The sequence below is a fragment of the Streptomyces sp. NPDC027672 genome (assembly GCF_055566335.1).
Window position 1 is genome coordinate 336,763 of the sequence record NZ_JBVHSO010000001.1, and the last position, 46,963, is coordinate 383,725.

The following is a 46,963-nucleotide window of genomic DNA, read 5'->3' on the forward strand; positions in this document are numbered from 1 at the left end:
AGTCGCGGGCGATCTGGCGGACGGCCGGCGGGTTGGGCTCGTACTGGATGAAGCCCTCGTAGGCGACCATCGAGCCCACGCGCGCGAGGAGGTCGTTCCCGGTCTGCAGGGCGACCTTCAGCATGTGGCTGCCGTGGTTCTCCATGCGGGCGGTGACGGCCGCGGGCGCGAAGCCCGCGATCGCCTGGTTCACGACGTTCATGTCGGGCTCCCTCAGACCTCGTACGGCTGGACGACGATGAAGTTGCCGGGTGCGCCCCGGAACTGGAGGTTGACGCTCTCTCCGGTGTCGCCCGGGTAGGCGTTGCGGCGCATCCGGACCTGGCTGGAGACGATCACCTGGGAGGCGGCCGACCAGGCGACGACGGCGTTGCAGTCGGCGAAGGTGGTCGGTGTGACTGGCAGCACCACGGGCGTGCCATGCGTCTTGACGACGATCGTGCCGGTGCCCTGGAACTGCATGGTGAACAGCGCGCCGCCCGGGATGCCGTGGCCCTCGATCCGGCGGACCTCGTAGCCGAGGCTCTCGTCGAAGGCGAGGACGTTCTCCGCGGAGACGCAGATCGCGTCGCCCTGGAGTTCGACGGGGTGCAGGTGGGTGGCGTCGTCGGCGAGGAAGACCTGGCCCTGGCCGGTACAGCGCATGAGCTGCATCTCCTGGCCGGTGGCGTTGCCCACGACCCGGCCCATGAACCCGGCGCCCTTGTAGCCGAAGTCGACCTTGCCCTGGTAGAGCACCATGCTGCCCTGCCGGGCCAGCACCGGCTGGCCGCCGACGCCGAGGTCGACGCGGATGAGCTTCTTGTTCTGCTGCGTCCAGCGCTGGCCGGTCGGTGTCTCCTTGAACGCCTGGAGCGCGGCCGTCACCCCGGCGCCGCCCTGGGGCGCGCCCTGCGGCACTCCGTAGACGGCGGGCTGCTGACCGGGCACCTGTCCGTAGCCCGGCGGCAGGGGCGGGGCGGGCTGGGCGCCGTAGGGCGCCTGCTGCGGGCCGTGTCCCGGAGGCATCGGCGCGCCGGGCCCGCCGCCGTACGACGGCTGCTGCCCGCCGTACGGTGCGGGGGCCGGTGCCGCGGGTGCGGCCGGCGGCGGGACGGTGCCGGCGGCGGGCGGGGCCAGCGGGGCGACGACCGTCGGGGCGCCGTGCACGTTCGGGGCGGGGGCCGGGGCCGGGGGCGGGGCGAAGCCCTGCGGGGCGGGAGCGGGGGCGGGGGCGGGGGCGGGGGCGGGGGCGGGCGGCGCGGCGGATTCCGGGGCGGCCGGGGCGGCGAACGCGGGTGCCGGGGTGGTCTGGGCGGGCGGGGCGAAGCCGGGGACCGCGCCGGCAGACGGCTGGGGATGCGGCTGCTGCGGGACGGCGGGCGCCTCCTCCTCCAGCACCTCGCCGCCGAAGTTCTTCAGCAGCGCCTCCAGGCCGCCGTCGAAGCCCTGGCCGACGGCGGCGAACCGCCACCCGTCCTTGAAGTAGAAGTCACCGAGCATCACGGCCCGCTCGGTGGAGAACTCCGAGCCGTCGAAGGAGTACCGCGCGACCTCCTCGCCGCCCGCCACGATGCGCAGGTATCCGGGGCCGATCCGCGACATCTGGCCGTCGCCGTCGATGGTCGCCGTGAAGGACAGCTTGCGGATCCCGGCGGGAATCCGGTCGAGCGTGACCCGGAACGACTCCGTGTCACCCGCCTGCGCACCGAGCAGTTGGACGGACTCCTCGGGGGATTTCGGCTGGTTGAAGAAGATGAAGTACCGGTCGTCCGACAGACGCTCGTCGGCGTCCAGACCGAAGCAGCTGATGTCGAAGGTCAGCCCCGGGGCCGAGATCTGCACGCCTACGTACAGATCCGTGCCCAGCGTGAGGTCACTGATCCTGGCCTTGTGGCCGCGTTGGAATTCCCTGGCCATGCGCGACGACCGTCCCCCATCCCGAATGTGAGTGCGTCGCGCCAGGCTAACGGCAATGTCCGGCAGCGGCTTCGAAGGGTCGCGGTCGGTACAGAGCCGGTACACAAGCACCATCCGGCCGTGGACGGGAGCGGTCAGCCGTCCAGCTCGCCGGGTTCGCCCGGTTCGCCGCGTTCACCAGTCTCGCCGTTTTCATCCTGTACGTCGCGTTCGTCTCTCCCGTCCGGAACGTGCGGCAGCCGTGCGGCGGCGGCCACTCCTTCGAGGTAGCCGCGGGCCCGCTCGGTCCTCGGATACGCCTCCAGCAGCCGCCAGAAGCCGGGCCCGTGCCCGGGGACCAGCAGGTGCGCCAGCTCGTGGCAGAGCACGTAGTCCACGACGTACTCCGGCATCCCCTGGAGGCGGTGCGAGAGCCGGATGCTGCCCTCGGCCGGGGTGCACGAACCCCAGCGGGTGTTCTGGTTGGTGACCCAGCGCACGGAAGCCGGCCGGGCCCGGCCGTCGAAGTACTGCGCCGACAGCCGCTCGGCACGCTCGGCCAGCGCGGTGTCGCCCAGGACGCGCTTGCTCTCCTGGGCGGCGAGCTTGTCCAGCATGACGGTCACCCAGCGCTGCTCCTCCGCCTTGGACATGCGGGCGGGGATCAGGACGACGGTGCGATCGCCCTCGCGGTACGCGGAGACGGTACGGCGGCGCCGGGAGCTCCTGCGGACCTCGATCGCGCTCGCCGCCGGACCGCCGGGCGGCTGGCGGGTCATGCTGCGCTGCGGTTCACCGGCGCGGTGCAGAGGATCGGCGGGCACGCCCCGACGTTACCCGGTGCGCGCGGGCAAAGTCCCGGCTCCGGGACGATGCCGCAGATTCCTCCGACGAATCCCACGGCCTGTGGATAACTTTCGGCGCCGGACGCCCGGACCGGGCATGCTGACAGGCGTCGGAGGAACCCGCCCGGCTTCACCGACGAAAGGACGTTCCGCCCGGGATGTCCCGCTGGTAAGAACTAGGTGCGACTACGGGGGCCGCTCATGCATCCGGTGGTGAAGTCCGCGCTGCGGCGCGGTTGGCGCGATCAGAGCACGGTGCAGTTCGGGATGACCCCGGCGCACGCGGTGACGCTGGGACCGGTGGACCAGGCCACGGACGGCTTCCTGGCGCTGCTCGACGGCACCCGCGGACTGCCGCTGCTGCGCGAGGAGGGCCGCCGCGCGGGTCTGCCGGGCGGACGTGTGGACGCGCTGGTGCGGCGGCTGGCCCGGGCCGGTCTCGTCGACGACGCCCGCGGCGGCGGCCCCGCCGCGGACGCGCTGCGGGCGAGGACCGAGGTGCTCCAGCGGCTGCGCCCCGACCTCGCCTCGCTGTCCCTCGTCGCATCCGAGCCGGGCGGCGCACCGGCGCGGCTGGCGGCGCGGCGCGCGCTGCGGGTGCGGGTGCGCGGAGCGGGCCGGGTCGGCGCCCTGCTGGCCTCGGTGCTGGCGGGCGCCGGGATCGGCGAGGTGGAGGTGGACGACACGGGCCGGGTGGAGCCGTGGGACGTGGCGCCGGGCGGGCTGACCGCGGAGTCGGTCGGCGACCGCCGGGAGGCGGCGGCGCGGGCGGCGGTCCGCCGAGCCGCGCCGGACCGGCCGCCGCGCCACCCCCACTCCCCGGGCTCCGGCGCCGGCGGCCCCGGACTGTCCCTGGTGGTCCTCGCGCCCCGGGACGAGGTCGCCGTGCACGCCCCGGACCCGGCCGCCGCCGAGTCGCTCATGGCCTCCGGCACCCCGCACCTGTACGCCGGGGTGGTGGAGGGCACGGGCGTCGTCGGTCCACTGGTCCTGCCCGGCGAGACGGGCTGTGCCGGATGCCTGGACCAGGAGCGCACCGACCGTGATCCGGCCTGGCCCCGGCTGGTCACCCAGTGGCGGTCCGGCCGGGCCCGCCGGGTCGCGGCCTGCGATCTGGCCCTGGCCACGACGGTGGCCGGGATGGCGGCCGCACAGGCGCTGGCCTTCGTGGACGGCGGTCCGGCGGGCGGCGCGGGCATCCGCCGTGAGGTGTCCCTGCCCGGTCTGACCTGGCGTGCCCACCCGGTCCGGCCGCATCCGGCGTGCGGCTGCGGGGCGGCCGGGAAAGGCAGCCGGGAACATTCCCCGACCATGGGGCGGCCACGCGCGACAATGGCGGTGCGACGGCCGACGACCAAGCGACAACGCGAAGCAGGCGCGGCACGGCCGACTGCGACTTGGAGGGCGCATGTCTGATCTTCCCCGGAAGGCGGTCACCCGGACCGCCAAGCTGGCCGCGCTCCCGCTCGGCTTCGCCGGACGGGCGACGTGGGGGCTGGGCAAGCGGATCGTGGGCGAGTCCGCGGAGATCGTCGGCCGCGAACTGCAACAGCGCACGGCGGATCAGCTGTTCAAGGTGCTCGGCGAGCTGAAGGGCGGTGCGATGAAGTTCGGGCAGGCCCTGTCCGTCTTCGAATCCGCGCGCCGGCGAGGCCCTCCTCTCCGACCTCGGCCAGCTGAGCCGGTTCGCCCGGCTGCTCGGCCCGCTCATCCCGGGCATGGACATCAAGCCGCTGATCGCGGAGCTGAGGGACCGCGTCTCCGAGGAACTGGACTACGGCCTGGAGGCCCAGGCCCAGGCCGCGCACGCGACGGAGTTCGCGGACGACCCCGACGTGGTCGTCCCGGCGGTGGTCCACCAGTGCGAGCAGGTCCTCGTGACCGAGTGGATCGACGGCATCCCGCTGTCGGAGATCATCGCGGACGGCACCCCCGGACAGCGCGACCGGGCGGGCCAGCTCCTGGCCCGCTTCCTCTTCTCCGGGCCGGCCCGCACCGGCCTGCTGCACGCCGATCCGCACCCGGGCAACTTCCGTCTGCTGCCCGGCGGCCCGGCGGGCGAGGACGACTGGCGCCTGGGCGTCCTGGACTTCGGCACGGTCGACCGGCTCCCCGGCGGACTGCCGGACCCGATCGGCGTCTCCCTGCGGATGACCCTGGACGGCGACGCGGAGCGGGTCTACGAACTGCTCTGTGCGGAGGGGTTCGTGAAGGAGAGCATCGACCTGGAGCCGGACGCCGTCCTGGACTATCTGCTGCCGATCATCGAGCCGGCCCGGGTGGAGGCGTTCACTTTCAGCCGCTCCTGGATGCGCGGCCAGGCCGCCCGCATCGCCGACCCGCGCTCGCCCGCCTACCAGCTCGGCAAGCGGCTCAACCTGCCGCCGGCCTATCTGCTGATACACCGGGTGACCCTGAGCACCATCGGAGTCCTGTGCCAGCTAGGCGCCACGGTGCGGCTGCGGGACGAACTGGAGGAATGGCTGCCGGGCTTCGCACCGGACGCGCCGGACGACACCGAGGAAGAACCGGCAGGGGCCTGATCCGGCCGCACGGCGCCCGCAACGCACGGCGGGGGCCGGTCCGTTCGGCCGGACCGGCCCCCGCGGAGAGCTTCGCCTCCCGGGTTTCCGGAAGGCCACCGCCGCTCGGGTGTGAGCGTTACTGCATCACGGCCATGGCGAGCGCGCGGCGGGCGCGCAGCGAGGCCCGCTCGGCCCGGCGCTGCATCCGCTGGGCGACCGCCAGGCGCATGGCCCGGCGCTCGCGCACGGCGTCCTGAAGCCGGTCGTGCATATGCGCACGAGCCAGGGCTTCTTGCATGAGTTGCATCTCGTGGTTCCTGTTCTGGCGCGCTTCGGTGGCGCCGGTGGTGGTGAAGTCTGGGGTCGCGGAGCCGGCGGGCTCAGTGGTGGACGGCGTCATCGGGGCCTGCTTCTTGGGGTCGTGCGTGAGAGGGCGGTCGATCGTTCCTGCGGTGTTCATGCTGTGACCGGGTTCTTGCGCGGGCGGCCACGCGGCCGCTTCCGGGCGACGACGACACCCTGGACGAACAGCTCGCCACCCCAGACACCCCACGGCTCACGCCGCTCCTTGGCGCCGGCGAGGCATGCCTCGACCAGCGGGCAGGTGCGGCAGAGGGACTTGGCGTACTCCACGTCCGCGGGCGACTCGGCGAAGAAGACCTCCGGGTCGTAGGAGCGGCAGGGGACGGGTACGCCGAGGTTCTCGATGGCGTCGTCGAGCGCGGTGAGCGCGGTGAGGGGGGCGAGGGCGGTCAAGGTGGAGTCCTCCGTGAGGCCGGGCGGGGGGATCGTTTGCGAAGGCGGTACGGACGGGGCGTGTGCTTCGAGTTGCACGATGGTCTTCCTCGTCTGGTCGTTCCGGCCGGTTGACCGGGTGTCGGCTGGGTACCGGGTTCTTTTCTTGTCCCGAGGCCCCTTCACTCCGTCGTCCCGTTCGGGACAAACAGAAGGGCCGCGGATCCCGGATGGGGTTCCGCGGCCCTGAAGGCGCCGGCCTGATCGGAGATCAGGCTGGATCACTCCAGGGTTCTGGCCCACGGAAGGCCCACATCAGGTGGTGCTGCGTCGTCTGCTTCCGGAATCCGGCACCGGCCGCCGCGAAGGCATAGGCATGCGCCTGTGCCACTACCGCTTCCAGTGCCTTGGTCGGTCGCTCATCGCGCTCACGAACGGGAAGGCTCGCGAAAGCACGGGAGGACGCCGGACGCACGGCACGGACACCGGACAGACCGGTGCCCTGGTTCGAGGCGCCGAGAATGCACGTGGAGACGGTCGAGCGATCGGTCAGTTTGGCCGTGCTGATGGAGCTGATGTTGATGCTGATCACAGGACTCGCCTCCTCTCGGCGTCTCAAGGGACCGGGGTGAATCCGGTCCGTTCGGATATGCAAGTACAACACGGAGCCGGGGCCTTGGAGAAGGCCGCTGCTTCCGTGCTTAGAACCTATGGGGATTGCCGGGGCATGCGCAAACTATTTTTTCGACGAGTTGCCCTCACTCGCTCTCCTCGCCTGCATCAGGCTCCCGACCTGCGCAAATGGCCAGAACATCGGCGCCGTAGCTGCGCAGCTTGCGGCTGAGGACACCAGGGATGCGGGCGAGTTCAGCGGAGGTGTCCGGGCAGGCTTCCGCGATCGCCATCAGCGTCCGGTCCGTGAAGACGCAGAAGTCCGGCTGGCCGCTGCGCTCGGCCTGCACCGCGCGCCACTCCCGGAGCCGTTCGTAGAGCCCTTCGTCCATGTCCGAGGGGCAGTCCTCGCAGCGCATCAGCTTCATCTCGCCCGCGTCGGTGAGCGTGCGTCCGCAGACGCGGCAGCGGGCGGGGGTGCGCTGGGTGCGGCGGGGTGCGGCGACGGCGTTCGGCCGGGAACCGCGTTCGACGCCCGCGCCCGCGCCGGAGCCGGTGGGTCCGACGGTGGGCGTGGTGCCGGGGCGCAGACCGTCCAGGAAGCGGCTCGGTCTGCGGCCCGGGCGGCCGCCCGGTGACCGGGACAGGGCCCAGGAGACATGGAGGCGTTCCCGGGCGCGGGTGACGCCGACGTAGAGCAGCCGGCGCTCCTCCTCGATCTGCTCGTCGGTGCGCGCGTAGGAGATGGGGAGCATGCCCTCGGCGACACCGACCAGGAAGACGACGTCCCACTCCAGGCCCTTGGCGGCGTGCAGGGAGGCGAGGGTGACGCCCTGCACGGTCGGGGCGTGCTGGGCGTTGGCCCGCTCGTCCAGTTCGGCCACGAAGTCGGCGAGGGTGGCTCCGGGGCGGGCGGCGGCGAGGTCGTGGGCGAGGCTGACCAGGGCGGCCAGGGATTCCCAGCGTTCTCTCACGGCGCCGGACCCGGCCGGGGGCGCGCTGGTCCAGCCTTCCCCGGAGAGGACGGCGCGCACCTGGGAGGGCAGGTCCACGACGTCGTCCAGCAGGGAGTCGTTGCCGCCGAAGCGGGCCGCGCCGCGCAGGGCGAGGCCGGCCTTGCGGATCTCGGGCCGGTCGAAGAAGCGCTCGGCACCGCGCAACTGGTACGGCACACCGGCGTCGGCGAGTGCCTGCTCGTAGGTCTCGGACTGGGAGTTCGTACGGAACAGCACGGCGATCTCGGCGGCCGGGACACCGGCGTCGATCAGCTCGCGGATGCGCCGGGCGGCGCCTTCGGCCTCGGCGGGTTCGTCGGTGTACTCGACGTAGACGGGCTCGGGTCCCGGGGGACGCTGGGAGACGAGTTCCAGCCGGTATCCGGCGGCCCGGCCCCGGGCCTGGGCGAGCAGGCCGTTGGCGAGGCGGACCACCTGGGGCGTGGAGCGGTAGTCGCGGACCAGCTTGACGACGGTGGCGCCGGGGTGCCGGACGCGGAAGTCGAGCAGGTGGTCCGGGGTTGCTCCCGTGAACGAATAGATGGTCTGGCTGGCGTCACCGACGACGCACAGGTCCTCGCGGTCGCCGAGCCACAGGTCGAGCAGCCGCTGCTGGAGCGGGCTGACGTCCTGGTACTCGTCCACGACGAAGTGCTGGTACTGCGAACGGACCTGCTCGGCGATGTCGTGCCGGTCCTGGAGGACGGCGACGGTGAGCAGCAGGACGTCCTCGAAGTCGATCACCGCCCGGTCGCGCTTGAGGTCCTCGTAGGCCGCGTAGAGATGGGCGATCTCGGCCGGGTCGCGAGGTGTCTCGCGGCCGGCCTTCGCGGCCGCGTACGGATAGTCGGCGGGGACGGTCTGGGTGACCTTGCACCATTCGATCTCGGCGGTCACGTCCCGCAGCTCGTTGCGGTCGAGGCGGGTGCCGAGACCGACGGCTGCCTCGGCGACGAGCTGGACCTTGCGGTCGACGAGCCGGGGCATGACGCCACCGACCGCTTTCGGCCAGAAGTACTGGAGCTGGCGCAGGGCGGCGGAGTGGAAGGTGCGGGCCTGGACGCCCTGGGCGCCGAGCTGGCGGAGCCGGCCGCGCATCTCGCCGGCGGCGCGGTTGGTGAAGGTGACGGCGAGCACGCTGGACGGCTGGAGGATGCCGGCCCGCACCCCGTAGGCGATGCGGTGGGTGATCGCCCGGGTCTTGCCGGTGCCCGCTCCGGCCAGCACGCACACCGGACCGTGCAGGGCGGTGGCGACCTCGCGCTGCTCGGGGTCGAGCCCTTCGAGCACCGCGTCGGCCGACTCCGGTACCCGAGGGAAAAGGGTGGAATGCGTTGCTGCTGTCACACCGCCATGCTGCCAGGTCGGCCGGGACGGACGGGCCGGTTGTCCACAGGCGGGACCTCGCAGTCCTATAAACGGCAGGCCCGTTGTCGTACTGATGCGGCAGGCATCACACCGACGCGGCGGGTCGCGCGGCGGAGGGCGGGCGGTGCGGATACCCCACCCGGGAATGACCGCCCGGCCGCTCGTGTTCTCCTGCTCGACGACCTTTCCACCGAACTGTCCGAGGAGAGCGAGAGACATGCAGGGCACTGTGACGATGTACAGCACGACGTGGTGTGGCTACTGCCGGCGGCTGAAGAGCCAGCTCGACCGGGAGGGCATCGCGTACAGCGAGATCAACATCGAGCAGGACCCCGAGTCCGCCGCCTTCGTGGAGAAGGCGAACGACGGCAACCAGACCGTCCCGACCGTGCTCTTCCCGGACGGCTCCACGCTGACGAACCCGTCGCTGGCCCAGGTGAAGCAGAAGCTGGCCGCCTGACGCGCCCCGGTCACCGCGGTGACCGACGACAGGGCGGCCCCGGCAGGACCGGGGCCGCCCTGTCGTGTCAGACGAAGCCGCGGGTCGGCAGGGGCTTGCCGTACCACATCTCGATCAGCCGGGCCGCGATGGAGATGCCGTAGGGCGGCAGCACCTCGCCGGACTCGAAGGCCGCGTGCAGTTCCTCGCGGGAGAACCAGCGGGCCTCGTGGATCTCGTCGCCGTCGACGTCGATCTCGGTGGACGTGGCCCGGGCCATGAAGCCCAGCATCAGGCTGGACGGGAAGGGCCACGGCTGGCTGGCGATGTACTCGACCGGCCCGACCGTGACGCCGACCTCCTCGCACACCTCACGGCGCACGGCCTGCTCGATGGACTCCCCGGGCTCCACGAATCCGGCCAGCGTAGAGAAACGGCCCTCGGGCCAGTGCACCTGCCGGCCGAGCAGGATGCGGTCCTCCTCGTCCGTGACCGCCATGATCACGGCCGGGTCGGTGCGCGGGTAGTGCTCGGCGCCGCAGGCCTGGCAGCGCCGGATGTGACCGGCCGCCGCGATGACCGTGCGCTCGCCGCAGCGGGAGCAGAAGCGGTGGGTGCGCTGCCAGTTCTCCAGGCCCACCGCGTGCACCATCAGCCCGGCGTCGCGCGGCGACAGCAGCAGGCCGGCCTCCCGCAGCCCCGCCGGACGCGCGGACTGGTCGATACGGCCGGGCAGCGAGTCCTTCTGGAGCGCGAAGTAGCTCACGCCGTCCTCGTCGATGCCGAGGAAGTAGCGGTGCGCCTCGGTGAGGGGCGCCTCGAAGGACGGCGTCATCACGAGTTCGGTCCGGCCGTCCGGCGTCTCGTCGATGAGCACCTGGCCGCCGGAGACCACGAAACAGCGGGTCGTGGGGTGGCTCCACGCCGCCGCCAGCCAGGCCTCGTCCAGCCGGTGGTGGGCGGCGCGGTCGATGCCGCTCGGGGCGGTCAGCGAGATGGGTCGGTCGGCTGTGTGGTCGGTGCAGGTGGTCACGTGTGCTTCCAACTCCCCCAGTTCAGCATTTCTTCGGCGGGCGGTTCGGCGGGACATAGGGCGGGAGGGCACCGGGTCGGCGCGGGCGGGGCGGCGGTCTCCAGTGTGCCCCGCGCGCGGTGTCTCCCGGCGGCGGCCGGGTCAGGGTGCGGTACGCCAGTTCCGGGCCAGGTCACCCCACAGGTAGGCGCTGGTCTCGACGCCCTTGAAGAGGAGGTCAAGCTCGACCTTCTCGTTGGGGGCGTGCCAGCCGTCGGACGGGACGGAGATGCCGAGGAAGAGCACCGGGGCGCCGAGGACCTCCTGGAGGTCGGCGGCGGGTCCGGAGCCGCCCTCGCGGGTGAACCGGACCGGGCTCTGGAAGGCGCGGCCCATGGCGCGGACCACGGACTGCAGCGCGGGGTGGTCGAGCGGGGTCAGACACGGGCGGGTGGCCGCGCCGAAGCGGGTCTCGCAGCGGATGCCGGCGGGCACCTGCTCGGCGGCCCACGCGCGCACGGCGTTCTCGATGTGGCCGAGGTCCTGGCCGGCGACCAGCCGGAAGGACAGCTTCACCATGGCCGTGGACGGGACGATCGTCTTGTTGCCGGGGCCCTGGTAGCCACCGCCGATGCCGTTGACCTCGGCGGTCGGGCGGGCCCAGACGCGCTCCAGGGTGGTGTAGCCGGCCTCGCCGTGCGCGGCGTACGACTTGGCCGTGCGCAGCCAGCTCGCCTCGTCGAAGGGCAGCTCGGCGAAGAGCGCGCGCTCGCGGTCGGTCAGCTCGACGATGCCGTCGTAGAAGCCGGGTATCGCCACGCGCGCGTGCTCGTCGTGCAGGGCCGCGACCAGGCGAGCGGCGGCGGTGGCCGGGTTCGGGACGGCGCCGCCGAAGGAGCCGGAGTGGATGTCCTGGTCCGGGCCGTACAGCCGGATCTCGCACTCGGCGAGGCCCCGCATGCCGGTGCACACGGTCGGGGTGTCCTCGGCCCACATGCCGGTGTCGGAGACGATCACGGCGTCGGCGGCGAGCCGCCCGGCCTGCTCCTCCACCAGGGCGCGGAAGTGCGGGGAGCCGGACTCCTCCTCGCCCTCGATCAGCAGCTTGAGGTGGACGGCCGGCGCGCTGCGGCCGGTCGCGGCGAGGTGGGCGCGGACGCCGAGTGTGTGGAAGAACACCTGGCCCTTGTCGTCGGCGGCCCCGCGCGCGTAGAGACGGTCGCCGCGGACGACCGGCTCGAAGGGGTCGCTGTCCCAGCCGTCCTCGCGGGCGGCGGGCTGCACGTCGTGATGGCCGTAGACCAGGACGGTGGGCGCCTGGGGGTCGTCCGAGGGCCACTCGGCGAAGACGGCGGGCGCTCCCGGCGTCTGCCAGACCTCGGCGGTCGGGAAGCCGGTTTCCTTCAGGGTCGCGGCGAGCCAGTCCGCGCTGCGCCGTACGTCGGGCGCGTGGTCGGGCTGGGCCGACACGGAGGGGATGCGCAGCCATGCGGCGAGGTCGTCGAGGAAGGCGGCGCGGTGCTGCTCGATGTACGCGCGGACGGCGCTGTCCGGGGTCTGGCTCATGCTCACGAGCCTATCCGCCCGCACCGACATCCTCGGCGGGCGATTGGTCACACTCAGGTCGCCTGGTGTGTGCTCTCCGTCTCACCGGTGAGCAGCCGCTCCAGCGCGGCCCGGTCCGGCAGGCCGGCGGGGCGCACGACCTCGCCGGTGCGCACGTACAGGAAGGCGGCCGTGACCGACTCGGGCGGTATGCCCTGCTGCTCGGCCCAGGCCAGCCGGTACACGGCGAGCTGGAGCGGGTCGGCGGTGCCGGTGCGGCCGGTCTTCCAGTCGACGATCTCGTACGTCGCCTCGTCCCCGTCGCCGTTCCGGTAGACGGCGTCGATGCGGCCCCGGACGACACGGCCGGCGAGGGTGAACTGGAAGGGGGCCTCGACCCGGTACGGGGTGCGCCGGGCGTACTCGGTGCGTTCGAACGCCTCCTTCAGGGCCTCCAGGTCGTGTTCGTCGGCGATCTCGGCGTCGGTGCCGGGCAGCTCGTCCGGTTCCAGCAGGGGCAGGGTCAGTTCCTCGAAGCGGGACTCCACCCAGGCGTGGAAACGGGTGCCCCGGCGCGCGGCCGGCTGCGGGGGGCGCGGCATGGGGCGCGCGAGTTCCTGCGCGAGCCCGTCCGGGTCCTCGGCGAGCCGGAGCAGCTGGGAGGCGGTGAGCGTGGCGGGCAGGGGTACGTCGGTGACGGTCCGCCGGGCACGCAGCAGCTCGCCGGCGAGCGCGTCCAGGTCACGGTCCCAGGAGGCGACGACCCGGGCCTCCTCGGGGGTGAGCGCGTCGGCGGATCGCCGCCGGGCGGGCCGGTGGCCGTCCCGCGGGGCGGGCGCCTGGTGCGGGACCGTGGGGCGCCCGGTGCTCCGGGATTCCCCGCCGGCGGTGCCGTACGAGGCGGTGCCGTGCGGGGCGGGAGCGGCTGCGTGGCCGGGGGGCGCGTCGGCGGGTGCCTCGCCGACGGGCGCCTCGTCGGGGGGCGGGGGCTCCTCGGCGTGGGGATGGTCCGCGTAGGTCTCGTAGGGGCCGTCCTCGTACGGCTCCTCGCCGTACGGGTCGTCGTGGGGGTCCCCGTACGGATCGCCGTACGGATCGTCATGCGGTTCGGCGCCGTACGGTTCGTCGTCCCACGGTGCGTCGTCGTCCGGCGGGGTGGGCCAGTCCGGGTGGTCGTCGCCGGCGAGGTCGTGCAGGACCGGGCCGGCGCCCTCGGGGCGGGCGGCGAGCGCGTCCAGGTGGGCGAGGACGGTGGCGGCGGCGGCGCGGCGGCGGGCCAGCGCGTCGGCGTCCAGGGGGAGCGGCCACACCTGGTCGGCGGTGGCCGCGTGCAGGGCCGGGTTCTCCGCGTCCTCGGCGGGTTCGTCGGCCCACACCTCGATCTCGCCGTACCCGGCGGCGCAGTGGTCGTACAGGGCCTGAAGGAAGTCGGAGGGGCCGCGTCTGCGTTTCTGGCTGGGTCCCCACCAGTGCCCGGAGCCGAGCAGGAGGGAGCGGGGGCGGGTGAAGGTGACGTAGCCGAGGCGCAGCTCCTCGGTGTGCTGGTGGTCCTTCATGGCCTCGTGGAAGGCCTTCATGCCGCGCGCGTCCCAGTCGGTGACGTCGGGCAGGGTGTCGGTGTCGCCGCGCAGGGCGTGCGGCACCACCTTGGCCTGCGCGGTCCACTTCTCGCGGCCCTGGGCGCTGGGGAAGGTGCCGGTCACGAGTCCGGGGACGGCCACGACGTCCCACTCCAGGCCCTTGGACTTGTGCGCGGTGAGCACCTTGACGGTGTTCTCGCCGCCGGGCAGGGCGTTGTCGAGCCCCTTCTCGTACTGGGCGGCGGTGCGCAGGAAGGCGAGGAAGGCCAGCAGGCCGGCCTCGCCGTCGCTCGCGGCGAAGGAGGCGGCGACGTCCAGGAAGTTGGACAGGGTCTCGCGGCGGCGGGCGGCCAGCGCGTGCGGGGACGCCGACAGCTCCACTTCGAGGCCGGTGACGGCGAGGACGCGGTGCAGGACGTCCATCAGCGGGTCGGCCAGCGAACGGCGCAGGTCGCGCAGTTCGGCGGCGAGCCGGGCGAAGCGCACGCGCGCGTCCGGGGAGAACGGCAGCCCGTCGTCGGCAGTGCCCGCGGAGTCCTGCGCCGGCGTCTCCAGGAACGTGTCCAGGGCGTCCGCGAGCGATATCACCTCCGACGGGTCGACGCCCTCGACGGCCGCCGCGAGCCGGCGGTCGGGGTCGTCGCCGGCGTCCACGCGCGCGTGGGCGACCAGCAGGCGGGCCCGGCGGCCGAGCAGGGCGAGGTCGCGGGGGCCGATGCGCCAGCGCGGTCCGGTCAGCAGACGCACCAGGGAGGCGTTGGCACCCGGGTCCTGCAAGACCTCGCACACGGCGACGAGGTCGGCGATCTCGGGCAGGTGCAGCAGCCCGGAGAGGCCGACCACCTCGACCGGGACGTCGCGGGCGACGAGGGCACCCTGGATCTCGGCGAAGTCGGCTGCGGTCCGGCACAGGACGGCGATCTCGCCGGGTGGTGTGCCGGTGCGCACCAGGTGGGCGAGGGAGTCGGCGATCCAGTCGGTCTCCTCGGCGTGGGTGGGCAGCAGCGCGCAGCGCACGGTGCCGTCGTACTCGGCGCCGGGAGCCGGGCGGAGGGCCTCCACGCCCGCGTGCAGGGCGCGCAGGGGCGCGGCGAGGCCGTTGGCGAGGTCGAGCAGGCGGCCGCCGCTGCGGCGGTTCTCGCTGAGCGCCTGCCGGGCGGCGGGCCGGCCGTCGGCGTGGCGGAAGTGGTCGGGGAAGTCGTCCAGGTTGGCGACGGAGGCGCCGCGCCAGCCGTAGATGGCCTGGCAGGGGTCGCCGACGGCGGTCACGGGGTGGCCGGTGCCGTCGCCGAACAGGCCCGCGAGCAGGACGCGCTGGGCCACGGAGGTGTCCTGGTACTCGTCCAGGAGCACCACGCGGAACTCCTCTCGCAGCAGGCGGCCCACCTCGGGGATGCGGGCGAGGCGGGCCGACAGGGCGATCTGGTCGCCGAAGTCGAGCAGGTCCCGCCGGCGCTTCTCGGCCCGGTAGCGCTGGACGAGGCCGGCGAGTTCCCGGCGGGCGGCGGCCGCCTCCGGGACCTTGCGCAGGTCGGCGTTGGTGAGCTTGGCGCCTTCCAGGGTCTCCAGCAGGCCGGTGTCCCAGGCGCGCAGTTCCTCGGGGTCGACGAGGTGTTCGGCGAGTTCGGCGTCGAGGGCGAGCAGGTCGCTGACCAGGTCGGCGAAGGAGCGGGTCAGCGCCGGGTACGGGCCCGGGGCCTCGCGCAGCACGCGTGCGGCGAGCTGGTAGCGGGTGGCGTCGGCGAGCAGCCGGGAGCTGGGTTCCAGACCGAGGCGCAGACCGTGGTCGGTGAGCAGGCGGCCGGCGAAGGCGTGATACGTCGAGATGACCGGCTCGCCCGGCGGGTTGTCGGGGTCGATGGCCTCGGCGTCGGTGACACCGGCCGCGATCAGCGCCTTGCGCACCCGCTCGGCCAGCTCGCCGGCGGCCTTGTTGGTGAAGGTCAGGCCGAGGACCTGTTCGGGGGCGACCTGCCCGGTGCCGACCAGCCAGACCACGCGGGCCGCCATCACGGTGGTCTTGCCCGACCCGGCGCCGGCCACGATCACCTGCGGGGCGGGCGGCGCGGTGATGCAGGCCGTCTGCTCCGGGGTGAACGGGATGCCGAGGAGCTGCTTGAGCTGCTCGGGGTCGGTGATACGGGCGGACATGTCGAAAGAGGCTAGCGGGGGGCACTGACAGTCGCGGACGAACCAGCCGCCCGGGACGGAGGAACCGCAGGTCAGGGCGTGGGGTGCCGTGCGTCACGGCGGCCAGCGCCTCTCGTGCCGTACGCCACAGCCGCGATCGCCCGTCGTGCCGTAGGTCACGCCCGTGGGCCGTGCGCCACGCGGGTCGGGGCGTGCGGCGGCGTGCGGTCTCCCCTGTCGTCCGCCGGGCCCGTCCTCACTCCACCACGTGGCGGCCCTCCGGCCGGGCGCTGCACGAGGCGCGGAACGCGCAGTGCGTGCAGTGCTGGCCGCTGCTGGGTGTGAACCGCTCGTCGAGGACCTTGCCGGCGGCGGTGGCCAGCAGCTCGCCGACCCACTCCCCCGCCAGCGGCTCCTGCGTCTGCACCTTGGGCAGGCTGTCGCCGCCGTCACGCTTGGCGGCACCCTGTCTGAGGTGCACGAGTTCGGCGCCGCCCGGCTCGGGGTGCGTGCCGTCGAGGGCGGTGTCGACGGCGCCCTCCCGGACGGCGAGCTGGTACACGGCGAGCTGGGGGTGCCGGTCCACCTCGCGCGCGGTGGGCGCCTGTTTGCCGGTCTTGAAGTCGACCACGTAGGCCCGGCCCGCCGCGTCCGTCTCCACGCGGTCCATCTGGCCGCGGACGCGGACCTGGTAGTCGCCCGCTTCGAGGGTGACGTCGAAGTCCTGCTCGCTGGCCACCGGGGTGCGGCCGGCGCGGTCCAGCACATGCCAGTTCAGGAACCGTTCGAGCGCCACGCGCGCGTTGTCCTTCTCCTGCCGCGACTTCCAGGGCGCGTCGAAGGCGAGCGCGTTCCACACGGAGTCCAGGCGCTCCATGAGGACGTCGAGGTCGGCGGGCGTACGGCCGGAGGCGACCTCGTCGGCGAGGACGTGCACGACGTTGCCGAAGCCCTGCGCGGTGGTGGCGGGGGCGTCGGCCTTCACCTCGCGGCCCAGGAACCACTGGAGCGCGCAGGTGTTGGCGAGCTGGTCGAGGGCGCTACCGGAGAGCACGACGGGCTGGTCGCGGTGGCGCAGCGGCACCTTGCTCTCGGTCGGCTCGAACATGCCCCACCAGCGGTAGGGGTGCGCGGACGGCACCAGGGGGCGGCCGTCCTCGTCGGCGAGCGCGGCCAGCCGGGCGAGCCGCCGGGCGGCGGCCTCGCGCAGGGCGGCCGACACCCGCGGGTCGACGGTGGTGGCGCGCAGCTCGGCGACGAGCGCGGCGACGGCGAGCGGGCGGCGGGGGCGCCCGGTGACGTCCTTCGGTTCGACGCCCAGCTCGGTCAGGAACCGGGACGGCTGGTCGCCGTCGTCGGCTGGTGCCTTCACGGCGGTGACGACGAGCCGGTCACGCGCGCGCGTGGCGGCGACGTAGAACAGCCGGCGCTCCTCGGCGAGCAGCGCGCCCGGGGTCAGCGGCTCGGCGAGGCCGTCGCGGCCGATGCGGTCGGCCTCCAGCAGGGAGCCGCGGCGCCGCAGGTCGGGCCAGAGCCCCTCCTGCACACCCGCGACGACGACGAGCCGCCACTCCAGGCCCTTGGAGCGGTGCGCGGTCATCACGCGGACGGCGTCGGGGCGCACCGCGCGGCGCGTGAGCGTGTCGGCGGCGATGTCCTCGGCCTCGATCTCCTCCAGGAAGTTCAGGGCGCCGCGGCCTCCGGTGCGCTCCTCCGCGCGCGCGGCGGTGGCGAACAGCGCGCACACGGCGTCCAGGTCCCGGTCGGCGTTGCGGCCGGCCGCGCCGCCGCGCCGGGCGGCCCGTGCCAGCCGAGCGGGCCACGGGGTGCCGTCCCACAGGTCCCACAACGCCTCCTCGGCCGTGCCGCCGCCCGCGAGGCGCTCACGGGCGGTGCGCAGCAGCGCGCCGAGGCGCTGCGCGCCCCGCGCGTACGCCGGATCGTGTACGGCCAGCCGCTCGGGCTCGGCGAGCGCCCGCGCGAGCAGCTCGTCCGACGGGGGCGGCAGCGGGTTGCCGGCGGCGCGCTCCTCCTCGCGCAGGGCACGCCCGAGGCGCCGCAGGTCGGCGGCGTCCATGCCGGCGAGCGGGGAGGTGAGCAGCGTGAGGGCGGTCTCGGTGTCGAGCCAGCCGCCGTCCGGGGCCGCTTCCGGAACCGGTTCCGGCGACGCGTCGGCTCGCGTATCGGCGTCGGCACTTCCCTCGGCGGCGACTCCTTCGGCTTCCGGGGCTCCTTCGGCTACCGGGGCGTCACCGGTCTCCGCCGAGTCATTGGTTCTCGCGGCGTCACCGGTCTCAGCCGAGTCGTCAGCTTTCGTAGCGTCATCGGCCCCTACGGAGTCATCGGTTTCCGGTCCGCCCTGGGTTTCCGCCGAGTCATCCGTGGGTCCGGCAGCCGGACCCACGTGTGCCGCCGGGTCCTCCTCGCGGACCCGCGCCTCGGCCGTGGCGACCGCTCGCAGGGCCGCGAGCAGCGGTGCCACCGCCGGTTCGTGCCGCAGCGGCAGCTCGTCGCCGTCGATGTCCACGGGGACGCCGGACGCGGTGAGGGCCCGGCGCAGGGTCGGCAGGGTGCGGGAGCCGGCGCGCACCAGCACGGCCATGTCGCCCCAGGCGACGCCGTCCTCCAGGTGCGCGCGGCGCAGGATGTCCGCGATGTTGTCCAGTTCCGCGCCGGCTGTCGGATACGTGTAGACCTCGGCCCGGCCGCCGTCCCGTACGGGCGCCGGCTCGCGGAGGGCGCGGACCTTGTCGGCGGGCAGCCGGGTCAGCGGCATGCGCTGGGTGATCAGACGGGTCGCGGCCAGCAGACCGGCACCGGAGCGGCGGGAGGTGCGCAGCACCTCGACGGGCGCGGGGCGGCCGTCCGCGCGCGGGAAGGCGGCCGGGAAGTCGAGGATGCCGTTCACGTCGGCGCCCCGGAAGGCGTAGATCGACTGGTCCGGGTCGCCGAAGGCCACGAGGGTGCGGCCCTGCCCGGCCAGCGCGCGCACCAGCCTGACCTGGGCGGGGTCGGTGTCCTGGTACTCGTCGACGTACACGGCGTCGTACTGGGCCGCGAGCCGTGCGGCGGTGTCGGGGCGGCGGGCGAGCAGCACCGCGCGGTGGACCAGTTCCGCGTAGTCGATCACGCCCTGGAGGTCGAGGACGTCGAGGTATTCGGCGAGGAACGCGGCGGCGGCCCGCCAGTCGGGGCGGCCGATGCGGCGCGCGAAGGCGTCCAGGGCGTCCGGGCCGAGGCCCAGCTCGCGGGTGCGGGCGAGGACGGCGCGGACCTCGTCGGCGAAGCCGCGCGTGGTCAGGCAGGCGCGCAGCTCGTCCGGCCAGCGCACATGGGTCAGTCCGAGCCGTTCCAGCTCGGGCTGGCCGGCCAGCAGCCCGCGGACGGTGACGTCCTGCTCCGGTCCGGAGAGCAGGCGCAGCGGCTCGGTGAACCGGGCACCGTCCTGGTGGGCGCGGACCAGGGCGTAGCTGTACGAGTGGAACGTGGTCGCCCTGGGCGCGCAGGCGGCGCCCATGCGCAGCGCCATGCGGTCGCGCAGGTCGACGGCGGCCTTGCGGCTGAAGGTGAGCACGAGGATCCGGGCGGGGTCGCCGCCGCGGGCGATCCGCGCGGCCACGGACTCGACGAGGGTGGTGGTCTTGCCGGTGCCGGGACCGGCGAGGACGAGCAGCGGTCCGCTCCGGTGGTCGACCACGGCGCGCTGCGCCGCGTCCAGTCGAGGGGGGTCCGTGACGGGCGGCGGGGTACGGACCAGTCGGTAAGCGCCACGGCTCCCCTGCCGCACCGGGGGGTGCGGCGGGCGCCTGGTGGACGGAGAGAGGCTCACGTGATCGGCCGGTCCTGGTGGTCGTGCTGGCGGGCGGGCGGTCACGCGTGCGAGGCGGTGGCCGCGGGATGAGAGGAACACGCGCCGCCGACGCTACGCCCCCGCTCCGGGCGGAAGCATTGCTTCCTTCCCTTCACCCGGGGCGCTCGGGAAACGCGTGTCCCACCCCTCACGAACGTACGGCATGCCGCGACCGTCCCCGATGTCACCCGGACGGACCACAGGCCCGCCCCGGCGGCATCCGATGGCGGAAGCTGTCAGATGTGACCCTCCGCGTCCGCGCCGCCGTCCCAGCGGGCCCGTCGCATGTCGAGCCGCGGCAGATGGCCCTGCGCGCTCCTGGCGGCCTGCTTCAGCGGGGTGCCCTCCGCGCGGTAGTGGGCGAGCGCGCTCAGCTCGTGTCCGGGCAGCAGCGCGCCGTCCGCGCGCACGACACGCCACCACGGGACGGCGCTGCCGTAGAGGGCCATCACCCGGCCGACCTGGCGCGGGCCGCCCTCCTCCAGCCACTCGGCGACATCGCCGTAGGTCATGACCCGGCCCGGCGGGATCAGCTCGGCGACCTCGAGGACCCGCTCGGCGTACTCCGGCAGCGCGTCCGCGTACCCCTCGCGGACGTCTTCAAGAGGGCTCTGCTCGCTCATCCACCCCATCCTGCCGCACCGCACCGACATTCCGGCCGGGTCCTCGGAGAACGGTCCTCTCGCCCCCGGGCGGCGCGTGGGGCAGACTGTCCGCCCGCGCATCCGCACCCTGATGCCCCCGTGTGTCGGTGGGGCATGCCACCATCGTGCGGGCGGTGACTGGTGATACGAGACCAAGAAGAGACCATGGACGATCAGGGCGTGCACCCCGGAGGAGCGGCGGGCGGCCCTGACGACTCCGCGCGCCCGGACACCGCCCGCGCGGCCGAGGACGGCGGCGGGCACCAGGAAGAGGACGCGCGTCCGGAGAGCACCGGTCCGCCCGAGGACGACGGCTCACGTGAGGACACCGCCACGCGCGGAGACCACCCGGCGTGCGCCGACGACGACCCGCACGCCGAGCGGGTGGAGGGCGACGAACCGCTGCTCCCCGCGCGCGTGCACCGCCCCTCCGATCTGATGCGGCTCCTGGCGGGCGTGCTGGCCATCGTGGTGCTGCTCGCGATCGCCGCGTTCGCGCACGGCACCACCTCGGGCCTCGAACAGGACATCAACAAGGGCACCGGGCAGGCTCCGGACCTGCTGATCAAGATCGCGGGGCTGGCGTCCAGCATCGCGATCCTGCTGGTGCCGGTCGCCTTCGCGATCGAGCGGCTGATCAAACGGGACGGGCTGCGCATCGCCGACGGCGTCCTCGCGGCCGTCCTCGCCCACGGAGTGACGCTCGCCACCGACCTGTGGGTCGCCCAGGCCGCCCCGGACTCGATCCAGGAGGCGCTCACCCAGCCCTCGCCGGGCGACATCCACGCCCTGACCGACCCGGTGCACGGCTATCTGGCGCCCGTGATCGCCTACATGTCGGCCGTCGGCATGTCCCGCAGACCCCGATGGCGCGCGGTGCTGTGGATCGTGCTGCTGCTCGACGCCTTCTCGATGCTGGTCACCGGTTACACCACACCCTTCTCGATCATCCTGACGGTCCTGATCGGCTGGTCCATCGCCTACGGCACCCTGTACGCGGTCGGCTCCCCCAACGTCCGCCCGACCGGCCAGACCCTGATGGCGGGCCTCCGGCACGTCGGCTTCCACCCGGTGAGCGCCGCCCGGGAGGACGCCACGGAGTCGGAGAACGGCGACCGGGGCCGGCGCTACTTCGTCACCCTGGAGGACGGTCCGCCGCTGGACGTCACGGTCGTCGACCGGGAACAGCAGGCGCAGGGCTTCTTCTACCGGGCCTGGCGGAACCTGACCCTGCGCGGCTTCGCCACCCGCTCCAGCCTCCAGTCGCTGCGCCAGGCGCTGGAGCAGGAGGCGCTGCTGGCGTACGCGGCGATCGCGGCGGGCGCCAACGCCCCGAAGCTGATCGCCACCTCCGAACTCGGCCCCGACGCGGTAATGCTCGTCTACGAGCACACCGGCGGGCGCACCCTGGACTCGCTGGCCGACGAGGAGATCACCGACGAGCTGCTGCGCAACACCTGGCACCAGGTGCGGGCGTTGCAGTCGCGGCGCATCGCGCACCGCAGGCTGGCCGGTGACGCGATCCTGGTGGATCGTTCCGGCACGGTGATCCTCACCGAGCTGCGCGGCGGCGAGATCGCGGCCGGTGAACTGCTGCTGCGCATGGACGTCGCCCAGTTGGTCACCACGCTCGGACTGCGGGTCGGCGCGGAGCGTGCCGTGGCCTCCGCGGTCGGTGTGCTCGGCCCGGACGCGGTCGCCGACTGCCTGCCGATGCTCCAGCCGATCGCGCTGACCCGCTCCACGCGCGCGACGCTGCGCCGGCTGGCCCGGGAGCGGGCCCAGCGCGAGCGCGAAGCGGTGCTCGAAGCCTCCCGGCAGGCCAAGCCGGCCCGCCTGGAGGAGGCGCCCGGGGCGGCCACGCCGGTCACCGACAAACCCGACAAGAAGGCGGTCCGCGCCGAGCAGCGCGCGGAGAAGCGGGCCATCGACGAGGCCCTGGAAGAGGCCCGCGAGGAGGACCTGCTCACCCAGATCCGGCACCAGGTGCTGCGGATCAGGCCGCAGGCGCCGGTGGAGCCGGCCCGGCTGGAGCGGATCCGGCCGCGCACGCTGTTCAGCTTCATCGCCGGCGCGATCGGCGCGTACTACCTGCTGACGCAGCTGACCCACATCCAGTTCGCCACGCTGTTCGCGCAGGCCCAGTGGGGCTGGGTGGCCGCCGCGGTGCTGTTCTCCGCGCTCAGCTACGTCGCCGCGGCGATGGCGCTGCTGGGCTTCGTACCGGAACGGGTGCCGTTCCCGCGGACCGTGGCGGCGCAGGTCGCCGGGTCCTTCGTGAAGATCGTGGCGCCGGCCGCGGTCGGCGGCGTCGCCCTCAACACACGCTTCCTTCAGCGCGCCGGCGTACGCCCCGGGCTCGCGGTGGCGAGCGTCGGCGCGTCGCAGCTGTTCGGGCTCGGCTGCCACATCCTGATGCTGCTGTCCTTCGGCTATCTCACCGGCACCGAGAAGACGCCCTCGCTCTCGCCGTCCCGCACGGTCATCGCGGGCCTGCTGACCGTGGCCGTCCTGGTGCTCGTGGTCACCTCGGTGCCGTTCCTGCGGAAATTCGTCGTCACGCGCGTGAGGTCGCTGTTCGCCGGTGTCGTACCGCGCATGCTCGACGTGCTCCAGCGACCCCAGAAGCTGGTCACCGGCATCGGTGGCATGCTCCTGCTGACCGCCTGCTTCGTGATGTGCCTGGACGCCTCCATCCGGGCCTTCGGCGACGGTTCGGTGTCGCTGAGCATCGCCAGCGTCGCCGTGGTCTTCCTCGCCGGCAATGCGCTCGGCTCCGCGGCGCCCACCCCCGGCGGCGTCGGCGCGGTCGAGGCGACCCTCACCGTCGGACTGATCGCCGTGGGCCTGCCCAAGGAGGTCGCCGCCCCGGCCGTCCTGCTGTTCCGGCTGCTGACCCTGTGGCTGCCGGTGCTGCCGGGCTGGCTGGCCTTCAACCACCTCACCCGCAAGGGAGCCCTGTGAGCGTCCGCGCCGGGTGACGTAGCCCGGACGGCCCGCGCCCCGCGCGAGCCGGCGTGCACGCGCTCACGATGGGAGCATGGCGAACCCCTCCCGGCTGCGCGCCGCCGCGCTGACCACCTCCGCCGCGCTGCTCGGCGCCGTGCTGGCCGGCTGCGGGGGCGGCGCCAAGGACGGGGACATCACGCGGCAGCAGCTTGACTGGACGGACTGCCCGGCCCCGTCCGAGGCGCAGGGCGGCGGCAGCGCCCCGTCCCCGCTGCCGGACGGCGCCGAGTGGCAGTGCGCCACCATGAAGGCGCCGCTGGACTGGAGCAGGCCCCAGGGCGACACCATCGGCATCGCCCTGATCCGGGCCCGGGCCACGGGTCCGGCGAGCAGCCGGATCGGTTCGCTGGTGTTCAACTTCGGCGGCCCGGGCGGCAGCGGCGTCACCACGCTGCCGGCGTTCGGCGCGGACTACGCCGCCCTGGGCACCCGCTACGACCTGGTCAGTTTCGACCCGCGCGGCGTCGGTCGCAGCGCACCGGTGGAATGCGAGAGCGACGGGCAACTGGACGTGTACTTCCAGGAGGACGCCACCCCGGACGACGCCGCCGAACGCGCCCAGCTCCTCCAGCGCACCCGGCAGTTCAACGCGGCCTGCGAGAAGAACTCCCGGAAGATCCTGCCGCAGGTGCGCACCACGGACGCGGCCCGCGACATGGACCTGATGCGCCGGGTCCTCGGCGACGCCAAGCTGCACTACTTCGGCATCTCCTACGGCACCGAACTCGGCGGTGTCTACGCCCACCTGTTCCCGAAGCGGGTGGGCCGGGCCGTCCTGGACGCGGTCGTGGACCCCACGCAGAACCCGGAACAGAGCGCGCTCGGCCAGGCGAAGGGCTTCCAGCTCGCGCTGGACAACTACGCGGAGGACTGCACCTCCAAGACCACGCCCTGCCCGGTCGGCGACACCGCGCAGGAGGTGAAGGACCGCATCGCCAAGCTGCTCGCCGACCTGGAGAAGAAGCCGATCCCGGGCCTCTTCCCGCGCCGGCTGACCCAGACCGCCGCCACCAACGGCATCGCCCAGTCCCTGTACTCGAAGGACTTCTGGGAGTACCTCACGGAGGGCCTGGAGCAGGCGTACGACGGCGATGGCAAGGTCCTGATGCTGCTGTCCGACTCGATGAACGGCCGCGGTGAGAACGGCGAGTACAGCAACCTGACCGCGGCGAACGTCGCCATCAACTGCTCCGACGAGAAGCCCCGGTACACCGCGGACTACGTGCGGCGCAGACTGCCCGTGTTCCGCGCCGCCTCCCCGCTGTTCGGGGACTATCTGGCCTGGGGCATGGTCAGCTGCACCGACTGGGCGGTGCCGGGCGCCGCCGATCACCCCGACGTCAGCGCGCCGGGCTCCGCGCCCGTCGTCGTCATCGGCAACACCGGCGATCCGGCCACCCCGTACGAGGGCGCGAGGAAGATGGTGGACGCGCTCGGCAAGGGCGTCGGCGTCGAGCTGACGTACAAGGGCCAGGGACACGGCGCCTACGACAGCAAGAACAAGTGCGTGCAGAGCGCCGTGAACGGCTATCTGCTGGACGGGAAGGTGCCGAAGGCCGGCACCGTCTGCTCCTGACCCTGCCGATACACCGAGCCCGGTGCGCGAGTAACCGCAGGTCAGAGGGTTATCCACAGGCCGTCACGGGCCGGGCCCGGGGCGCCTACCATGGCCTGAACGCCCGGCGGTACGACGCGCCGGGCCTGTCAGGGGGGTGCGCATGGTGCGACTTGCGCGGTGGGCGGCCGCGGTGGCGGCAGGGCTGCTGCTGGCCGGCTGCGGTGGCCCGTCCGGTGCGGACGGCAAGGGGGACAAGGGGGACAAGGGAGACGAGGGCAAAGGGACCGGCTCCCCGGCGCTTCCCGCCTCGCTCACCTCCCAGCGCCTCGACTGGCACCGGTGCGAGGCCACCGGCGACTCCGCCGCACCGGGCGGCGCGTGGCGGTGTGCGACGCTCAAGGTGCCGCTGGACTGGTCCCGCCCGGACGGCAGGACGATCGGTGTCGCCCTCATCCGCTCCCGGGCGACCGGCGGTGACCGTGTCGGCTCGCTGCTGTTCAACTTCGGCGGGCCCGGCGGCTCCGGCGTGTCGGCGATGCCGTACTTCGCCTCCTCCGTCTCCGTGCTCCACGAGCGGTACGACCTGGTGAGCTGGGACCCGCGCGGCGTCGGCGCCAGCGAAGGCGTGCGCTGCCGCGGCGACCGGGAGACCGAGGCCGCCGAGACCGTGGACGCCACCCCGGACACCCCGGCCGAGGAGAAGGCGTACTTCGAGGACGCCGCCGACTTCGGCGAGGGCTGCCGCAAGGCCGCCGGACCGCTGCTGGCGCACGTGTCCACCACGGACACGGCCCGCGACCTGGACCTGATGCGCCAGGTCCTGGGCGACGACAGACTGCACTACTTCGGCATGTCGTACGGCACCGAACTCGGCGGTGTCTACGCCCATCTGTTCCCGAAGCGGGTGGGCCGCCTGGTGCTCGACGCGGTGGTCGACCCGGCCGCGGACACGGTGGGACACGCGGAGAACCAGGCCCGCGGCTTCCAACGGGCCCTGGACGACTACCTGGCGTCCACCGGCGAGGACCCCGCCCAGGGCACCCGGAAGATTGCCGACCTGCTGACCAGACTGGACGCCGCACCGCTGCCGACCTCCTCCGGCCGGAAGCTGACCCAGACCCTCGCGCTCACCGGGATCATCCTGCCGCTGTACAGCGAGCCGAGCTGGCCGAGACTGACCAGCGCGCTGAAGTCGGCGCGGCAGGGCGACGGTTCGGAGCTGCTGGCGCTCGCCGACCAGTACAACGACCGCGACGCCTCGGGCCGTTACGGCACCACGTCCCACTCCCAGCGGGTCATATCGTGCCTGGACGACAGGCAACGGCCGACGCCCGCCGAGACCAGACGGCGGCTGGCCCGGTTCGAGCGGATCTCGCCGGTGTTCGGGGACTTCCTGGGCTGGGACACGGCCGGCTGGTGCCACGACTGGCCGGTGCCGGGCCAGTTCGACACCCCGGAGGTCAGCGCACCGGGCGCGGCCCCCATCCTGCTCGTCGGCAACACCGGCGACCCGGCCACTCCGTACGAGGGCACCCGCAGGATGGCCGACGAGCTGGGCCGGGGCGTGGGCGTCGAACTCACCTGGAAGGGCGAGGGCCATGGCGCGTACGGCAGCGGCAGCGACTGTGTCGACACCACGGTGAACGCCTACTTGCTGCACGGAAAGATACCGAAGGACGGAAAAACCTGCCCCTGACGGACCACCGCCGCCCGCGCCCTTCCCCACCCCCGGACACCGGAAAACCCACGGCCTCCGGAACACCGGAGCCGTGGGCTTCCTGGGACTGGTTCGGCGACTGGGCCGATTGGGTCAGTAGACCGGCTTCTCCGGTTCGATCTGGTTGACCCAGCCGATGACGCCGCCGCCCACGTGGACCGCGTCGGCGAAGCCGGCGGACTTCAGGACCGCGAGGACTTCCGCACTGCGGACACCCGTCTTGCAATGCAGGACGATCTTCCGGTCCTGCGGGAGGCCCTCCAGGGCGGTGCCCATGAGGAACTCGTTCTTCGGGATCAGCTTGGCGCCCGGGATGGAGACGATCTCGTACTCGTTCGGCTCGCGGACGTCGATGATCTCGATGTTCTCGCCGTCGTCGATCCACTCCTTGAGCTGCTTGGGAGTGATCGTGGAGTCGGCCGCCGCCGCCTGGGCTTCCTCGGAGACGACGCCGCAGAAGGCTTCGTAGTCGATGAGTTCCGTGACGGTCGGGTTCTCGCCGCAGACCGCGCAGTCCGGGTCCTTGCGGACCTTGACCTGGCGGTACTGCATCTCCAGGGCATCGTAGATCATCAGGCGGCCGACCAGCGGCTCGCCGATGCCGGCGAGGAGCTTGATGGCCTCGTTGACCTGGATGGAGCCGATGGACGCGCACAGCACGCCCAGCACGCCGCCCTCGGCGCAGGAGGGGACCATGCCGGGGGGCGGGGGCTCCGGGTAGAGGCAGCGGTAGCAGGGGCCGTGCTCGGACCAGAAGACGGACGCCTGGCCGTCGAACCGGTAGATCGAACCCCACACGTACGGCTTGTTCAGCAGCACGCACGCGTCGTTGACCAGGTAGCGGGTCGCGAAGTTGTCGGTGCCGTCGATGATCAGGTCGTACTGGCTGAAGATGTCCATCACGTTGTCGGCTTCGAGCCGCTCCTCGTGCAGGACCACGTTCACGTACGGGTTGATGCCCTTGACGCTGTCACGGGCCGACTCGGCCTTGGAGCGGCCGATGTCCGACTGGCTGTGGATGATCTGGCGCTGCAGGTTCGACTCGTCGACCTCGTCGAACTCCACGATGCCGAGGGTGCCCACGCCCGCGGCGGCCAGGTACATCAGCGCCGGCGAGCCCAGGCCGCCGGCGCCCACACAGAGCACCTTGGCGTTCTTCAGCCGCTTCTGCCCGTCCATGCCCACGTCGGGGATGATCAGGTGGCGGGAGTACCTGCGGACCTCGTCTACGGTGAGCTCAGGAGCTGGCTCGACCAGGGGTGGCAGCGACACGGGGACTCCGTTGGTCGGTCAATCACTACAGTTGTTCTCCACGTAACACTGCCACGCCCTTCTTCATTCCGAGACACCTGTCCCGAGTCGCGAGACGATGTCGTCCCAGCAGCCGGGCAGCGTGTCCGTGGGGCACCGGTCAGATGCGGCAGGCCGCTTCCATCCAGATGTCGGCCAGGGACTCTTCGAGGTTGATGCGGGGCCGCCAGCCGAGCCGGTCGCGGGCGGTGCGCACATCGGCCTGCTGCCAGCTGCCGCAGCCGTCCGGGTAGGGATAGGCCGCCGGGGCCACGTGCTCGACGTCGGCGCGGGGGTGGCCTAGGGCGGCGCGCAGCGGGCCGGGCGGAGCGTCGAGTTCGTGGAGGGAACCGCCGTAGCCGGCCACGCGCGCGAGGACGGCGGCGGCGTCCCTGAGACGGACGGCACGGCCGGAACCGATGTTGATCACACCCTGCGCGGCGGAGAGCGAGGCGGCATGCACGGCGCGGGCGACATCGCGTACGTCGACGAAGTCCCGCTGGACGCCGAGGCCGCCGAGTTTGAGTTCGCCGTCGCCGGACTGCATGGCCCGGCGCATCGCCTCGGCGAGCCGGCCGAGCGGGGAACCCGCCGGGGTGCCGGGACCGGCGGGTGAGAAGACACGCAGGACGACCGCGTCCAGGCCGGAGCCGAGGACCAGTTCGGTCGCGGCCAGTTTGCTCACACCGTACGGGCCGCCGGGGCGCGGTACGGCGTCCTCGGCCGTGGAGGAGCCGGGCTGGCTGGGCCCGTACTCGGAACCGCAGCCGATCTGCACCAGACGGGCGCCGCAGCGGCTGCGGCGCAGCGCCTCGCAGACGGTGGCCACCGCGACGGTGTTGTGCCGGGTGAGTTCGCGGGCGCCGCCGCGGGTGGCGCCGGCGCAGTTGACGACGACCCCGGGGTGGACCGCGTCCAGGAAGCGGGTGAGCGCGCCCGGGCTGCCGGTGGCGAGGTCGAAGCGGACGTCGGCGTCGTCGCCGCGGCCGAGCGCGGTGAGCTGGACGGCCGGGTCGGCGAGCAGGCGGTCGGCGACGAAGCGTCCGATGAACCCGTTGGCTCCGATCAGCAGGACCCTCATCGGGCGGCTCCCGGGGTGCGCGCGCCGGTGGTCACGCCGGTGGTACCGGCCCTCGCGACGGCGCGGGCGGCTGCTCCGGACGCTCCGGCGGTTCCGGTGGCTCCGGACGCTCCGGGTCGGGAGGTGGTCATCTGGTGTTCTCCTTCAAAGGGGTGGTGCGGGTCCCCGCGGCGGTGGGCCGGGCCGGCCGGGATGTCACTCCGGTACCGCCGCGGGCGCGTGGGCCGAGGCCCGGGTGAGGGTGCGGCCGGCCTGCCACAGCAGGGCCAGGGCCGCGGTGCCGCAGGCGAGGGCCGGTACGGCGGCCTCGCCCCAGGCGTCGACGAGTCCCTCGACGGGGACGGCGAGGAAGGCGCAGCCGGGCAGCCGGCCGGCCGCCGGCAGTGCGAGGGCCGCCGCTTCCACGGCCGCGGCGGCGCCCAGCGCGGAGGCGGGGGCGCGGCGGTGACGGTGAACGGTGAGCAGGCGGGCGAGCAGGAGCAGGGCGCCCAGGGTGAGGGCCTGCGCAGGGGCCGCGGGCTGGTGCAGGGCGGTGCCGCACAGCGCGAGCAGCGCGGCGAGGGCGCCCAGGAAGAGGGTGAGCGCGCCGAGCAGGAGCGGTGTCGTGAGGGCGGTGAACTCCTTCAGGCCCCGGCTGTCGGCGAGGGCGCGGCGGGCGCCGGCGGTGAGGAGGTGGGCGGAGCAGGCCGCGGGGGCGCAGGCCAGCAGCAGGGCCAGGACGGGCGCGGTGGCCAGGGGCCAGGCGCCGTCCGGGGCCCCGGTGGCTCCGATGGCTCCGGTGACTGCCGTGACTCCGGTGGGCAGGGCGTCGGGGCCGCCCGTCAGGACGGCGTGGAGCAGGCCGTCACCGGCGAGGGCGTAGGCGAGCAGCCAGAGCGTCCCCACGCGGGCGGCGGTGCGCCGGGCGCGCGTGCCGGGCGCACCGGCGAGCGGGCCGTGGCGCAGGACCGCGCGGGTGGCGAGACCGAGGGCGAGGAGACCGCCGAGGACCGCCGACGCGCGGGCGGTCGGGGCGGTGAGGCGCAGTCCGGCCACCGTGGCCGCGCCGAGCGCTCCGGGCAGGAGGACGAGCAGGAGCCGGCCGGCGCGCACGCGGGACGACTGCCGGGTCCGGGGGCGCGGGCACGGTTCGGCGGCGTCACGCGGCACGCGCGCGTACAGCTCCTCGGCGAGCGAGAACACGTCACGGTGGCGGCAGCGGGCGGCGGTCCGGTCGGTGACGCCGTGTGCCTCCAGCCCGGCGGCGATCTCCCCCGGCTCCACGGCCCGCTCGCACAGCTCACGGTGGCGGTGCAGCAGTGCCTTCACCGGATCACCGGCCCCCCGACGACCCGCACCGGCCCACCGCAGCCCGCCCCGCCCGTCCGCCCGATCCTCCACCGGGGCCTGCCCGCTGGGGCCGGCCGGGGCGGGCGATCCGGACGGGTGACCGACGGACGAGGCCCTGGGGGCGAACGCGGCGGTGGCCGGGACGGGGGTGGCGGGGGCCAGGATGGGAGGGGCGGGGGCCAGACCTGGGGTGGCGGTGGCCGGGGTCCCGGCGGCCAGGGCCGAGGTCCCGGGAGCCAGGGCGGGGTTCCTGGGGGTCAGCACGGGGGCGGGGGCCATGCCGACGGTCGCGGGGGCCACGCCGGGGGTCCCGGCGGCCAGGGCCGGGGTCCCAGGAGCCAAGGCGGGCGCCGCGGGAGTCACGGTGGGCGGCACGGGAGCCACGCCTAGGGTCGAAGGAGCGAAGGCAGCGGTCGCAGGCGAGCGCGTCCCCCAGGGGCTCATCACCGGCGGCCCCTCCGCCAGGGGCTCCTCCGCTGGCGTTCCCGTCGACGGAAGCCGGTCCCCCGGCCGTGTGTCCCACGGGGCCGTTCCCGCGGACGTGTCCGGGGGGTGGGGTGGGGTGGGTTGTTCGTCGTCCGTGGTGCCGGGGGCGGGCGAACCGGACGGGTGGCCGGCGGACGAGGGCCTGGCAGCGCACGCGGCGGGGGCCAAGCCGGGGGTCCCGGTGGCCGGGGCTGGGATGGCGGAAGCCAGGTCGGGTGTCTCGGGTTGTTCGTCGTCCGGGGTGACGGGGGGCCGCTCCGCGGGGTTTTCCGGGTGCGGGGCCGGTGCGGTCGTCCGGGCGTCCAGGTCGCTCATCGTGCCGCCTCCGCCGTCGAGGCGGTGGCCCGGACCGGGGTGCCGGTCGCCCAGCCGGGGACGCCGCGGGGCAGCACGCGGGCCGCCGGGTCGGTCCAGCGGCCGGGGACGTGGGACTCGGCGGGCGCGGCGAAGGGCAGGGGCTCGCCGGACGCGTCCAGCACGACCCGGCGGACCGGGCTGTGCGCGACGATCTCCAGATACAGGCCGTGGAACGCCGCGATGTTCTGCTCGACGCTGAACAGTTCGAGCGCGCGGGCGCGCGCGGCGGCACCGAGACGCTCACGGCGCTCGGGGTCGCGCAGCAGCGCCACGCACGCCTCCGCGAGCGCCCTGGGGTTGCGCGGCGGCACGACGAGTCCCGTGCCGCCGACGACCTCCACGACCGCGCCCACGTCCGTGGAGACGGTGGCCCGGCCGCAGAACATGGCCTCGACGAGACCGGCCGGGAAGCCCTCCACGACGCTGGAGAGGACGACGACCGCCCCGGCGGCGTAGGCGTCGGCCGGCGTCGGGGTCTGCGGGCCGCCGGTCTCCTCGAAGGAGACGGGATTGTCGCCGACGGCGTGCGCGCCGTCCGCCTCGTCCGGGAAGAGCTGCGCGGCGAGCGCCCGGCAGTGGCCGAGGTAGGCCGCGCCCTCGGCGTCGACGGGCGTGCCCACGATCCGCAGGCGGGCCGTGGGCCGCTGCCGGCGCACCTCGGCGAAGGCGTGCAGCAGGGACACCAGGTCCTTGTCGGGGCCGACCCGCCCGACCCAGACCAGCGTGTCCGGGTCGGCCCGCTCCGGGGACTCGCCGGCCTCCGCGAACGGGGCGGCGTCCATGCCGGGGTGGACCGTGCGGATCCGGGCGCGGTCGGCACCGCACCGTTCCTGCCAGCGGCGCGTGTGCGCGTTGCCCGGGGTGAGCAGCTCGGCCGTGCGGTAGACCTCGGCGGCGAGCCGGCGGTGGAAGGCGGCGAGCAGGGCGCGTACGGCGGGGGCGGCGGTGTCGGGGCCGAGGGTCAGGTAGTGCGTGCGCAGGTGCACGCCGTACTCGGTGACGAGCAGCGGTACTCCGTGGAAGTGCCGGGCGAGCAGTCCGCAGAGGGCGGCGGGGCCGCCCGTGGTGGCGTGGCAGAGGTCGGCCGCGCCGAGGCCGTCCGCGCCGTACCAGTCCAGGGACAGGGGGCGCAGGGCGCGTTCGAGGTGTGCGGCGACGGTGAGCAGGTCGGAGACCCGCGCCGTGCGCGCCGCGTGCGGTGCGCCGGGGGCGCGGCAGGCTCGTTCCAGGGCGCGTACGGCGGTGTCCGAGCGCAGGGCGCCGGGCAGGCCGCCCGCCTCGCGGGCGAACGCGGCGAGCGTGTACAGCGCGCTGCCGAAACGGTCCGCCAGAGGCCCGGAGACCGGGTCCGCCCCGACACCACCGGCACCCCCGACCAAGGACCCGGCACGCCCCACGCCACCGACGTTGCCGCCCAAGGACCCGGCGTCACCGGCGCACATCGCCGCCACGAGTTCGCCGTAGCACTCGGCGAAGCGCCGGCGCGCGCGCCGTCCGTGACCGGGTCCGTCGTCCCCGGCGGTCCACAGCGGCGCCGTACGCACCCGGCGGACCTGCGGGGGGAGCGGGACGCGGCCCGCGGCCTCCTGGTGCCGGCTGCGGCCGAGCGCGTAGACGTCGAACTCGTGCTGCCCGAGTCCGCGCACCAGCCGGTCGCACCAGGCGACGCCCTCGCCGCTCGCATACGGGTAGCCACTGTCGGTCAGCAGTCCGATGCGCACGTGTGCACCCCCGATCTCCCGTCTGGGGAGCCGCCGTTGTCCCGACGGCTCGCAGCGGGACGAACGTAAGGGGACAAGGCGGTGGTGCGACGGACGGTTGTCCGTCGCACCACCAGAAGGGGTGAACGCTCGTAACTTTCCCGTGCGGGTCGCGTTCCGTCACGCTATGGCGCCGTACGGTGATCATACGAGCGGGAAACGTTACGCCACCACGGGTTCGCGCCGGGCGGCGCGGCGCCGGGCCGCCAGCTCCGGGTCGAGCGCGGGTACGGCGGCGAGGAGCTGCCTGGTGTAGGGCTCGCGCGGGCTGTCGTACACCTCGTCGGCGGGGCCGTACTCCACGAGCCGGCCGCGCCGCATCACCGCGACCCGGTCGCTGACCTGCCGGACCACGGCGAGGTCGTGCGCGATGAAGACGAGCGCCAGCCCGAGTTCCCGCTGGAGTTCGCCGAGCAGGGCGACCACCTGGGCCTGGGTGGTGACGTCGAGCGCGGAGACGGGCTCGTCGCAGACGATGACGCGCGGCTCCGCGGCGAGCGCCCGCGCGATGCCGATGCGCTGGCGCTGTCCGCCGCTGAACTCGTGCGGATAGCGGTCGTAGTGCGCCCGGTCGAGTCCCACGCGCTCCAGCAGTTCCGCCACCCGCCCCCGGATGCGCTGCTCGTCCGCCCCCCGCGCGCGGAGCGGGTCGGCGATGGACTCGCCCACGCTGCGGCGGGGGTTGAGGGAGGAGACGGGGTCCTGGAAGACCATCTGGACGGCCGGGTCGACCCCGGTGTGCGGGCGCCCGTCGTAGCGGATCTCGCCGGCGGTCGGCTCCAGCAGCCCGACCAGCATGCGACCGAGCGTGGTCTTGCCGCTGCCGCTCTCCCCGACCACGCCGAGGGTCTCCCCGCGCCGGACGGTCACCGAGACGCCGTCCACGGCCGTGAACGCCCGCCTGCCGCGCCCGAACTCGCGCCGCGCGCCGACGGCCTCCAGCACGACCTCGCCGGCGGCCGGCGCGGCCGTGCGGCGGGCGTCCACGCGCGGGACGGCGTCGAGCAGTTCGCGGGTGTACGGCTCGGCGGGCGCGGCGAGGACGGCGCCGACCGGGCCGCGCTCGACGGCCCTGCCGTGCCGCATGACGAGGATGTCGTCCACGCTCTCGGCGGCCACGCCCACGTCGTGGGTGACGAGCAGCAGGCCCATGCCGGTCTCCGCGCGCAGCGCGTGCAGCAGATCGAGGATCTGCGCCTGGACGGTGACGTCGAGGGCGGTGGTCGGCTCGTCGGCGATCAGCAGGTCCGGCTCGCAGGCGAGGGCCATGGCGATGAGCGCGCGCTGGCGCATGCCGCCGCTGAACTCGTGCGGCCGGGACCGGGCCCGCCGGGCCGCGTCCGCGATGCCCACCCTGTCCAGCACCTGCACGGCACGCGCGCGTGCGGCGCGACGGGAGACGCGCGTGTGGACGCGGTAGACCTCGGCGATCTGGTCGCCGATCGCGTAGTACGGGTCGAGCGAGGACAGCGGGTCCTGGAAGACCATGGCCGCCTTGGCGCCGCGCAGCCGGCGCAGCTCCTCGTCGGAGGCCGCCTCCACGTCGGTGCCGGCCACCCGCACCGAGCCGCCGACCCGCGCCCCGGTGCCCCGGTGCAGGCCCAGCAGGGCGCCCGCGACCGTGGACTTGCCGGAGCCGGACTCGCCGACCAGGGCCAGCGCGGCGCCCTCCGCCAGGCTGAAGGTGAGTCCGTCGACGGCGCGCAGGGCACCGAACTCGACGGTCAGGTCAGTGACGTCCACCAGGCTCATGCGAGCACCACCCGTCGGTCGGCCACCGCGTACAGGACGTCCGCGACGGCGTTGGCGAGGACCACGAAGAAGCCGGTCACCAGGACCATGCCGACCACCACCGGCAGATCGACGACCTTGACGGCGTGCACCAGTTCCTGGCCGACACCGGGCAGGCCGAACAGGGTCTCGGTGAGGACGGCACCGCCGACGGCCGAGCCGAAGGTGACCGCGTTGAGCGCGATGACGGAGGCCGTCGCACCGCGCAGCGCGTGCCGGGCGATCACCGCGCGCTCGCTGACGCCGTAGGCGCGGAAGGTGCGGATGTGGTCCTCGGCCAGCGTCTCCAGCATCGACGCCCGGGTCAGCCGGGCGAAGTTGGCCGCCTCGATGAGGGCCAGCGAGAGCCAGGGCAGCAGCAGGTTCCACGCCCACTGCTCGGGATCGTCGGTGAAACGGACGTACTGCGGGAAGGGCAGCAACCCGAGTTCGCCGCAGACGACGATCATCAGGATCAGGCCGATGACGAAGACGGGCGTGGCGACGCCCGCCAGGGTGATCGCGGTCAGCACGCGTTCGGAGATCCGGCCGCGCCGCCAGGCGGACAGCACGCCGGTGCCGATGCCGAGCACCAGCCAGATCACCATCGCGCCGAACACCAGCGAGAAACTCACCGGCAGCTTGGCCAGGATGATGTCGGTGACCTGCTGGCCGGACTTGTACGACTGGCCGAGGCAGGGCGCCGCGCAGTGCTCCACGGAGGTGCCGGTGGAGAAGTCCTGGCCCACGAAGACGCCTTGCAGGAAGTGCCAGTAGCGCACGTACAGCGGGTCGTCGAGATGGAGCTGCTGGGCCACCTGGTGGACCTGGGCCGGGGAGCAGCGCGGGCCGCAGGTGATCTGGGCGACGTCGCCGGGAGTGACGTAGAAGACGACGTAGATGATCACCGAGAGCACGAACAGGGTGATCACGGCGCCGATCAGCCGGCGCAGGACGAAACCGGTGAAGCCGTTCACGCCCGTTCCTCCTTCTTGGGCTTCTGTGGCTTCTGTGGCTTCTGCGGCTCCTCCGACGGCCGCGGTGGCCGCGGCTCCCGCGGCGCGGTGCCGGTCGCGGACGCCGGCTCCTGCGGCGCGGAGCCGGCCGTCGCCGTCGCGGCGCGGGCCTCCCGTTTGCGTCCGGTGCCGATCCGCAGGCGGGAGGCGGCGCGCGGGTCGAGGGCGACGCGGACGCCGTCGCCGAGGACGGTCATCGCGAACACGGTCACGAACAGGGCGAGGGCGGGCAGCAGCAGGTACTGCGGGGCCGCCTGGTACCAGACGTCGGCGGAGGTGAGCATCTGGCCCCACGAGGGCGTGGGCGGCTGCACGCCGACGCCGAGGAAGGACAGGGCCGCCTCGGCGCTGATGTTCGACGGGATGAGCAGGGCGGCGTACGTGATGACCGGCGCGGCGAGGCCCGGGAGCAGTTCGCGTACGGCGGTCCGCCAGGTGCTCCAGCCGCTGAGCCGGGACGCGGAGACGTAGTCGAGGTTCTTCAGGGCGAGGGTCTGCGCGCGCACCATCTTCGCCATCGTGGACCATCCGGCCACCAGGGAGATGATCAGCGCGACCAGGACGGGCCGCGGGAAACCGGTGGGCACGACGGCCAGCAGGGCGAGCGCCATGATCATCAGGGGCATGGCGACGAAGAGGTCGGTGATCCGGCTCAGGACCAGGTCGACCCAGCGGCTGCCCAGTCCGGCCGCCACGCCCATGGCGACGCCGATGAGGAGCTGTACCAGCGTGGCGCCCAGCGACACGCCCAGCGAGACCCGCGCGCCGTAGACCAGCCGGGCGAACATGTCGCGTCCGGTCTGCGGCTCGACGCCCAGCCAGTGGCGTGCGCTCACGCCGCCGAGGGAGCCGACGGGCACGCCGCCGCGCGCGGAATCGATCAGGCCGGGGTGGTAGGTGGTGGGGTCCTGGCCCTCCAGGGCGGTGAGCAGCGGCGCGGCGAGCGCGACCAGGACGAGCAGCGCCACCACGACGGCGGCGACGAGCGCGGCGCGCTGCGCCCGCAGCCGCCGCCAGAACTGACGTGCCCCCGAGACCACCGGGACGGAGAGGTCCGTCCCGGCGGTCTCGACGGCGGCAAGTGCCTCGCTCACGGTGCTACTTCACCGCGACCTGGGAGACGTCCAGGACACCGGTCCAGTCGCTGATGACGATGTTCTTGACGTCCTTGCCGTACAGACGCTTGTAGACCGGGTGGAACAGCGGCACGACGAGGGCCTTCTCGCCGATCTTCTTGTCCAGTGCACCCCACCGCCGGGCGGCGGCGTCAAGGTCGGTCAGCTTGTTGATCGCGTCAATCTCGTCATTGACCGACTTGTCGTTCAGCAGGCCCGTGTTGAAGTTCGCTCCGTCCTTGACGATCTGCCGGCCGTCGAAGATCGGGGCGAGGAAGGGACCGCCCGAGGGCCAGTCGGCACCCCAGTGGGCCAGGAAGAGGCCCGGCTCGGTCTTCACGCTGTGGACCGTGTCCCGGTAGTCGTTGTCCTCCAGGCCCTCCAGCCTGACCGTGATACCGGCCTTCTTGAGCGCGTCCTGGACGGCGGTGGCGATCTCCGGGCTGGTCTCGAAGTCCTTGCTGTTGGAGTGGGTCAGCGTGAGGGTGAGCCCGTTCTTGTGACCGGCCTGCGCGAGCAGTTCCCTGGCCTTCGCCGCGTTGCCGGACGCACCCGCCGGGAACGGGTCGTACGGCGTGTAGCCGAAGGACTTCTGGTTCGGCAGGAAGGTGGTGGCGGGCTCGGCGAGGGCGCTGCCGCCGGCCGCGTTGACCACGGAGGACCGGTCGATGGCGTAGGCGATCGCCTGGCGCACCCTCGGGTCGTCGAACGGCTTCACCTTCGGGTTGAAGGCCAGGTAGTCGGTGTAACCGAAGTGGCCGGTGCCCACGCGCGCGGCCAGTTCCTTGTCGCCGCTCACCTTGGCGAGTTCGGCGGGGCCGAGGTTGGTGTCCGTGGTGACGGCGGCGGAGTCCGCGCCCTGGGACGCGGACAGCCGCTGGTTGATCACCGAGGAGTCGAGCCCGGAGCGCACGTCGATGGTGTCCGGGTACGCCTTGCGCTCGGCGTCGGTCGCGGCCGACCAGTGGGTGTTGCGCTCCAGGACGAGGTGCTCGCCGTCGTTCTCGTTCTTGACCACCTTGTAGGGACCGGACGAGAGGGGGTGCGACTCGTACTTGGTGCCGGTGTCCTTGCTCCGGGGCACCGGGGTGAACTGCGTCTGCGTGGCGAGGTACGGGAACTCGCCCTCGGGCTTGTTCAGGTGGAAGACGAGGGTCCGGTCGTCCGGCGTCTCGATCGCCGACAGGCCCTTCTTGTCCTTGTACGGCCCCTGGTAGTCGGCCGCGCCGTCCAGCCAGTCCCGCAGGTAGGGAGCGCCGCCGGAGAGTTCGGGGGCGAAGGAGCGCTCGATGCCGTACTTGATGTCGGCCGAGGTGATCGGCGTGCCGTCCTCGTACTTGAGGCCCTTCTTGAGGGTGTACGTCCACACGGTCGCGTCCTTGTTGGGGCGCCCGGTGTCGGTGGCGAGGTCCGGGACGACCTTGGTGCCGGCCGCGCCGTTCTCGCGGTTGCGCGTGGTGAGGGTGCGGAAGACGAGGGAGGGAACGTTTCCGCCGCCGGAGGTGTACAGCCGCGCCGGGTCGAAGTCGCTCTGCGGCTGGGAGTTCAGGATCGTGAGCGTGCCGCCCTGGTGGGGCGTGGAGTCGCCACTGGAGCCCTTGGCATCGCTGTCCTCCGGGCCGCAGGCGGCAGCGCCCGCTGCCACGACCAGGCTGACGGATGCCGCTGCCACGCGGCGCGCTATGACGGACGGTTGACGCATCGGAATGACGACCTCTCGGATGACGAGTCGGCTGATCGAGGGTTTCTCGATCGCTGAGACATGGGGACGAGGAATGAGACGGCTGCGGACAGACGTCGGCCCCGGCGTCGGGTCGTCGAAGAATCCGTGACACGGTCACGGATCGAAAGGGAGGAGAAGGTCGCGACGCGAACGCCCGGGAGGCGGCGTCAGCGACAGTTGATGTCGGCCACGCAGAGCGCGGTCACGCCGATGAGCGCCAGCTCGATGAGGGCGCTCGTACGGAGGGCATGACCAGACCACATGCGCTGAAATATGAACGAACACACGGGCTCATGTCAATGTGACATAAGCGGCGCCGGTCAACTGCCGGGATAGGGCCAGGGATTGGGCCGGCAGTGGATTCCGTCGTGGTCCAGGAACTTGGTCTGCTGCTGCATGACGGGCGCCAGCTCGCCGTCCTTCTGGCACATGACGTGGCCGTGGCCGAGCCGGTGCCCGACCTCGTGGTTGATCAACATTTGCCGGTACGCATGGATCCGGTCACCGTATGTCTTGCTTCCTTGAGCCCACCGGTATGCATTGATCATGACGCGTTCGGTCGCGGCCGAGTCGCAGGACACGTTGTCCTCCGTGGTGTCCAGGCCGGACTTGGCGCACCACTTGGCGGTGGTGCCGGGGCTGGCCAGCGTGATCACGAAGTCGGGCTTGCCGGACGAGACGCGCTCGAAGGTGCGGGCACCGCCGTGGGCCCAACTGCGGCCGTCGTTCAGGGTCTTCTGCACGGCCTCGGCGAACAGCGCGCCGTCCAGTCCCAGTCCCCGCTCGACGTCGACGCGGTAGCGGTACTTCTGCCCGGTGCCGGGCGCCTTGTCGAAACCGGGCACGGCGTCGAAGGTCCCCGGGCCGGTCAGGGTGGCGGCGAGCGGATAGGTGCGGCTCATCTTCTGGCCGTAGGTCAGGGCGGCCTGACTGGGCACGGCCGAGGGCGTCGGCGCTCCGGAGGTCCCGGCACCGGGGGATTGGCCGGCGGCGGACCCCGACCGTGCGTCGGCGTCCTCCCGCGTCTTGGTCACCTGTCCGGCGACGATCACCGCGAGGACGGTGGTGACGGCGGCCGCCGCGATACCGGTGAACGCCCAGCCCTTGGTGCCGCCGCGCCGCGCGGACGCGCCGCCGTCCGCCGCCGTGGCGGACTTCCGCGCCGGGCCGTCCGGCCGTCCGCCGCCACGGCCCGCCGGGTCCCCTCCGGCCGCACCCGCGGTGCCGCCGTCCCGGGCGTCCCCGTCGCCGGCGTCCCGTGCGCCGGCGCGCTCGAAGGCGTCGAGGTACTCCTGCCGGGGCCCGGGGCCCCGCCGCGGTCCGCCCTGCCCCGCCCGCCGCTGCCGGGGCAGCACCACGCCGGGCCCGCCGTTGCCGGGTGCCCGGCCGGGGAACTCGCCCCAGCCGCCCCCGGCTTCCCGCTGCTCCGGATGCGCGCCGCGCACGGACGCGCCGTCCGGGGGCGCGCCGTCCGGGGACCGCGGCACACCGCGCGCGGGAGTGCCGTCAGGCCTCCCGGGCACGCCCCGCACGGCACCGCCGTCGGACGGCCGCGGCGCGCCCTGCGCGGGGGCGCCGCCGGACGACCGGGGCGCACCGTGCGCGGGGCCGCCGTCCGCGGGCCGCGGCACACCGCGCGCGGGCGTGCCGTCGGAAGCGCCCGGCACACGCCGTGCCGGCGCGCCTACGGGGACGCCCGGAGCGGCGGCCGGGTCGGCGGCCGGAACCCCCGGGGCGCCGGGGGCCGGTACGCCCGCGGGACCCGAAGCGGTGTCCTGGCGGCTGTCCTGGCGCGTGCCACGCCGGCTGTCGCGTGGTGCGGTGATGTCCGCGGGCTCGGCCTTCGGGGCCGGTCCGCGGCGGCTGTGACGTCCCACCCCCGCCTCAGCTCCCCGCACCGGCGACGGAGCCGGCGGTACAAGCGCGGGCATCGGCCGCGTCCCGGACGCGGCCGGCCGCCCGCCCGCCGGCTCCGGCGGTGTGCGCCAGGAGGTCGCGGACGGCACCGGCCACCACGTCGGGGTACTCCATCATCGCCACGTGCCCGGCGTCCGGCAGGGACAGCAGCCGCGAGTCCCGGAAGGCACGGGCGGCCTTGCGGGCCATGCGGAAGCCGATGAGCTGGTCCCGGCCGCCGTAGACCAGCAGGGTGGGCGCGAGCACCCGCTCCGCCTGGCGCCACAGTCCGTGCTGGCCGCCGAGCGTGTAGGCGTCGACGATGCCGCGCGCCGAGCGGGCCATCGCGTCCCAGAAGTACGGCAGCCGCAGCCGCCGCTCCAGTTCGTCCACGGCCTGCCGGAACGCCTCCTGCGACACCCGCCCGGGATCGCCGTAGCACAGCGCCATGACCCCGCGGACCCGCTGCTCGGCGGTCCACTCCTTGGTGATCCGGGTGAAGAGGGCGGCGATCCCGGGCACGCCGAGCAGCCCGGTCGGCACCGCGCTGCGCTGGATGCGCAGTTCCGGCAGGGCCGGTGAGACGAGCGTGAGCGTGCGGACGAGGTCGGGGCGTACGGCGGCCACGCGCGTGGCGACCGCGCCGCCGAGGGAGTTGCCGAAGAGGTGGACCGGGCCGCGGCCGGCCGCGTCCAGATAGCGGATCACCGCGCGCGCGTGCCCGGTGATGGAGTAGTCGCCGTCGTCCGGGGGCGGGGAGTCGCCGAAGCCGGGCAGGTCGACCGCCTCGCTGTCGACGACGCCGTCCAGCTCGGCCATGAGCAGCGACCAGTTCTGCGAGGAGCCGCCCAGCCCGTGGACGTACAGCGCGGGCGGCAGGCCCTCGCGCGCGGCGGGCCGGGAACGGACCGACAGGGTGACGCCGGGCAGGCCCACCGACCGCAGCCGCTCGCCCTCGCCGACCCGGACGGGCGCCACCCTGGGAAGCACACTGGCGGCCGGCACGGACGGCGACTCGGTCGAAGACATGCGGCAATGTTACGAGGTGATCACGTCCGGATCGGTGTGTTCGCCGTCACAGAGTGAACCGTACGCCCTGGGAGAACCGGTCGGCCAACGGGCCCGACGGCATGGCGTTCGGATCAGCCGTCTCCTAGGCTCGTACAGAGGGCACCCTCGTGTGGCCCCTGCTGCTTCCAGGGACGTTCGTAGGAAGGGAGCCCACCATGGCCTATGACCCCGCACAGCCCGACACGATCGAGGACATCGACGATCCGGAGGCCGGCACGGCACCGGAGTTCGACGTCGAGGCGCCCGAGGTGGACGCCGCCGAACAGCAGACGGACATCGCGCCGGACCGCGACGACCCGCTGACGGACGTGGACCCGGCCAGGGGGAACGAGGCGGATCTCCTGGAGCAGGCGCGGGTCGTCGCGCTCGACGAGGACGACTACCGCTGACCTCCGCGAGGACGACCACCACCGGCCCCGAAGGTCCGGCGGGCCGCCCCGGGAACGCCGTACGGCTTCCGCCGTCGTCCGGTACGTGAAATTCTGCGCTCGCACCGCGCACACCACGATTACCGAAAAGTACGATGGCCGCGCGGCCGAGACCGCATGAGGACGACTTTGGGAGGCGGCGTGACAGCCATCGAGCAAACAGAGGCGGTGCGCCCGCGTGGCACCCGTCTGCCGCGCCGCGCCCGGCGGAACCAGCTGCTGGGCGCCGCTCAGGAGGTCTTCGTCGCGCAGGGCTACCACGCGGCGGCGATGGACGACATCGCCGAGCGCGCCGGGGTCAGCAAGCCGGTGCTCTACCAGCACTTCCCCGGCAAGCTGGACCTCTACCTCGCCCTGCTGGACCAGCACTGCGAGTCGCTGATCCAGTCGGTGCGCGGCGCGCTGGCGTCGACCACCGACAACAAGCAGCGGGTCCGGGCGACCATGGACGCCTACTTCGCGTACGTGGAGGACGACGGCGGCGCCTTCCGGCTGGTCTTCGAGTCCGACCTGACGAACGAGCCCGCGGTGCGCGAGCGCGTGGACAAGGTCACCACCGAGTGCGCCGAGGCGATCTGCGAGGTCATCGCGGAGGACACCGGGCTCTCGCGCGCGGAGTCGATGCTGCTCGCCTCCGGCCTCGGCGGACTGGCCCAGGTGGTCGCCCGCTCCTGGCTGCACAGCGACCGCAGCGTCCCGCGCGACCAGGCGGTGCAGCTGCTGGCCTCGCTGGCCTGGCGGGGCATCGCCGGTTTCCCGCTGCACGGCACCGATCACCACTGAGGTCCCGTCCGTTCCCGCGCGGTGTTCGCTGTTGGCGTTCCGGCCGACAGGGTGTACGCCCCCTCGACCGGACTAATGTGTGCGGAGTACGGCGCGGATCATCGCGCACATACTGACCGTCGGAGGGACATAACCGTGGAGGTCAAGATCGGCGTGCAGCACGCGCCCCGCGAGATCGTTCTGGAGAGCGGTCAGAGCGCCGACGAGGTCGAGCGCGTGGTGGGCGAGGCGCTGGCCGGCAAGACGGGGCTGCTCAGCCTCCAGGACGAGAAGGGCCGCAAGGTCCTGGTGCCGACGGATCGGCTGGCGTACGTGGAGATCGGCGAGCCGACCGTGCGCAAGGTGGGTTTCGGCGCGCTCTGAGCCGTGGCGTGGGAAGGGCCCGGCGGCCGTGTGCCGCCGGGCCCTTCCGTGTCGGGCGCACCCCCCGGACGGCCCTGGGCGCACACACATTCGGAGCACGACTTCTCCACAGCCCAGGATTGCAAAGCGCAGGTCACGGGTAAGACGGGCTACGACCGTCCAGCCAGACCCGGCCGTGGGAGGGACCCCGACATGATCCTCGAAGTACTCGGATCCGCCGTGCTCGGGCTGATCCTCGCCTGGGCGTCGGCGCACCGCCTCGCCCACCGGCTGCCGGCCCGTCCGCTGGTGTACGCGACGGCCGTGGCCGGGGCCCTCTTCGGGGACTTCGTCACCCGCACCGCGCTGGGTCCCGGCCCGGCCCTGCTCAGCCTCCTGGGCGCCGCGGTCATCGCGGTGGCGTCCCTGTCCCTGCTGCTGCGCCCGGCGGGCCGCCTCCGCCGCCGGTCGGCCACGGCGTAGACGGCACCGCCCGGGCGGGACGCCGTTCCCGGAGGGACGTCGGTCTTGGAGGGACGTCGTTCCCGCCGGGCCGCCGTTCCCGGGGAGCGCGGCGGCGGTCAGGCCGCGAGGCCCAGCGCGGCCATCCGCTTGGTGTGCGCCTCGGTGATCCGCGAGAACATCCGGCCCACCTCGGCGAGGTCGAACCCGTCGGCGACTCCGCCCACGAGCATCGTGGACAGCGCGTCCCGGTCGGCGACCACCCGCTGCGACTGCGACAGCGCCTCGCCCATCAGCCGCCGCGCCCACAGCGCCAGCCGGCCGCCCACGCGCGGGTCGGCGTCGATGGCGGCGCGCACCTTCTCCACCGCGAACCCGGCGTGCCCGGTGTCGTCGAGCACGGCGAGCACCAGCTCACGCGTGTCGGAGTCCAGACGGGCCGCGACCTCCCGGTAGAAGTCGCTCGCGATCGAGTCGCCGACGTACGCCTTGACCAGGCCCTCCAGCCAGTCCGAGGGCGCGGTCTGCCGGTGGAAGCCGTCCAGCGCGGCCACGAACGGGTCCATGGCGGCCGTCGGCTCCTCGCCGATCTCGGTCAGCCGGTTCCGCAGCCGCTCGAAGTGGTGGAACTCCGCCGAGGCCATCTTCGCCAGCTCCGCCTTGTCCGCCAGGGTCGGCGCCAGCTTGGCGTCCTCCGCGAGCCGCTCGAACGCCGCCAGCTCCCCGTAGGCGAGCGCGCCGAGCAGGTCCACCACGGCGGCGCGGTACTGCGGGTCCGCGGACGCCCGCGCCCAGTCCTGGGCGGCGACGCCGGTGGGCCCGGCGGGTTCTGCGGAGGCGTTTCCAGGCTTGTCAGAGCTAGTCATGAGGCGCACAATAGCCCGCTCGGCGCGCCCCTCAAGCCCCTGCCCGATCACTGTGACCACGACTACGTGACCGAATCGGCCATCACATATGCGGGGATCCGGGGTATGGTGGTAATGCGCGCCTGCCGAGTGCGTCGACGCTGTTCGACGTGTCCCTACAGGCTGCATGCATGAGGATGCCCGGTCGGTGGCCCGATCGGCTCCGACCCGACAGCCCTCCACGGCCGTGCGGCAGTGATCGTACGACGACCGGAGGGACCCTCAGCGGTTCGAGCGCTAGAGCGTCGGCAGAGGTCCCGTGTCTTACGGCTTGCCCGAGTGGTTCGCCCGTACGGCGGCCGACGTCCCCGGCACGGTCAGACATGACCCCCGCGCGCTCGCCTCGCACCGCGCACACAGAAGAGGCAGCACCCTGACTACGACGTTTCGAGAACTCGGAATCCTTCCCGAGACCGCCGAGGCCCTGGAGGCCGTCGGCATCGTCACCCCCTTCCCCATCCAGGAGCTGACGCTCCCCGTCGCCCTGTCCGGCTCGGATGTCATCGGCCAGGCCAAGACCGGCACCGGCAAGACGCTGGGCTTCGGTCTCCCGCTCCTGGAGCGCGTCACCGTCCCGGCCGACGTCGAGGCCGGCCGCGCCGCCCCCGACGCCCTCACCGACGCCCCGCAGGCCCTCGTCGTCGTCCCCACGCGCGAGCTGTGCACCCAGGTCACCAACGACCTGCTGACGGCGGGCAAGGTCCGTAACGTCCGCGTGCTGGCGATCTACGGCGGCCGGGCCTACGAGCCGCAGGTGGAAGCCCTGAAGAAGGGCGTCGACGTGGTCGTCGGCACCCCGGGCCGGCTGCTCGACCTCGCGGGCCAGAAGAAGCTGGACCTCAGGCACATCAGGTCCCTGGTCCTCGACGAGGCCGACGAGATGCTCGACCTGGGCTTCCTGCCCGACGTCGAGAAGATCATCAGCATGCTGCCGGCCAAGCGCCAGACCATGCTGTTCTCGGCCACCATGCCCGGCGCGGTCATCGGCCTCGCCCGGCGCTACATGTCGCAGCCCGTCCACATCCGCGCCACCGCGCCGGACGACGAGGGCGTGACGGTCGCGAACATCAAGCAGTTCGTCTACCGCGCGCACAACATGGACAAGCCGGAGATGATCGCCCGCATCCTGCAGGCCGAGGGCCGCGGACTGGCGATGATCTTCTGCCGCACCAAGCGCACGGCCGCCGACATCGCCGAGCAGCTCCAGCGCCGCGGCTTCGCCTCCGGCGCGGTCCACGGCGACCTCGGCCAGGGCGCCCGCGAGCAGGCGCTGCGCGCCTTCCGCAACGGCAAGGTCGACGTCCTCGTCTGCACCGACGTCGCCGCCCGCGGCATCGACGTCGAAGGCGTCACCCACGTCATCAACTACCAGTCCCCCGAGGACGAGAAGACCTACCTGCACCGCGTCGGCCGTACGGGCCGGGCGGGCGCCAAGGGTACGGCGATCACGTTCGTCGACTGGGACGACATCCCGCGCTGGCAGCTGATCAACAAGGCGCTGGAGCTGGACTTCAACGACCCGGTGGAGACGTACTCGAGCTCCCCGCACCTGTTCTCCGACCTGGGCATCCCCCAGGGCACCAAGGGCGTCCTGCCGCGCTCCGAGCGGACCCGTGCCGGTCTGGCCGCGGAGGAGCTGGAGGACCTGGGCGAGACCGGCGGGCGGGGCGCGCGGGACCGTGACCGGGGCCGTGGCGACCGTGGTGGCCGCGGTGACGGTGGTGGCCGCGGTGACCGCAGCGACCGTGGTGACCGCACCGAGCAGGCCGCCGAGCGGGAGCGTCCGGCCCGTACGCCGCGCCGGCGCCGCCGTACGCGCAGCGGCACGCCGCTGGACGCCTCCCCCGTCACGCCGGCACCGGCCGCGGAGACCTCCGGCGCCGCCGGGACCTCCGGCGCCCCGGAGTCGGAAGGGGCCGCGGTGCGCACCCCGCGCCGCCGTCGCCGTACCCGTGGCGGAGCGTCCGCGCAGCCGGTGACGGGCGCCGTGGCGTCCACGGTGACCGACGAGACGCCCGCGGCGGCCACGCCCGCCGTCGAGCCGGTGGCCGCGGCGGAGGTCGCGGCCGTTCCGGACGCGTCCGAGAGGCCGCGTCGCCGCACCCGCAAGGCCACGGCGGCCGAGCCGGTGACCGAGGCCGCGGCCCCGGTGGCCGACACCGCGTCCGAGACCGCGGTCGCGGACGCCCCGGCCGCGGAGACCAAGCCGCGCCGCCGCACGCGGAAGACGGCCGAGCCGGTCGTCGAGGCGGAGGCGGCCCTGGACCCGGCGGAGACCGCCGAGGCCAAGCCGCGCCGCACCCGCAAGACCGCGGCGCCCGCCGAAGCCGCCGTGGACACCGCCGAGGCCACCGAGGCCGCCGAGGCCAAGCCGCGCCGCCGCACCCGCAAGGCGGCGGAGCCGGCCGCGCCGGAGGCACCCGAGGCCGAGGCGCCGGAGGCGGAGGCCAAGCCGCGCCGCACGCGGAAGACCGCCGCGACCGCGGAAGCCCCCGTGGCGTCCGAGGCCGAGGCCAAGCCCCGCCGCACCCGCAAGACCGCGGCGGCCGCACCGGAAGCGACCGAGGCGGCCGAGGCGGAGACGGTGGCCAAGCCGCGCCGGACCCGCAAGACCGCCGCGACGACCACCGCGACCGCGGAAGCCCCCGAGGCACCCGAGGCCGAGGCCAAGCCGCGCCGGACCCGGAAGGCCACGGCAGCCGCCGAA

Annotated in this window: 34 protein-coding genes and 1 pseudogene (1 of these 35 cut by a window edge); 11 read left to right on the forward strand and 24 right to left on the reverse strand. The window is 73.7% G+C overall.

Annotation, left to right across the window (positions count from 1 at the left end; translation table 11 throughout):
• The 3 genes from ACZ4SV_RS01505 to ACZ4SV_RS01515 form a co-directional block, all read right to left on the reverse strand.
• On the reverse strand, window positions 1-193 hold the 5' portion of the coding sequence (locus ACZ4SV_RS01505) for an AIM24 family protein (RefSeq protein WP_365875341.1). 488 nt of this gene lie to the left of the window's left edge; the window shows 193 of its 681 coding nt (coding positions 1-193); the start codon lies at window positions 191-193; the stop codon falls past the left edge of the window.
• Between the two features lie 20 nt (window positions 194-213).
• Window positions 214-1,899, reverse strand: a complete 1,686-nt coding sequence (locus ACZ4SV_RS01510) for a TerD family protein (RefSeq protein WP_468000588.1) — start codon at window positions 1,897-1,899, stop codon at window positions 214-216.
• 134 nt (window positions 1,900-2,033) lie between these two features.
• Entirely contained in the window at window positions 2,034-2,702 is a 669-nt protein-coding gene (locus tag ACZ4SV_RS01515) for a M48 metallopeptidase family protein (protein WP_468000590.1), read from the reverse strand.
• Between the two features lie 222 nt (window positions 2,703-2,924).
• On the opposite strand from ACZ4SV_RS01515, the gene ACZ4SV_RS01520 reads away from it, so the two are divergent.
• Both ACZ4SV_RS01520 and ACZ4SV_RS01525 read left to right on the forward strand, forming a co-directional pair.
• Window positions 2,925-4,139, forward strand: coding sequence for a TOMM precursor leader peptide-binding protein (locus ACZ4SV_RS01520; RefSeq protein WP_468000592.1), 1,215 nt, complete (start codon window positions 2,925-2,927; stop codon window positions 4,137-4,139).
• Window positions 4,132-5,266 (forward strand): annotated as a pseudogene (locus ACZ4SV_RS01525) (AarF/UbiB family protein). The gene ACZ4SV_RS01520 and the pseudogene ACZ4SV_RS01525 overlap by 8 nt, the downstream one beginning before the upstream one ends.
• A 118-nt stretch (window positions 5,267-5,384) precedes the next feature.
• On the opposite strand, the gene ACZ4SV_RS01530 reads toward ACZ4SV_RS01525, so the two are convergent.
• The 4 genes from ACZ4SV_RS01530 to ACZ4SV_RS01545 all read right to left on the reverse strand — a co-directional run bounded on the left by ACZ4SV_RS01530 (window position 5,385) and on the right by ACZ4SV_RS01545 (window position 8,937).
• Window positions 5,385-5,708 (reverse strand): hypothetical protein, encoded by a 324-nt coding sequence (locus ACZ4SV_RS01530; protein WP_468000594.1) that lies wholly within the window; start codon window positions 5,706-5,708, stop codon window positions 5,385-5,387.
• The gene (locus tag ACZ4SV_RS01535; protein ID WP_365875297.1) at window positions 5,705-6,082 is read right to left on the reverse strand and encodes a WhiB family transcriptional regulator; all 378 of its coding nucleotides are present in this window, start codon (window positions 6,080-6,082) and stop codon (window positions 5,705-5,707) included. Before ACZ4SV_RS01535 ends, ACZ4SV_RS01530 begins: the two co-directional genes overlap by 4 nt.
• A gap of 172 nt (window positions 6,083-6,254) precedes the next feature.
• Window positions 6,255-6,575: a hypothetical protein gene (locus ACZ4SV_RS01540; RefSeq protein ID WP_468000596.1), complete on the reverse strand. Its 321-nt coding sequence runs from the start codon at window positions 6,573-6,575 to the stop codon at window positions 6,255-6,257.
• Between the two features lie 166 nt (window positions 6,576-6,741).
• Window positions 6,742-8,937, reverse strand: a complete 2,196-nt coding sequence (locus ACZ4SV_RS01545; RefSeq protein ID WP_468000598.1) for an ATP-dependent DNA helicase UvrD2 — start codon at window positions 8,935-8,937, stop codon at window positions 6,742-6,744.
• Window positions 8,938-9,175: 238 nt separating this feature from the next.
• Here ACZ4SV_RS01545 and ACZ4SV_RS01550 point away from each other — a divergent pair, with 238 nt between their 5' ends.
• Window positions 9,176-9,418 (forward strand): mycoredoxin, encoded by a 243-nt coding sequence (locus ACZ4SV_RS01550; RefSeq protein ID WP_397940269.1) that lies wholly within the window; start codon window positions 9,176-9,178, stop codon window positions 9,416-9,418.
• A 67-nt stretch (window positions 9,419-9,485) separates the two neighbouring features.
• Here the strand turns inward: ACZ4SV_RS01550 and nudC are convergent, their stop codons facing one another.
• From nudC to ACZ4SV_RS01575, 5 genes are all read right to left on the reverse strand, one after another.
• Window positions 9,486-10,430, reverse strand: coding sequence for an NAD(+) diphosphatase (gene nudC / locus ACZ4SV_RS01555; protein ID WP_365875232.1), 945 nt, complete (start codon window positions 10,428-10,430; stop codon window positions 9,486-9,488).
• A gap of 141 nt (window positions 10,431-10,571) precedes the next feature.
• Window positions 10,572-11,975 carry a dipeptidase gene (locus tag ACZ4SV_RS01560; protein ID WP_468000601.1) on the reverse strand — a complete coding sequence of 468 codons (1,404 nt, stop codon included), beginning with the start codon at window positions 11,973-11,975 and terminating at the stop codon, window positions 10,572-10,574.
• A gap of 53 nt (window positions 11,976-12,028) precedes the next feature.
• Window positions 12,029-15,685 (reverse strand): ATP-dependent helicase, encoded by a 3,657-nt coding sequence (locus ACZ4SV_RS01565; protein ID WP_468000603.1) that lies wholly within the window; start codon window positions 15,683-15,685, stop codon window positions 12,029-12,031.
• 235 nt (window positions 15,686-15,920) lie between these two features.
• Window positions 15,921-19,493, reverse strand: coding sequence for an ATP-dependent helicase (locus tag ACZ4SV_RS01570; protein WP_468000605.1), 3,573 nt, complete (start codon window positions 19,491-19,493; stop codon window positions 15,921-15,923).
• Between the two features lie 257 nt (window positions 19,494-19,750).
• Entirely contained in the window at window positions 19,751-20,137 is a 387-nt protein-coding gene (locus ACZ4SV_RS01575) for an MGMT family protein (RefSeq protein ID WP_365875226.1), read from the reverse strand.
• A 186-nt stretch (window positions 20,138-20,323) separates the two neighbouring features.
• On the opposite strand from ACZ4SV_RS01575, the gene ACZ4SV_RS01580 reads away from it, so the two are divergent.
• The 3 genes from ACZ4SV_RS01580 (at window position 20,324) to ACZ4SV_RS01590 (ending at window position 26,421) form a co-directional block, all read left to right on the forward strand.
• Window positions 20,324-23,122 carry a lysylphosphatidylglycerol synthase domain-containing protein gene (locus ACZ4SV_RS01580; protein ID WP_365875224.1) on the forward strand — a complete coding sequence of 933 codons (2,799 nt, stop codon included), beginning with the start codon at window positions 20,324-20,326 and terminating at the stop codon, window positions 23,120-23,122.
• A 76-nt stretch (window positions 23,123-23,198) separates the two neighbouring features.
• Window positions 23,199-24,743 (forward strand): alpha/beta hydrolase, encoded by a 1,545-nt coding sequence (locus ACZ4SV_RS01585; RefSeq protein ID WP_468000608.1) that lies wholly within the window; start codon window positions 23,199-23,201, stop codon window positions 24,741-24,743.
• A 142-nt stretch (window positions 24,744-24,885) separates the two neighbouring features.
• Window positions 24,886-26,421 carry an alpha/beta hydrolase gene (locus ACZ4SV_RS01590; RefSeq protein WP_468000610.1) on the forward strand — a complete coding sequence of 512 codons (1,536 nt, stop codon included), beginning with the start codon at window positions 24,886-24,888 and terminating at the stop codon, window positions 26,419-26,421.
• Between the two features lie 114 nt (window positions 26,422-26,535).
• Here ACZ4SV_RS01590 and moeZ read toward each other — a convergent pair whose 3' ends face one another.
• From moeZ to ACZ4SV_RS01645, 11 genes are all read right to left on the reverse strand, one after another.
• A complete protein-coding gene (moeZ, locus tag ACZ4SV_RS01595; RefSeq protein WP_365875206.1) occupies window positions 26,536-27,714 on the reverse strand; it encodes an adenylyltransferase/sulfurtransferase MoeZ in 1,179 nt (392 codons plus the stop codon).
• Window positions 27,715-27,853: 139 nt separating this feature from the next.
• Window positions 27,854-28,813 (reverse strand): NAD-dependent epimerase/dehydratase family protein, encoded by a 960-nt coding sequence (locus ACZ4SV_RS01600; protein WP_365875204.1) that lies wholly within the window; start codon window positions 28,811-28,813, stop codon window positions 27,854-27,856.
• A gap of 195 nt (window positions 28,814-29,008) precedes the next feature.
• Window positions 29,009-30,121 (reverse strand): hypothetical protein, encoded by a 1,113-nt coding sequence (locus tag ACZ4SV_RS01605; RefSeq protein WP_468000613.1) that lies wholly within the window; start codon window positions 30,119-30,121, stop codon window positions 29,009-29,011.
• An 818-nt stretch (window positions 30,122-30,939) separates the two neighbouring features.
• Complete coding sequence (locus ACZ4SV_RS01610; RefSeq protein WP_468000615.1) at window positions 30,940-32,706, reverse strand: DUF3492 domain-containing protein; 1,767 nt, start codon at window positions 32,704-32,706, stop codon at window positions 30,940-30,942.
• 201 nt (window positions 32,707-32,907) lie between these two features.
• Window positions 32,908-34,497: a dipeptide ABC transporter ATP-binding protein gene (locus tag ACZ4SV_RS01615; protein ID WP_397940282.1), complete on the reverse strand. Its 1,590-nt coding sequence runs from the start codon at window positions 34,495-34,497 to the stop codon at window positions 32,908-32,910.
• The gene (locus tag ACZ4SV_RS01620) at window positions 34,494-35,492 is read right to left on the reverse strand and encodes an ABC transporter permease (RefSeq protein ID WP_397940284.1); all 999 of its coding nucleotides are present in this window, start codon (window positions 35,490-35,492) and stop codon (window positions 34,494-34,496) included. The genes ACZ4SV_RS01615 and ACZ4SV_RS01620 overlap by 4 nt, the downstream gene beginning before the upstream one ends.
• Window positions 35,489-36,625, reverse strand: a complete 1,137-nt coding sequence (locus ACZ4SV_RS01625; protein WP_468000618.1) for an ABC transporter permease — start codon at window positions 36,623-36,625, stop codon at window positions 35,489-35,491. Before ACZ4SV_RS01625 ends, ACZ4SV_RS01620 begins: the two co-directional genes overlap by 4 nt.
• Before the next feature lie 4 nt (window positions 36,626-36,629).
• Window positions 36,630-38,348: an ABC transporter substrate-binding protein gene (locus tag ACZ4SV_RS01630; RefSeq protein WP_468000620.1), complete on the reverse strand. Its 1,719-nt coding sequence runs from the start codon at window positions 38,346-38,348 to the stop codon at window positions 36,630-36,632.
• Window positions 38,349-38,536: 188 nt separating this feature from the next.
• Window positions 38,537-38,632 (reverse strand): Ms4533A family Cys-rich leader peptide, encoded by a 96-nt coding sequence (locus ACZ4SV_RS01635; protein WP_365873088.1) that lies wholly within the window; start codon window positions 38,630-38,632, stop codon window positions 38,537-38,539.
• A 57-nt stretch (window positions 38,633-38,689) separates the two neighbouring features.
• Complete coding sequence (locus tag ACZ4SV_RS01640; protein ID WP_468000622.1) at window positions 38,690-40,246, reverse strand: DUF3152 domain-containing protein; 1,557 nt, start codon at window positions 40,244-40,246, stop codon at window positions 38,690-38,692.
• A 7-nt stretch (window positions 40,247-40,253) separates the two neighbouring features.
• Complete coding sequence (locus ACZ4SV_RS01645; RefSeq protein ID WP_468000624.1) at window positions 40,254-41,294, reverse strand: alpha/beta fold hydrolase; 1,041 nt, start codon at window positions 41,292-41,294, stop codon at window positions 40,254-40,256.
• A 197-nt stretch (window positions 41,295-41,491) separates the two neighbouring features.
• Between ACZ4SV_RS01645 and ACZ4SV_RS01650 the strand changes: the two genes are divergently transcribed.
• The 4 genes from ACZ4SV_RS01650 to ACZ4SV_RS01665 all read left to right on the forward strand — a co-directional run bounded on the left by ACZ4SV_RS01650 (window position 41,492) and on the right by ACZ4SV_RS01665 (window position 43,372).
• Window positions 41,492-41,725: a hypothetical protein gene (locus tag ACZ4SV_RS01650; RefSeq protein WP_365873094.1), complete on the forward strand. Its 234-nt coding sequence runs from the start codon at window positions 41,492-41,494 to the stop codon at window positions 41,723-41,725.
• A 180-nt stretch (window positions 41,726-41,905) separates the two neighbouring features.
• Entirely contained in the window at window positions 41,906-42,547 is a 642-nt protein-coding gene (locus ACZ4SV_RS01655; protein ID WP_365873096.1) for a TetR/AcrR family transcriptional regulator, read from the forward strand.
• Between the two features lie 135 nt (window positions 42,548-42,682).
• Window positions 42,683-42,910: a DUF3107 domain-containing protein gene (locus ACZ4SV_RS01660; protein ID WP_365873098.1), complete on the forward strand. Its 228-nt coding sequence runs from the start codon at window positions 42,683-42,685 to the stop codon at window positions 42,908-42,910.
• Between the two features lie 192 nt (window positions 42,911-43,102).
• Window positions 43,103-43,372 carry a hypothetical protein gene (locus tag ACZ4SV_RS01665; RefSeq protein ID WP_365873100.1) on the forward strand — a complete coding sequence of 90 codons (270 nt, stop codon included), beginning with the start codon at window positions 43,103-43,105 and terminating at the stop codon, window positions 43,370-43,372.
• A gap of 98 nt (window positions 43,373-43,470) precedes the next feature.
• On the opposite strand, the gene ACZ4SV_RS01670 is transcribed toward ACZ4SV_RS01665, so the two are convergent.
• Window positions 43,471-44,217: a ferritin-like fold-containing protein gene (locus tag ACZ4SV_RS01670; RefSeq protein ID WP_397940294.1), complete on the reverse strand. Its 747-nt coding sequence runs from the start codon at window positions 44,215-44,217 to the stop codon at window positions 43,471-43,473.
• A gap of 505 nt (window positions 44,218-44,722) precedes the next feature.
• On the opposite strand from ACZ4SV_RS01670, the gene ACZ4SV_RS01675 reads away from it, so the two are divergent.
• The coding region (locus tag ACZ4SV_RS01675; RefSeq protein ID WP_468001286.1) for a DEAD/DEAH box helicase at window positions 44,723-46,963 on the forward strand (2,241 nt) is incomplete at its 3' end.

Coding starts and splice junctions, on each gene's coding strand:
- ACZ4SV_RS01510 (WP_468000588.1), bottom strand. CDS start 1,899: ATGGCCAGGGAATTCCAACGCGGCCACAAGGCCAGGATCAGTGACCTC.
- ACZ4SV_RS01520 (WP_468000592.1), top strand. CDS start 2,925: ATGCATCCGGTGGTGAAGTCCGCGCTGCGGCGCGGTTGGCGCGATCAG.
- ACZ4SV_RS01530 (WP_468000594.1), bottom strand. CDS start 5,708: ATGAACACCGCAGGAACGATCGACCGCCCTCTCACGCACGACCCCAAG.
- ACZ4SV_RS01550 (WP_397940269.1), top strand. CDS start 9,176: ATGCAGGGCACTGTGACGATGTACAGCACGACGTGGTGTGGCTACTGC.
- ACZ4SV_RS01560 (WP_468000601.1), bottom strand. CDS start 11,975: ATGAGCCAGACCCCGGACAGCGCCGTCCGCGCGTACATCGAGCAGCAC.
- ACZ4SV_RS01565 (WP_468000603.1), bottom strand. CDS start 15,685: ATGTCCGCCCGTATCACCGACCCCGAGCAGCTCAAGCAGCTCCTCGGC.
- ACZ4SV_RS01575 (WP_365875226.1), bottom strand. CDS start 20,137: ATGAGCGAGCAGAGCCCTCTTGAAGACGTCCGCGAGGGGTACGCGGAC.
- ACZ4SV_RS01580 (WP_365875224.1), top strand. CDS start 20,324: ATGGACGATCAGGGCGTGCACCCCGGAGGAGCGGCGGGCGGCCCTGAC.
- ACZ4SV_RS01585 (WP_468000608.1), top strand. CDS start 23,199: ATGGCGAACCCCTCCCGGCTGCGCGCCGCCGCGCTGACCACCTCCGCC.
- ACZ4SV_RS01590 (WP_468000610.1), top strand. CDS start 24,886: ATGGTGCGACTTGCGCGGTGGGCGGCCGCGGTGGCGGCAGGGCTGCTG.
- ACZ4SV_RS01600 (WP_365875204.1), bottom strand. CDS start 28,813: ATGAGGGTCCTGCTGATCGGAGCCAACGGGTTCATCGGACGCTTCGTC.
- ACZ4SV_RS01615 (WP_397940282.1), bottom strand. CDS start 34,497: ATGAGCCTGGTGGACGTCACTGACCTGACCGTCGAGTTCGGTGCCCTG.
- ACZ4SV_RS01630 (WP_468000620.1), bottom strand. CDS start 38,348: ATGCGTCAACCGTCCGTCATAGCGCGCCGCGTGGCAGCGGCATCCGTC.
- ACZ4SV_RS01635 (WP_365873088.1), bottom strand. CDS start 38,632: ATGTGGTCTGGTCATGCCCTCCGTACGAGCGCCCTCATCGAGCTGGCG.
- ACZ4SV_RS01645 (WP_468000624.1), bottom strand. CDS start 41,294: ATGTCTTCGACCGAGTCGCCGTCCGTGCCGGCCGCCAGTGTGCTTCCC.
- ACZ4SV_RS01650 (WP_365873094.1), top strand. CDS start 41,492: ATGGCCTATGACCCCGCACAGCCCGACACGATCGAGGACATCGACGAT.
- ACZ4SV_RS01665 (WP_365873100.1), top strand. CDS start 43,103: ATGATCCTCGAAGTACTCGGATCCGCCGTGCTCGGGCTGATCCTCGCC.
- ACZ4SV_RS01670 (WP_397940294.1), bottom strand. CDS start 44,217: ATGACTAGCTCTGACAAGCCTGGAAACGCCTCCGCAGAACCCGCCGGG.